The sequence below is a fragment of the Bacillus sp. JZ105 genome (genome assembly GCF_053903125.1).
In genome coordinates, this window is the sequence record NZ_CP096387.1 from 2,703,939 (window position 1) to 2,761,609 (window position 57,671).

The following is a 57,671-nucleotide window of genomic DNA, read 5'->3' on the forward strand; positions in this document are numbered from 1 at the left end:
ACCGAGCATGCCCCGCTGCCCCCATCGTTTCAAGATCCAACACCTGAGCAGGATAGTGCCATGAAGCTCCAAGACCTTGAAGCGTATATAACGAAACTGGCTCAGCTGAAACAAGAATACAAAGGACAATTAATGGTAAAAACTGGGCTTGAGGTTGACTTTATCAAAGAGTATGAAGAGGAAACAAGAACCTTTTTAGACTGCTACGGTCCAGAACTAGACGACGCCATTTTATCTGTTCACTTTCTCCCTGCTGGCGATGATTATATTTGCCTTGATTTTGACGAGCATGCCTTCCAGCAGCTAATAAGCATCTATGGCAGCATCGAACAGGTCTATCAAAGCTACTATGACCAAATTCATTCTTCTATTCTATCATCTTTAGGCCAATATAAGCCAAAGAGAATCGGTCATATCACCCTTGTCCAAAAATTCAAACAGCTTTTTCCATATGAAATGTCACCTGAACTTTGTCAAAAGGTCACCCTTTGCCTTGAAGAAACGGCAAAAAAAGGCATGTCCTTAGATTTTAATACATCAGGTCTTCGTAAAACATATGCCAGAAGTATCTATTTAGATCAATGGATGATTGACCTTGCAAAAAAGAAAAAAATTCCGCTCATATTCGGCTCTGATGCCCATCAAGCGGAAGATCTCGGATATGCGTATGATCAATTCGAGGACATCATGAGGTTCAGATGAGAATCTAGTGCCGGCTCTTTTGGTTCTAACAGATAATGAAGCGAGCGGCTCAGCTCCTTAAAGTACATTTGATAGAAATACGGCTCACTTGGGTTCAAATAAAGCACCTCTGTTAAATATTGCGGCTGTAAATATGGCATCATGAGAAGTGATTTAAGCTGAATCATAAAAGATGCGAGTGAAAGCTGCTCACAAATAACATGGGTGCTTTTTCCTTTTTCAATGATGAGCTGAAACAAATATTTTTCTTTAGTTAAATATGTCGACATGATTTCTCTGATGAGTGTCGAATCAATCGTCACCTCCCGATAAACGAAACGGGTTAATTGACGGTGCTTGTGCTGATAAGATAAAATATCAAAAACCACATGTAGTAAGCATTCTTTTGCGTGACGGGTTTCCATGTGATGGAGATGTGATTCAATCATGTGAATGTAACCTTCATAAAAATCGGATACGAGCTGCTCAAGCAGCCCTCCTTTTCCTTGAAAGTAATAAGAAATGTGGGCAACGTTGACGTTTGCTTCCTTCGCAATCTCACGGACAGAGGTTCCAGAAAATCCTTTTTGGTTAAAAAGTCTGATGGCAGCATCCATAATACGGTCTTTTGTTTGCACAGTTGTTGATGTTTTCATCCGCTCACCCCTCTTCATGTGTACATACTTCAAGATGAAGGCGGAAGTTCCTTTTACAATTGCTCGACAAATCCCACATGCGAGACGCAAGTTATGTATTTTTAAGATAGAAAGTAGGAGATTTTCATGTTTCATGTCGAAAAACAGTCTGGCGATCCTTCAAAAGACTATCAATTGCTTGTCAAACAGGTAGAAGCCATTACAGATGGTGAACCTGATCTGATTGCCAACTTGGCAAATGCAGCTGCGCTACTCTATCACTCACTTCCTGAAGTCAATTGGGCAGGGTTTTATTTAGCAAAGGGCGGCGAGCTTGTGCTTGGACCATTTAACGGACTGCCTGCATGTGTGCGCATCCCTTCTGGAAAAGGCGTTTGCGGTACAGCCTTTGCGACAGGTGAAGTGCAGCGTATTGCTGATGTCCATGCATTCCCTGGACATATTGCCTGTGACGCCGCATCGCAATCTGAAATAGTCATTCCGCTCAAGGTCAATGGACAGATCATTGGAGTGCTCGACATTGACAGCCCTGTGAAAGACCGCTTCAGTGAAGTAGATGAGACCTACCTTACTCAATTTACAGAAATTCTCCAACAGGCGTTATCCGTCTCTACGGATGCGTAATCATTTTGAAAAAGCAGGCACATTGTCTGCTTTTTTATGTTTCTTTATATAATGGAGAACGTCACCTCTGCCTCTAAATAGGTTGACTTTTCCTATCCAGCGTCATATAATAGAGTTTGTGTGAAATATGGCAGCCTTTTTGTTCGGCTTTTTTGTATCATTTTGTTCCTTCTATATTATGAAGGTGTATCTTGTAACTCCCTGCTGCTGGAGCGAGGATGCATGAAAACATAATGACGAAAAAGAGGAAGAACAGACGGTTTTTATTTTTCACAAATAAAAACAATAAGGAGGAGTCACATTATGGCTCGCTATACAGGTCCAAGTTGGAAGATTTCCCGCCGTTTAGGCATTTCATTAAGCGGAACAGGTAAGGAACTTGAAAAACGCCCTTACGCTCCAGGCCCACATGGTCCAGGACAACGCAAAAAACTATCTGAATACGGTTTACAATTACAAGAGAAGCAAAAGCTTCGTCACATGTACGGTGTCAACGAACGTCAATTCCGTACACTATATGACAAAGCTGCTAAACTTCCTGGTAAACAAGGTGAAAACTTCATGATCCTTCTTGAAACTCGCCTTGACAACCTAGTATACCGTCTTGGCCTTGCTCGTACTCGCCGCCAAGCTCGTCAGCTAGTAAACCATGGTCACATCCTTGTTGATGGAAGCCGTGTAGATATCCCATCTTTCTCTGTGAAACCAGGTCAAACGATTGCTCTTCGTGAGAAATCTCAAAACCTTGCAGTAGTGAAAGAATCAGTTGAAGTAAACAACTTCGTTCCTGAATACCTTTCTTTCGATGCTGAAAAGCTTGAAGGAACTTTCACTCGTCTTCCAGAGCGTTCTGAATTAGCGCCTGAAATCAGCGAACAACTAATCGTTGAGTTCTACTCTCGTTAATTTCATTACTTCTCTAAGAGAGAGCAAACAAACCCTAGATCCCTTGATTGTTCAAGGATTTCTAGGGTTTTTTGTTTCGGGTCAAACATATAAAGTAAAAGCAAGTGTATGACAGTGTTTAACGGCATCCTTTTTATGTTATAATACAAATAGACTTAGCGTAAAATAAAAGAAGCCAGGATGCTGTCACATCCCGGCAATGCACAAATGCTTGGCTCAAAGTGAGCTGGCTAGAAGGTACGCAATAAATGGACCTACCCTACAAGTTGTCTAGGCTCAAAGGGTGGTCTATTTCTTTTTGTCTATATACGTCAACAGAGCAAGTATAAACATCCCAAATAAAAACATAAGGGACAATGCTTGAAAAGTTGACATAGGCGTCACCCCCTTTCAAGGGGATTTAGCCAAGACCACCTTTGAGTAAGCCGCACATTTGTACATTCTCTATTATACATGAGATCATTGGAAGAAACCTCCCATTTTCAAAAACCTCTTTTTCCTCGAACCGCCCCCTCCATTCTTACTTCAATCAAACCTGTCTCTATTTTTATATACAAATATAGGAAACATTTCATTGAAGTGCCTTTTTCTATTGGTACAATCATGATAGATGACATATCAGTCGTATGGTCTTTTATAGTACTTAGATGGGGGCGTTCCATGTATAGTATCACGATCATTCTATTCTTACTTTTAACCTTATCAGTGATTGCCTATTCTCTTCTAAGAAAAAAACAGATTATCGATGAGCCGCCCAATAGATTTGCTGCAAGTCTGTTTATCTTCCTGCTCTTTTTTTCTATCTGCTTTGTGATCGCGCTTCCAAGTGTACTGCTATACATCACCGTTTTAGGCGTGAATTTTCTTTTTGGAGAAACCATCACGTATGATTCGTTTTTTTCTTTGATCTCTTTCTCTTTGTTCGTGAGTGTTATCGTCGTTTTTTGGTCACCTGTCCTTCTATTCATAGGAAAAGGACTGGCTTATCTCCTTAAACTTCCTGTATGGCTCACTTATGCTTTGGAATGGGTGAGTTCTTGGATCGTTTTACATCTCTCTATCAAGTATGTCCTTTACTTAAACTTTATGAATGTATCGATAGGGGATGACGGCGTATTGATTTTATCATTCTTTGTCAGTTTTTTATTTATTGAGATTGATCTCATTTACTCACGTAAGAAACAACAAAAACAATCGCTGGACACATATACTTAGCATAAAAAAGCTCCTAGATTTCTTTCTAGGAGCTTTCAAACGTTCATTCTGGGCTTCTGAGATCAGATACGTATCAAAGCCAAGATTTCCGCTCATTCTTGTGGTTGTTGATACGCAGTGAGGTGTTGTGAGTCCTGCAATGACGACCGTGTCAATCTGATTTGACCTTAGTTGTTCCTCCAAGCTTGTCCCTATAAAGCTGCTGTTGACTTTCTTTTGTATCACTGTTTCTTCCTCTAGCGGTTTAGCCATATCTTTGAAAAGGTGCCCTTCATTTGCTGGATGAAATACAGAGTCCGGATTGTCGGATGTATGCTGAATATGAATCACTTTCCAGCCCTTCTCTCTCCAAAACGTCAATAGCCTGCTGATATTCTCCTCTGCCTCTAGATTATTGCGTTCTCCCCATTTTTCATGCTCGAACGCTTTTTGTACATCGACAATGATGAAAGCCTTTTGATTCGTTTTCATAAACGCCCACCTCCGAAAAAATTCCCGTTCACTACATGTAGTGTAAGGAATGGTGGACGTTTTGTACATGTTTTTATTCTGCTATGTACGATGATTTGTCTGTTTCTGTATCATCGTTTTGCCACCCTTTTCAATATCTCTAGCTGCCATATGCGAGTTGACATCAAAAAAGACAGCATATGCCGCTGTCTTTTTCCATTTTTTAATTCGTATTCTGTCCTCCGCCGTTCAGTCCTTCTTTAATATAGCCTTTCACTTGGCTTGAGGTTAATAGACCGATATGGCCAACACCATGGATCAGAACGTTTCTTGCGCCAATTAAACGAGAGAGGCTGTTGACGACGATGAGATCAGCTGAGCTGTAGACAGATGTGTAAAGAATTTTTTGATTTGGATCTGTGCCTGGTAATGCTCTGCTTGAAACGAGTCCGTTTGCTCCACCAATTGTGACAACGTTTTCAATTTTATCGCCGCCATCTAGATTCTTAATATAGTATAATGTGTTCGCTCCGCCCATACTATGAGCCACAATATCTACTTTTTTGGCACCCGTTTTGTCTAACACATCTTTGACGAATCTCGATAGGCGCGGACCATTGTTGCGGTTATTTCCTGTTTTGTCTATGAAATCAATAGCATATAATTGGTTTCGATCCCAGCCTTGTGTGGCCAAGTAATTTTTAATAGAAAAAAAGTTATAAGAGGCACCGCCAATGCCGTGCACCATCACAACCGGATTATGTTCAGCTGCCTCTACCTCTTTCGGCTGGATAAAAGCCATTGAACCAATCACCAATGCAAGCGCAATGAGAATTTGCAAACTCCTTTTCTTAACAAACATCACTTTCATTCCCCCTTATTCATCTTATACGACTCTATTTTATACAAGAAAAATATGTCAGAAAAGTGAACAAGGTAATGTTTATGAGATGATTTTACAAAAATATAAATAATCAAAAAGCACCTTGGACTTTTTTAAATTAAAACAAAAAGACTACGAGACCTTCTTTCTTTCATATATCATATCAATAGACAAAGGAGGTTCTCTTAGATGCTATTTACTCAAACCCCTGCTCCCCCTACTATGCCGTGATTTTTACATCAAAACGAACAAATGTCGAGCAAAAAGAATACACTGCAGCTGCTCAAAAAATGGAAGAATTAGTGAAAAACCTAGACGGGTTTCTTGGAATAGAAAGTGTACGAGATGAACATGATGTTGGAATCACTGTCTCTTACTGGGATTCATTAGAATCCATCAAAGAATGGAAAGCACATACAGCACATCAGCGTCACATCAGCGTGTTCAAAAAAAGGGGAAAAAAGATTGGTATGAATCCTATACAACCCGAATTTGTAAGGTAGAACATGCTTATACAAACAAAGATTTACTCCTTGAACAAGAAGCAGACGAATGAGCTACTTCTACATAAAAAAGAAAAGCACCTCAATGTATACGAACATTTGAGGTGCTTTTCCATGATGTTTACTGTTTCATAAAGATTTATTTATACGTCACGAGGAAGTATTTCTTTTTCCCTCTTCTTAAAACAGTGAATTGGTTTTCAATTCGGTCGTCAGCTGAAAGAACATAATCTTTATCTGTTTGTCTCTCTCCGTTAATGGAGACAGCACCATTTGTGATATCTTCACGTGCTTGACGCTTTGATGGAGACAGCTTTGATTCGACAAGGATATCGACTAGTGTTAATTCTTCTGTACTGCTTTTCTCCATTGATGGAACATCCTTAAAGCCTACTTTCACTTCTTCAGCTGTAAGAGATTTGATGTCGCCTTTAAATAGTGCATTTGAGATGTTGACAGCCTGTTCTAGTGATTCACGGCCATGTACAAGTGTTGTCACTTCCTCTGCTAGACGGCGCTGCGCTTCACGCTTTTCAGGTGCTGTTTGCACTTTTTCTTCGTACGATGCGATCTCTTCTTTTGATAAGAACGTAAAGTATTTTAAGTATTTCACGACATCACGGTCATCTGTGTTGATCCAGAATTGGTAGAACTCATATGGAGACGTTTTTTCTTTATCTAACCAGATGGCGCCGCCTTCTGTTTTACCAAACTTTGTGCCGTCTGCTTTTGTGACAAGCGGCATCGTCAGACCAAATGCTTTTGCCCCTTCTGCTTCAGACTTACGGATCAGCTCAAGTCCAGATGTGATATTTCCCCACTGGTCACTTCCGCCGATTTGCAGCTTACAATTTTCATTTCTGTAAAGGTTTAAAAAGTCTAAAGACTGCAGGATGACGTAGCTGAATTCTGTGTAAGAAATCCCTGTTTCGATACGTGAGCTCACGATATCTTTTGCCAGCATGAAGTTTACACCGAAGTTCTTTCCAATATCACGAAGGAACGTGATGACATTCATTTGGCTGATCCAGTCGTAGTTATTCACGATGACAGCTGGGTTCTCGCCTGCTTCAAAATCAAGAAATTGAGACAGCTGTCCTTTGATTTTCTCTGTCCACTGTTCTACGATTTCTGCTGGGTTGAGTGAACGTTCTGCTTTTTTGAAGCTAGGGTCGCCAATGAGTCCAGTTGCGCCGCCAACAAGAGCAATCGGATGATGACCTGCTTCTTGGAATCTGCGTAATGTTAAAATTGGCAATAGATGACCAATGTGTAAGCTGTCCGCTGTCGGATCAAAGCCGGAGTATAGCTTGATTTTCTCTTCTGCTAATAATTTTGTTAAACCTTCTTCATCTGTTTGCTGCTGGATTAATCCTCTGAACAAAAGCTCTTCCATCAATTGACTCATATCCAAATCTCCTTTTTTTACAATTCAACATAAAAAACGCCCCTTCGAATGAACGAAGGGACGATATATATCGCGGTACCACCCTGCTTAAAAGACAAAAAATCTCGTCTTTTCACTTACACTGATAACGGACAGATCCGTTCTTTCACTAATCAGGGCATGCTCCTTTTCGTAAAAGCGGTTCGTGAGGGTAATTCGAATATCTCTTTGCACTGACTCGCACCAGCCGTCAGCTCTCTTCAACAGGGAAAGATCATTCTACTGAATCTCAGTCAAAACCTTTTCATATTCAACTAATGTCATTTTTAACACACTTTTGATATCAAGTCAACTGATGAAAAAATTTAATCTTCCATTGTCGAAAGGTCGCCAGCAGGTAAATTCAGCTCCCACGCCTTTAGCACACGTCTCATAATTTTTCCGCTTCTCGTTTTCGGCAGTTTGTCTTTAAACTCAATTTCCCGCGGTGCCGCATGGGCTGCGAGTCCTTTTTTCACAAACGTACGAATCTCTTCTTTCAGCTCATCTGTCGGCTCATACCCGCTTCTAAGCGCTATAAATGCTTTAATAATTTCACCGCGGACTGGATCTGGCTTTCCTATGACACCAGCCTCCGCAATAGCTGGATGTTCAACCAGTTTACTTTCCACCTCAAATGGACCGACCCGCTCTCCTGACGTCATGATGACATCATCGACACGTCCCTGGAACCAAAAGTATCCGTCTTCGTCCATATAAGCTGAATCTCCTGAAACATACCAATCTCCCGGCATAAAGTAAGATTCATATTTTTCAGGATTGTTCCAGATCGTATGCATCATAGAAGGCCAGCCTTTTTTAATCGCAAGGTTGCCCATCCGGTATGGAGGAAGTTCATTTCCTGCATTATCAACAATAGCAGCTTCTACGCCTGGAATCGGTTTTCCCATCGAGCCTGGCTTGATGTCCATGCATGGATAATTACAAATCAGCTGTGCACCCGTTTCTGTCATCCACCAAGTGTCGTGAATTCTCTTGCCAAAAACAGCATCTCCCCAGCGGATGACTTCTGGGTTAAGCGGCTCTCCCACACTTAAAACATGGCGGAGCGAGCTGAGGTCATATTTTTGAATGAGATCATCCCCTGCCCCCATGAGCATTCTAAAGGCGGTCGGGGCACTGTACCAAACAGTTACACCGAGTGATTCAATGGTTTCATACCACGTATCAGGATTAAATCGGCCGCCTAAAATCACATTCGTCGCCCCATTTAACCACGGTGAAAAAATACCGTACACTGTGCCTGTAACCCAGCCTGGATCAGCTGTACACCAGTAAACGTCATCCTCTTTCAAGTCAAGCACCCATTTACCAGTCTGGCCTTGCTGGACCATTGCACCATGGACATGAAGCACTCCTTTTGGCGTACCAGTAGATCCTGATGTGTAATGAAGCAGGAAGCCGTCTTTTTCATCCATCCATTCAATCTCAAGCTCCTTTGCTGCCTCCTCAAACGCCTTTTCATAGTGAATTGTCCGCACACCATCGACGTCTTCGTTTTCACCGCCGACAATGACGACAGATTCAAGCTTCGGAAGCTCTGCAAATGGAATTCGCTCAAGCAGATCAGGTGTTGTCACGATCACCTTTGCCTCGCTATTCTCTAAACGGTCTTTGACAGCACCTTCCATAAATGCCTCAAATAACGGGCCAACGATCGCTCCAATTTTAACTGCACCAAGCAGAAGAAAATAGAGCTCAGGTGATCTTGGCATAAAGATAAACACGCGATCCCCTTTTTCTACATGTGCCTTTTCTCTGAATAGATTTCCCGCTTTGTTTGTGTTGATTTTCATATCCCTGAACGTATACTTTTCATCCCGCTGTGAATCTTTGTAGTGAAGCGCCACCTTGTTCTGACGAAACGAGTCCGCATGTCTGTCAATCGCTTCATAGGCTGCATTTATTTTTCCTGTTTCATACCAGGAGAAGTTTTTTCTAGCTTCCTCCCATGAAAAATCTTTGTATGCCTGCTCATAATCATTTAAATGATAATCCCCTTTTACTGATGGTAGCGTTTCCAATTTCATCAAACAGTCCCCCTTTGCATACGTTTACAATGACCATTATAGTATAGATGACTTTTTTTCTCAATTTTTAAAAAACTTCTGATGAAACCGTTTTAATTATTGCAAGATTTAAGATAGAATAGAGACGACTCACTAGAATTAGGGGCGGTGGATACGTGGAGCATCCTAAAACTTATTATTCAAAAACCATTGAGCGAGAAACAGGTTCCATCCTGATTGAAGGACCGGTACCTGCATCAGCGCTTGCGAACTATACGTTTCATGAAGGACTAACGGCATTTCGCACGCCTGAGGAACAGAAACAAGCACTTGTTGAAATAGCAGATCTTCCAGAAGGACGTATTATCATTGCAAGAGCGAATGAGCTTGTCGTAGGCTATGTCACGTATTTGTATCCTGATCCACTTGAGCGCTGGTCAGAGGGCAAAATGGATAATTTAATTGAGCTTGGCGCGATTGAGGTCGCTCCTCCATTTAGAGGATGCTCACTTGGCAAGCATTTGCTTGATGTGAGCATGATGGATGAGCAAATGGAGAATTACATCATCATTACAACTGAATATTACTGGCATTGGGATTTAAAGGGGACAAAGAAAAACGTTTGGGAGTACCGCAAAATGATGGAGAAAATGATGAACGCAGGCGGTCTTGTCTGGTTTGCAACAGACGAGCCAGAGATTAGCTCACATCCAGCCAATTGTTTAATGGCCAGAATTGGGAAACATGTGAGTCCTGATTCGATCGAGCGTTTCGATCGTCTTCGCTTCCATCAGCGCTTTATGTATTAACGTTCAATTCGTTTTTTTGGCAAAGGGGATTGGTAAACAATGATGATTGAACAAATTATGGAGCGTGATGTGATCACGCTGCGAAAAACCGATACGATTGAAGAGGCCATTCAAAAAATGAGTGCACACCACATCCGGCATATTCCGATCGTATCTGATCAAGGATCTGTCATTGGGATGGTGACAGACCGGGATATTAAAAATGCCAGTCCAAGTATTTTTGAAACAGAGAAAAGGAAGCTCTTTATTCAGCGGCCGGTAGAAGAGATCATGGTATTAGAGACGATTACGGCTCACCCGCTTGATTTCGTTGAGGAGATATCAAGTGTCTTTTTTGAGCACGGAATTGGCTGTCTTCCAGTGGTGAGACGCGGCAAGCTTGTAGGCATTATCACAAAAACAGATCTGCTTCGTACGTTTGTAAGACTGACAGGTGCAGATCAGCCTGGGTCGCACTTAGAGGTTGAAGTCGAGCAGATGACAGAAGGCCTCGCAGACATTACGGCCATTTTAAAGGAGCAGCATATTCAATTGCTGAGTGTGCTTGTGTACCCGCATGCCAATGAGGCATCTAAAGTGCTCGTCTTCCGCCTTCAAACCATTCATGCAGATCATGTGACGAAGCTGATTCGCGCAAAAGGCTATAAAGTGCTCTGGCCTATGGAGCAGACGATCAAATGAAGGAAGCGACCTTTGTTTTTTCACCATCTTTTCAAACGTACCAATTTAACCAAGATCATCCCTTCAATCAGCTTCGGGTCTACTTAACTTATGATCTTCTTCAAAAAATGAAGGCGTTAACAGAGGATGAAATCGTCGCACCGCGTATGGCTACTCTGGAGGAATTAAAGCTCGTCCATACAGCAGATTATATCCAGGCTGTGCAGCGGGCAAGTGAAGGAAAGCTGTCTACAGCAGAGGGTGAACGCTATGGTCTTGGCACTGAAGATACACCAATGTTCGCAGGCATGCATGAGGCGGCATCTCTCCTTGTTGGCGGAACATTAACAGCGGTTGACCAAGTGATGCTCGGTCATTCGCAGCATGCCCTCAATCTTGGCGGCGGGCTTCATCACGGATTCAAAGGGCGTGCATCTGGCTTTTGTATTTATAATGACAGCTCTGTAGCGATTCAATATATTCAAAAGACATATGGCGCTAGAATTTTATATATTGATACGGATGCTCATCACGGCGATGGTGTCCAGTTCAGCTTTTATGACGACCCAGAGGTATGTACAGTCTCCATTCATGAAACGGGACGCTACTTGTTCCCTGGAACCGGACAAGTACAGGAAAGAGGCCACGATAAAGGCTATGGCTACGCCTATAATATTCCGCTAGATGCATTTACGGAAGATGAATCGTTTCTCGAAGCATACCGAACAGCAGTGACTGAGATTGCTGCTTTTTTTAAACCAGATGTGATTTTGACGCAAAATGGGGCAGATGCACACTACTATGACCCGTTAACTCATTTATCTGCCACCATGAAAATATATGAAGAAATTCCTAGACTTGCTCATGAGCTTGCGCATCAATACTGTGACGGCAAGTGGATCGCTGTTGGCGGAGGAGGATATGATATTTGGCGCGTCGTTCCAAGAGCGTGGAGCCGCATTTGGCTTGAAATGAAAGGCATTACACCGCCAGATGAGCTCCCTCAGGACTGGATTCAGGCATGGAATAAGCAATCGCCTGTTACCCTTCCACCTACATGGAAAGATCCTGACGATTTATATCCACCGATCCCAAGAAAAGCAGAAATCACAGAAAAGAATGCTCAAACAGTAGAAAAAGCACTCATGCCTGTTAGAAGAGAAAAGAAAAAGGCATAAGAAAAGCAGGCTTTCCCTCATAAGGTAAGCCTGCTTTTTTGATTTATTTTGTTGACTGTCTTTCTTCAATTCTGTGCGGAAGCTCAACAATTTGATCGTCCACTTGTTCTTTGTTCATCAGTTTTGTGAGCAGTCTCATGGCAACAGCACCAATATCATATGTCGGCTGAACAACTGTTGTCAGCTGAGGACGCACCATGAGAGAAAGTCTTGTATTATCAAAGCCAATCACTTCTAAATCTTCAGGAATGGAGACCCCTCTGTCTTGTGCTCCGTGAATAACACCTAGCGCCATTTCATCTGTAGCTGCGATAACAGCTGTCGGTTTGTCAGACTGCTCAAGCAGATGAGCAAGTGCTTCAATTCCAGAATCATAAGAGTAATCGCCTTCAGCGACAAGTGCATCGTCAAACGCGATACCCGCTTCTTCAAGCGCACGCTTATAACCTGCAAGCTTTCTCACGGAATTAATTGGCTCTGACATTGGACCAGAAACAAACGCAATTCGTTTATGTCCTTTTTCAACTAACAGCTGAACAGAATCATAAATGGCCTGCTCATAGTTGATGTTAACAGATGGTGTTTGAGCCTGTTCTTCAACAGATGCTGCAAGCACAATCGGTACAGGAGAGCGCTTAAATTCTTCCACATGCACATCTGTGATGTTTCCGCCCATAAAGACAATTCCGTCTACTTGTTTGCCAAGCATCGTATTTAACAAATGAAGCTCTTTATCTGTATTTTGATCTGAGTTGCTTAAAATAATGTTATATTTATACATCGTGGCGATATCTTCAATACCGCGTGCTAATTCTGAATAGAAGATACTAGAAATATCAGGGATAATGACCCCAACTGTCGTTGTTTTTTTACTTGCAAGGCCTCGTGCCACTGCATTCGGACGATAGCCAAGGCGATCAATCGCTTCAAGCACCTTTTTTCTTGTTGTTGGTTTTACGTTTGGATTCCCATTTACTACGCGTGATACCGTTGCCATACTTACATTTGCTTCTCTTGCTACATCATATATTGTAACATTATTCACATAAATCACTCCTTCAAATACACTTCATATCTATAGCATTCACCAATTGGATAGAGACATGTCAGATACGAGGAAAATAATATCCTATTTGTCATTAAAACGATGAAAAGAGACACATAATTTTTCAATCTACATCAAAATGACATTCTTTTATGAAATTATACACGTTTTTTTGTCATATGAAAACGTTCCCTTTCTTTTTATAACTAAATTAAACAAACTTTAATCAGTTTGTTACCTGTAATTTGAATCATATTTCATAAAAAATCATCGAGAACGCCAGCTATGACAATGATCTTAGCAGATTCTATCGAATTTTAAAAATGAAAACATTGTGAACAAGCACTTTTTGGGCTTGCAATGTGCTTTCTTCCTTTCATTCCCAAACTTCATGGTATTTTTCCCATGAAAAAACCGCCGGGCAGTCATCCGGCGGCTGTTTCTATCTATGATTATGCGTGAATGTTGACAAGTGGTCTTAACGCATCTAACCATTTTTCGAATTGTGGAATGTCCATTTGCTGCGCTGAATCAGATAGAGCAACAGATGGATCTGGATGTACTTCTGCCATGACACCGTCTGCTCCAATCGCAAGAGCTGCTTTTGCTGTTGGAAGGAGAAGATCTCTACGTCCAGTTGAATGCGTCACGTCAACGAAGACTGGTAAATGTGTCTCTTGTTTCAAGATTGGCACTGCCGAGATATCTAGTGTATTTCTTGTCGCTGTTTCGTATGTGCGGATACCACGCTCGCAAAGGATGATTTGATCATTTCCTTGGGCGATGATGTATTCAGCTGCATTGATGAATTCTGAAATGGTCGCTGCAAGACCACGTTTTAAAAGAACTGGTTTCTTCATAGAACCGGCTTCTTTTAACAGTTCAAAGTTTTGCATGTTACGTGCCCCAATTTGGATGACATCGATATGCTCAATCGCTTCTTCAATATGAGCAGGATTGACAATTTCACTAATGACAGCAAGACCGTATTCATCCGCTACACGCTTTAGAATCTTTAGACCATCTACACCAAGTCCTTGGAAATCGTATGGACTTGTGCGAGGTTTAAATGCGCCTCCGCGAAGTAGTTTTAATCCCTGCTGTTTCGCTGCTGCCGCTACTTCTGCGACTTGCTCGTAGCTTTCAACGGCACATGGTCCAACGATGAAACGCTGCTTTCCATCACCGATCGCTTCCCCATTGATGTTCACGATTGTGTTTTCTGGTTTTTTCTTACGAGAAACAAGAAGTGCTTTGCTGTGGTCATCTTCTTGAAGCTCTAGACCTGCTTTGAAAATCTCTTTGAAAATATGCTGAATTGTTGAGTTTTCAAATGGCCCATCATTTTCTTCAAGAATTTGGTTCAGCATTGTGCGCTCTCTGACAGGATCATAACGGTTGACACCTTGCGCTTCTTTCGCTTTTCCAATTTCTTTGACAATGTTTCCTCTTTCATTGATCAGTTTTAGAATTTGAAGATTTAGTTCATCTGCTTGCTGCCTCAATTTTTCTAGTTCATTGTTGCTCATTTTTGTCATCCTTTCCTCTGCCTGCTCTCGCTTTTTATTTTTTCATTCTTGCATGATAGGGTTTATTATAAACAAAGATTTCGGAATTGTCACGAAAATTTTCTTTATCACCAAAACGCTTTTAAGCGGTAAAGTATCGTATGTAAGATTATAGCATACTTTTTGTTCAAGTAAACCTTTTTTATAAAAAAAACGTCAGCCGCTGGGACTGACCCCATAAGATGAGACAAATAAAAAACACCTTCAAGTTTGAAAACGGATCGTTGTGATCCGATATAAAACATGGAGGTGTTTTTCTATGGGGACAAGAGTGAGTTATCCGGTTGAAGTCAAACAGAAGGCTGTAGACATGAGATTGGCAGGCGTACCTATGAAAGAGATCATGCAAGAATTGAATATCAAAAATAAAACGCAGGTTCAAACATGGGTGAGGTGGCATAAGGCTGGGGATACACACCGGTTCGAACAGCCTGTTGGAAAACAATATACCTATGGAAAGGGTCCCGAGTACTCTTCCGAATTAGAGAGACTGCGGGCAGAAAATCGCTATCTGAGTCAACAGAATGAAGTTTTAAAAAAGTACAACGAATTGGAAAGGAAGTTGATAAGGAAACGTCAATCAAACTGGTAGAAGAATTGCGCAAAAAGATGACAGTACAGGACATCTGTGTCCATTTAGGCATCTCACGCGCTTCGTTCTATAGATGGAAAAAGAATCTGACTCAGAATCATTCTAAAAGACAACTAGAGAAACAAATCGGCACGTTGTGCCGAGAGCACAAGTATCGATATGGATACCGAAAAATTACAGCCATACTAAAAGTGGGAATGCGTATTAACCATAAAACTGTTCAACGTATCATGCAGAAAAACCAGTGGCAATGCCGGGTTAAAATGAAAAAGCGTAAGAAGAATGGGCAACCCTATGCCGTGGCTGGTAATATACTCGATCGGAACTTTCAGTCTGATCGCCCTCTTGAAAAACTAGTAACGGACATCACGTATTTGCCTTATGGACAGAAACAATTGTACCTTTCCAGTATATTGGATTTATATAATGGAGAAGTGATTGCTTTTACGATTGGTGATAAGCAGGACACAGACTTTATCTTAAACACACTTGATCAGCTCCCAGCACTGCCTGAGAACTGCGTGTTACATAGCGACCAAGGTTCTGTGTATACATCTTACGAGTATCAGAAAGCTGTTCATATAAAAGGCATTACCATGAGCATGTCCCGTAAAGGGACACCCGCTGATAATGCCTCCATCGAATCGTTTCATTCCTCACTAAAGTCTGAAACGTTCTATCTTAACAGCATTGATCGAACTACGACCAACATCGTAGAACGCACTGTCAAAGAATACATTTATTATTATAACAACATTCGTATTCAAACGAAACTAAACAACCAATCACCGATAAACTATCGGCAATTGGCTGTATAAAGGTGTTTTGATCCCTGTCTCAAAAACGGGGGTCAGTCCCCGCTGCTGACGTTTCTTTCTTTTACAGATTATGTTCAAGCGCTTCTTTTGTAATGCTTGAGTGAGAAGCATGCCATTTTACTTTTCCACCGCTAAAGATGAGTGCCTGCGGACTTTCATGCTTTACTCCAGACTTTTCCGTCACATAGGATGAAAGCTCTCTTGTGTTTTGAATTTGTAAGAAATACGCAGGTACGTCTTCATGTGCAGACGCAAATGCTTCAAACTCTTGAAAAGCCGCTTGGCTGATCGGACATGTCAAACTGTGCTTAAAAAAGACAAAGGTCCCATCTTGATTCGTTAGTTGATCAAACTGTTCTTCTGTTTCAATGAGTTGTTTTGACATGATGTTCTCCTTCTTCACTTCGAGCAGTGAGCGTTAGCCTTTAGTCGATTGTTCTACTTTTTCTTTGACATCCTTGATGCCGTCTTCAATTTCTGATTTCGCTTCTTGTGCTCGTACTTTTGCTTCATCTGCTACATCAGATGCTTCGCTTGCCAAATCCGCTGCGGCTTCTTCTGCTTCACTTTTCACTTTATTAGCTTTTCCAGCTGCTCGCTCTTTTATGTCTTTCACTTTGTCTAAAATCTGGTTTGACTGCTCTGCTACAAGCTGAGACAATTCAGACGTTTTATCTTTCGCAATCGTCACATATTCAGTGCCTCTTTCTTTTGCATCTGTTGTGAGCCGGTCTGTTTTTTCTTTTAACGCGTTCGCCTGGGTGTTCAAATCATCGCGAAGCTCTTTCCCTGACTTCGGTGCTAAAAATAATGCTGTTGTTGCACCAACAATTCCACCAATAAGTGTTCCGATCAAAAAGTCTTTGCTATTGATTCCGTCTTTGCTCATGATTATTCCTCCTATGCGAATATGGTTTATTTTTGGTGTTTACGCTGTTTCCATTTTTTATAAATTTCAAGTGCTGCGTTACTCCAGCTAACCACATCCGTCACTTTTTCTTGATTTCTTTCAACGGATGAAGAAACCGCACCAGCTGCTTGCTTTATGCTTGAATTAAATTGGTTGATCGAGCCGCCAATTCCCTGCACCGCATCCACAACTGTGCCTAGTTTTGCTGATTTGTCTTGAATATCTTCAGCAAGCTGATTCGTCTTATGTAGCAACTGTGCTGTCTCTGTGGTGATGCCTTGCATCTGACCTTCAAGACCTTCTAAAGTTGATGCAACATTCTTTAATGTCAGCTGTAAGGATTTTAATGTTTTGGACAAATAGATGACAAGAATGAGGAAAGCAATTGCAATCAGTGCAACGCTTAGATATAGAATAATAATCATCTGATACCTCCTTTGCTGCGGGCATATTCAATTCATTACCCTCTCGTTGTATCATTCAAACATCGCCTAGAATGACCGATTGAATAATAATTCTACACTTATTCGCTAATTCCTGTCCACAGCGACCGAAAAAAAGCGCCACATGTTGACACATTTAGCCCTTTTGTCACATTTTATTCAAAATAAAAAAAGTGCCGTGTGAAACGGCACTTTTTTAAGCATTTATACAGCGACTTTTTCATAAGCACGCAAATATTTCTGAATGTCTCCTGCTCCCATAAAGATCAGAATCGCATCTTCGTGCGTTTTCAGCACAGATGTATCTTCTTCCTCAATTAATTGGGCCTGCGGGATTTTTTCTTGTAAATCTTCAATGCTCAGCTTCCCAATGTTTTCACGGGCTGAACCGAAAATATCACAAAGGTAGACATAGTCGGCTTTCTTTAGACTGTCAGCAAATTCACTTAAGAATTGCTGTGTACGTGTGAATGTATGCGGCTGGAAGACAGCCACAATATCACGGTCCGGATATTTTTGGCGGGCTGCTTCAATCGTGACTTCAATTTCAGTTGGATGATGGGCATAATCGTCAATTAAGACCTGCTCACCGACCACTTTTTCATTAAAGCGTCGTTTCACACCGCCAAATGTCGTTAATGCGCCTTTGATAAGTTCTACATCAATGGACTCATAGTGACATAATGCAATGACAGCTAACGAGTTGAGGACATTATGATTTCCGTAGGCAGGAATGTAGAAGGTATCATAAAACGTATTGCGTACAAATACATCAAATGTGGTACCTTCCGTATTTTTCACAACATTGCGTGCTTGGAAATCATTTTCTTCGTTGAAACCGTAGTACACAACAGGTACCTTCGCTTGAATCTTTGGCAGATGCTCATCATCACCGCAGGCAATAATCGCTTTTTTCACTTGAAGCGCCATGTTTTGAAATGCATCAAACACGTCATCAATATCCGAGAAATAATCAGGGTGATCAAAATCAATATTGGTCATGATCGCATAGTCTGGATGATAGCTGAGGAAGTGTCTGCGGTATTCGCATGCTTCAAAGACAAAATACTCGCTGTTTTCTTTCCCCATTCCAGATCCATCACCGATTAAGTACGAAGTAGGTTTGGCTGCCTGCATGACGTGAGCAAGCAGTCCTGTTGTTGATGTTTTGCCATGAGCACCAGTAATCGCAACGTTTGTGAATGAATCCATGTATTCTCCAAGGAATTTATGGTAACGAATGACAGGAATCCCTTCAGAAAGGGCACGTTCAATCTCAGGGTGTGTATCAGGAAATGCATTTCCTGCGATGACCGTCATCCCTGGCTGAATATTATCTGGGTCAAATGGTAGAATTTTAATATTTCGTTCTTCTAATGCTTTTTGTGTAAAGATATGTTTTTCGATATCCGATCCTTGGACAGTATACCCAGTATCATGAAGAATTTGGGCCAGTGGACTCATACCTGTCCCTTTTATTCCAACAAAATGATAAACAGTCATAATTGTACCTCCAACAAACGTCTATCTGACTTACAGTATATGACGCTCATTTCAATTTGCAACTTGTGATTTTTGCCTCTAGCTGATCACAGATCGCAGCTCCAAATAAAGATTTTTTTCCGATCTTCCCATTCTAATCAATATTAACTATGATTAGTATCCGACAACTTTCCCATTTCTAACACCTGTTTCCGCTTATTTTACATAAAAAAGCGTTCTGGCAGACATGCGAAAAGCGTCCAATTACAAAATTGCACCTATGTGCTATCATACCATGTTTATGAAAAAAATGAAGTGGTTTGTTTAGATCAACTGTTCTAAGTCACTCAGCGTCATGAGCACTTCTCTTGGCTTACTGCCCTTCGCACCAGAGATCATGCCCTCGCGCTCCATCATGTCAATCAATCTGGCTGCACGATTGTAGCCAATTCTAAATCTTCGCTGCAAACTTGATGTACTAGCGCTATTCTGCTCGATGGCAAAACGGCACGCATCCATAAACAATTCATCTTCGTCTGTAATCGCAGAGCCTTGCAGCATTAGTTCCTCCTGTTCAAAAAGGAACACGGGCTTGCGCTGCTTTCTTACATGTGCCACCACTTGGTCAATCTCACGGTCTGATACAAAGTTCCCTTGAAGCCTTGTCGGCTTGCCGGAGCCATTTTCTAAGAAGAGCATGTCTCCTTTTCCAAGAAGCTTTTCTGCACCTGCCATGTCAATGATCGTTCTTGAATCCACCTGACTTGAAACAGAAAACGCAATTCTTGTTGGGATATTGGCTTTAATGAGACCTGTAATGACATCAACAGAAGGTCTTTGTGTCGCAATCAATAAGTGAATGCCGCATGCTCTTGCTTTCTGTGCAATTCGGCAGATGCTTTCTTCGACTTCATTTGGGGCGACCATCATTAAATCAGCCAGCTCATCGATCACCACGACGAGATAAGGCAGTTTTTCACCCATTTGTTTTTCTTTCACAAGCTCATTGAATCGTTTAATTTCTCTCACGCCAGAGTGTGCAAATAGTTCATAGCGTCTTTCCATTTCATCCACTACCCATTTCAGAGCAGCTGTTGCTGTCTTGGCATCGGTGATGACGGGACTCACAAGATGAGGAATGTGGTTATACGGTGCTAATTCAACCATTTTAGGGTCAATTAAGAGCATTTTCACTTCATCTGGTGATGCTTTAAACATTAAGCTCACTAAAATCGTATTAATGCAGACGCTTTTTCCTGAACCAGTGGCTCCGGCAATTAAGCCATGGGGCATTTTTTGCAGATCAACCACGACAGGCTGGCCTGAAATATCTAATCCGAGTGCCGCTGTTAAAGGAGATGGATTGTCTCTAAACGCACTGCTTCTGATCATTTCTCTTAAGAACACCATTTTACTGTGCAGGTTTGGCACTTCGATCCCAATTGTGTTCTTTCCTGGAATCGGGGCTTCAATTCGAATATCCTTTGCGGACAAACTAAGTTTAATATCATCTGACAGGTTCGTGATTTTGTTCACTTTGACACCTGGTTCTGGATGTACTTCAAACCTTGTTACAGAAGGTCCCTGTGTGACATGAACCACACTTGCTCTTACGTTGAAATTTTTAAGTGTCGCATTGAGCAGCTCTGCCCGCTCTTTCACCCATGTCCCGTCCTCTTCTTTTTGAGCTGGCGGTACGTCTAAAAGGGCGAGACTTGGAAAAACATACCCTTGTGTATCGGCTGCTTTCTTTTGCCCTAGCACGCGCTGATCGCTCTTTAACATCATGACATTAAACGGAACCGTAGAGGTTTGCCCGCTTGCGCGTTGTGGCTGCGGAGATGTCTGTTTTGGTTCTTCTTTCTTGACTTCCTGCGTTTGTTCTTGCTGCTCTGTCTGCTCTATAACCGTTTCTGCCGGTTCAGATTCAGTTTGTTCCTCTGTTACTTGTTCTACTGGCATCACTTGATCTTCTTCAATTTCAGCTTCTTGGACCAGCTGATCTTCCTGCAGGTCATGTTTGACTGGCTCAGCTTCTTCAAATGCTGCCGCTGGCGCTTCTTCTTGTTTGTCTTCTATTGGATCAGCTGCTACTTCTTCCACCGGTTCTGCTGAAATGTTTTCTGTTAACGCCGCTTCTTCTAATGGAATGTCTACTTCCATTTCAATCGCTGGCTGCGAAGGTTCCGGTGTTTCGAAGGTCAACATGTCTATTTCCTCAGTATGATCTTCAAACTGATGGACAGGCTCGTCCTTTAATTCTTCTTCATTACTGGAGACAGCTTGTTCCGGCTCAGATTCTACCGGCTGCTCCTGATAGACTTCGGCTTGCTGCTTATGTAAATCAGCTTCATGATGATCTTCTGGTTCGTTTTCTTCTGGCTGGATGAAAGGCTCGTCAGTTAAACGTTCCATCGTCGATTGAACATGATCTTGATAAGCGAGTTCCTCTTGCAATGTATGCGGGGTAACTGCTGGCTCCTTATCTGCTCTCTCTTTTGCTGACGCTGAAGCCATGTCTTCGATACGTTTTTCTTTCTGTATTGACGGGATGTTCATTTGCTGTCTGACATTCCGTTCACGCTCTGCCTCCTCTGATAACAGTGTGACACGCTGCGCCGTTTCTTCTGCTGCTTTCCTTTGAACTGAAGCTGTTTCTTCTTTTGCATCTGCCCGTTTTGGACGCATATCCTGATGATAGCCATAGATCGGTGATGGAATTTGTTCTGGCTTGAATGGCTTTTTATTCATATCAGGCTGAAGCGTTTGTTTAGGCTGATAGGTTGTCTGTCTGGTCTTTGACTGGCTTGGTTTGGCGCGTCTTCTCTCCGGCTTCACTCCATCGCGCTGAGGTTCATCTGGAACGAGCGGAAAGCGAAATTTGCCTTTTGGATATTCATAATACACTTTCGTATCTTCGATTTTTTTATATTCTTTATGCGGTTCAAAAGCTGGCTGCTTTGGTGCAGCTAGATCTTCTTCAAGTCTTGCAGCTTTTTCTTCTTTCTTTTCTTCTCCTAAAAATACACTAAAAAATTTATCTAACCAACTCATCATTTATCACTCACTTTAACTCCCCTTACGTTTTCTTGGGCGATTTTTAGTATACCATTGCTTTTTCATGCAGAAAAGCGAGAAAAGTGCCGCTTTTTGCTGTTCATGCTGTCTGTAGATGAAAAAAAGTCACTAAGTACGTACTTAGTGACTTTTGGTATAACACATTCTTCGCTTCTATGTGCCCGTTTATGGGAGGTTACGCTTTAAAGGGTTCGCCAGCTTGATGGCTTCCATCTAAAACAAGAATCCCTTTTTCAGCAGGTGCGTCTGGAAGATCTAACTCTTTCGCTGAACAGATCATGCCGCTTGATGGAACGCCTCTAAGCTCAGCACCTTTGATGACCATACCGCTTGGCATCACTGCACCGACCTTCGCCACCACGACATATTGGCCTTGGTCAACGTTTGGTGCACCGCACACGATTTGTAAGGTTTCATCGCCCACATCGACTTGGCAAATGTTTAATTTATCTGCGTTCGGATGCTTTTCCTTTTCCTTCACATAGCCGACAACAAATTTTGGTGATAGATCCACAGTCAACGTTTCATTGACACCGTTGCGGTTTAAAATTTCATTGATATCTTGAACAATGGTTTCAGAAAGCGGGACAGATCCGTTTTCTTCAATTTTCATGTAAGTGGATGCATTGAAGATATTAAAGCCTGTTGTTTCTTTTGTTTCTTGATTGAAGATTCGTACAACATCTCCAAACGTCTCATGACCTACTTCTTCTCTCGTCACATCTTTCAATGAAATAAGGAGTGTGTCGCCTACACCTTCTGCATTATAAAAAACGTTCATTCTTCAAAATTCCCTTCTACTGCTGTTTTGGTCTGCTTTTTGCAAGTATAAAGATCGGTTCAAGCTTCCCCTCATCATATAAAAATGATAATGCGGTAATCGGAACCGTACCGCTGGCGAAGAAGCTCATCGACATCTGTCCTAAAATATCATAGCCTGAATCATTGCGAACATCAGCAATGATGAAAACGTCTTGATGGGGAACAGAAATCGCCATTTGTCCGTCTATTTTTTGCGCGTATTCTTGTAATAACGATTCATTTAAAAGTCTGCTGGCGTCATACCCGTCATTTGCACGGAAGAAATAAAACCGGTTGCCTGCCACTTCATCCATTTTCACTACAGTTTTAAGTGAACGGACGTTGAAGCTGGCAGTTTCTCTGATTCGCTCTTTTGTCCAGTTTTCCTTTTGAAGCATCTTGTCATCAATTAATCGGTAGGTGCTTCCAAGATCAAGTGCATAGTAGATTCTCGTTTCTGCTGTATGCTCATCAAACACAAGCGGAATCCCATCACTTGATGCCTCAGGAAAGGAAGTGGAACGAATGACTGGATAGATCTGCTTTTCTTTTCCTGAAATGTGCTGCGCTTCGCCTTTCATGGCACTCAGCGCTTCTTTCACATAATAAACGATCTCATCGATGGTTTCATCAGGCTTTACTTCCCACTTTGCAATTATTGGCGGGAGCTCTAGTGTGATGCCTTTGCCTGTTTGTTTATCTTCAATACGAAGCGTATCTTTTTCCCGGTCAAACTGGTGTGACCAGCTGTCGTTCGTCAGACGGCTTTTGAGTTCGTTCGCAAGCTGTCTTGATGTCATTTTTGCCATCGTTTTAGACTCTCCTTTCGTTATTTAGAAAGAGAATCTGTTAAAAATGCTTCAATCTCTTCCTTTGTCTTACGATCTTTGCTGACAAAGCGGTTAATCTCTTGTCCGTTTTTAAAGACTAAAAAGCTTGGAATGCCGTAAATTTCCCACTCTGCACAAGTGTCAATGAACTTGTCTCTATCAACATAGAAGTACTCAAATTCTGGGTAGTTTGCTTCAAGCTCTGGCAAGAATGGCTCAATAAATGTGCAGTCCGGGCACCAGTCAGCTGAAAACAGCAATACCGTTAAGTCTTCTTGAATCACTTTTTGTAATTCTTCGTTAGATTCAATTTTTTTCATGTTTCATTCCTCCAGTTTGTATGGTTAAATCTCCGAGTTGTATATAGCCTTTCTTTCTCATCCATTCTGATACTACCAAACTAATCACTGCCGGGCCAACGATATGCAAGAGAGCTATCGCCAGAAATACAGATGGATGAAACCCCATGACGGTCAGGGTCATGAGCTGTCCAACAAGGCCGCTCGTTCCCATTCCCGCTCCTGCCGCATTATTGACCATCCCAAAGCCAATAATACCAATTGGCGCGAGAATGAGACCAGCAATCGTCGGCGGAATCAGAATGAGGGGATTTTTCACAATGTTCGAAAGCTGCAATTTTGACGTCCCAATGCCGACAGCCGCAAGACCGCCAAAGCCATTTTCTCTAAAGCCCGTAGCGGCAAAGCCGACCATTTGAGTACAGCAGCCAATCGTTGCAGCACCAGCAGCGGTTCCGCTTAAGTCAAGCATCAGCGCAAGTGCAGCACTTGAGATTGGAGAACTGAGGGCAAGGCCAACAATGGTCGCTACCAGCATGCCCATGATCAGCGGGCTTTGGTCTGTCCCCCACATGATGAGCCTGCCGAGCCCTGTCATCATGGCTTCAATCCCAGGTCCGATGAAAGCAGCGGTGAAAAAGCCAGTGATAATAGTGACAAGCGGCGTTAAAATAATATCAATTCTTGTCTCACCACTGACCAGCTTGCCGAGTTCCACACCAATTAATGCTGCGGCAAAACTTCCAGCAGGCCCCCCAAGCTCTGCTCCAGCGGCACCTGAGACAACACTTGCAAAAATGATTAATGGAGAAGCATTTAAGCGATAAGCAACTGCTACGCCAATTGCCGGTCCCATCAGACCCATAGCAAGCGTACCCATTTTCACAATGAGAGAAAGTGATAACAGACCGCCTGCTGTTTTTAAAATCAGACCTACCACTAATGTAGCAAATAGACCTAAAGCCATATAAGAAAGTGCATCAATGAAATACACCTTTGGCGAAAGGGAGATCCCCTTTCTTTTCAAATAAGTCATCAACGTCGTCTTCCTGCTTTCTCATAGGAAAGACGAAGAGGCCTGTCCTTCCCATTATATGTAGTATTCTTACGATGAAAAATAGTCTCTACCATGAATATCATAATCATATTTTTTTTGCTTTATCAAGCACTTCTTGTGTAACATGAAAAGAAACAGGACAAACCTTTACTAAGTTTGTACAAAAGGAGGAGACCGTTATGCAATTAACTGTCTATTTAGCAGGAGAAATTCATAGCCAGTGGCGTGATGAAATCAAGGAGAAAAGCCAATCTTTGAAGCTGCCAGTGACATTTGTCGGTCCAATGGAGAATCATGACCGCTCAGATAATATCGGTGAGGATATTTTAGGTGAGCAGCCGAATGCCATTTTCAAAGATGATGCAGCTTCTGATTTGAACAATTTTCGTACTGAAATTTTATTAAACAAAGCAGATGTCGTCATTGCACGCTTTGGTGAGAAATATAAACAGTGGAACACAGCCATGGATGCATCTGCTGCGATTGCAAAAGGGAAACCTCTTATTTTAATCCGTCCAAAAGAGCTGCACCATCCGTTAAAAGAACTCTCAAACAAAGCAAATATCACTGTGGAAACCGTAAACCAAGCGATCAAGGCGTTATCTTATGTGTTTGAACAGCAATAAGAAAAAAGGCTGCTCTTATTGAAGAAGCAGCCTCAGATTGTTGACAAAGGGCTAAAATGATGTTTATTTTAGCCCTTTGTCTTCTTTTCAGCGTGATAGAAAACCTTTGCAACCCTAGGAAGGACGAGTACCGGAGCGGAGCGAATTGTACATTCGTGAGCACCGGCACGCAGGACTGACACAGAATGCGAGGGTTTGTCTACACGCTGAAGCTGCTCTCATTGAAGAAGCAGCCTTTTTCTATTCTATTTATACTTGTTGATAAATAGAATCCACTGTACTTTGATCACAATTTTTGACAAGGCGGACAATTAATTCTTTAGCCGCTGCGTAATCATCCACATGCAAAACAGAATGACTTGTATGAATGTAGCGTGCGCAAACCCCAATGACAGCAGAAGGCACACCTTGGTTTGAAACATGAACACGTCCAGCGTCCGTACCACCCGGAGATACGAAATATTGATATGGAATGTTGTTTGTCTCAGCAGTATCAAGCACAAAGTCTCTCATTCCGCGGTGCGTAATCATTGTCCGATCATAAATACGCAGAAGTGCACCTTTTCCAAGCTGGCCGAACTGTGTTTTGTCACCTGTCACATCGTTTGCAGGACTCGCATCTAAAGCGAAGAAAAGATCTGGCTGAATCATATTCGCAGCTGCCTCAGCCCCTCTAAGCCCTACTTCCTCTTGAACAGTTGCTCCTGAGTACAGCTGACATGAAAGTGTTTCGTCTTTTAATTCTTTTAATAATTCAATTGCAAGGCCGCAGCCATAGCGGTTATCCCAAGCCTTTGCTAAAATCTTTTTTGGATTCGCCATTGGGGTAAAAACCGTTGCAGGAACGATTTGCTGTCCCGGACGAACGCCAAGCTCTTTTGCCTCTTCTTCACTGTCTGCACCAATATCAATGAGCATATCTGACGGCTTTACAGGTTTGCTTTTTTGTTCTGGCGTCAGAAGGTGAGGAGGTGTACTAGAGACAACACCAGGAATTGGCCCGCGGTCGGTATGAACGTCCACACGCTGCGCCAGCATGACTTGACTCCACCAGCCGCCAAGTGTTTGAAAACGAATCATCCCGTTTTTCGTAATCGATGAGACCATGAATCCGACTTCATCCATATGACCCGCTACCATAATTTTCGGTGCGTTTTCCTGCCCCTTGCGTACGCCAAACACTCCGCCAAGACGGTCTTGAATGAGTTCATCAGAATATTTCTTAAGTTCCTTTTTCATAAAAGCACGCACATGGTGCTCATTTCCTGGAGTTCCCTGTAATTCTGTTAAATTTCGGAAAAGCGACAATGTTTCTTCGTTCATTCTACAGTTTACCTCGTTTCTATGTAATGACCATATATATTCCTATAAAAATAACACTCACTTTATACTATAAGAATTCTTTCGGTTTTCCAAGTATCTCTCCAGAAATTTTGAATATGCTTTCAAGTATTCGGATTCCTTAACATCAATGGACAAGTTTTGTATAATGGAAAAAACAGCAATACGGAGGTGCAGCACGTTGAAGTTAAAACATGTTCTGATTGGTGCGAGTATTGGCGTAGCCGCTGCAATTGTTGCAAAAAAAGTATTTTTCCCTACGTATATCTCATCTGAAAAAGCATTAAAAATTGTGAAATCTGCTTTTAAACAGCGCGGCCCGATTGATGGCTCTTGGATTTATACTGTACCAGAACCGTATACCGTAAATGGTGAAACGATTGATGTGTACAAATCTGGCATTACCCGCTCTGCTTTTGGTGAGCTTGAACAGTATGAAGTGATGATTGATGCCAAAACTGGCATGATCGTGGATGTCATTGATTCTGTTGCTTGATCAAGAAAGCTTCGCAAAGACGTGTCCTTGCGAAGCTTTTTTTATATGGCTTTGATTTTTTTGTACACAGGATGCCACATAGCGTCCTGCACAGCCTGAATAAGATCATCAGGCGTTTCTTCTGCTATTCCTTCATCAATTGCTGCCTGGGCCACACGGACGGCCACTGTCGCTGAAACGGTTCGAAGCTGATCGACACTTGGCAGCATCGCTGCACCCGGCTTCCCAACATTGACCATGCTTGCAATGGCTTCAGCACTCGCAACAAACATTCTGTCTGTCATCAACCTGGCTTTTGACACAATTGTGCCTAGACCAAGTCCTGGGAAGACAAGGGCATTATTCGCTTGTCCAATTTCATATGTGACACCGCCATATTCGACAGGAGCAAATGGACTTCCCGTTGTCACAAGGGCACGTCCTTCAGTCCACTCAATCAGATCTTGCGGCTTTGCTTCTGAAAGAGGGGTCGGATTCGACATCGGTAAAATCGCAGGGCGCTCCACGTGTGACGCCATTTCTTTTACAATTTCCTCTGTAAAAGCACCTCCGACCGTCGAAGTGCCAATTAAGATTGTTGGTTTCGCCTGCTTGACGACCTCTAATAGATCAATCGAATGCTTTGGACCATTACGGGCATAATCCTTTACTTCGTCAGAACGTCTTGCATACGGCTTTTGAAATGGCTGAATGTCAGGTGAATCATCTGTGAGCAGCCCCGTTTTATCAATACACCAGAAATGATCGTAGGACTCCTCTTCTTTGACTCCGTCTCTGACGATCGCATCACGGATTTGCTCGGCTATGCCAATACCTGCCGTACCCGCTCCAAAAATGACGATACGGTGATCTTTCAGCGGAACCTTCGAAGCTTTTGCACATGCTAGAACTGCAGCAAGTGAAACAGCGCCAGTCCCTTGAATGTCATCGTTAAATGTACAAATACGGTCCTTATATTTTTCCAATATCGCACGGGCATTCTTTGTCCCAAAGTCTTCCCAGTGAAGGAGGGCATTTGGGAAAGTAGCGCGGGCAAGCTCGACATATTGATCAATGAACTGATCATAGCGCTCTCCTCGAACGCGGGAGTGCTGATTTCCAACATAAAGCGGATCATTCAAGAGACTTTCCTGGTTCGTTCCAGCATCAAGCACTACTGCCAGCACGCGGCTGGGATCAATGCCTGCTGCAGCTGTATAAACAGCAAGTTTACCAACTGAAATGGCAATCCCGCCAACGCCCCAGTCTCCAATGCCTAAAATGCCTTCTGCATCAGTTGCAACGATTAAGTCGATTGATTCATCGACACCATAAGAGGCAAAAATCTCTTCCATGCCTTCTAGATCATCAATCGATAAATACAGTCCTCTTGGCTTTCGATACTCATGGCTATAACGCTGAATAGCCGTCCCTACAGTCGGCGTGTAGACAATCGGAAGCATTTCCGCCAAGTGCTCATTAAGTAATTTGTAAAAAAGCACTTCATTTCTATCATGAAGTGATGTTAAATACACATTTTTCCCTAGATCATCCGGCTGTGCCTTAAACTGCTCATATGCACGCTTTGCCTGATCCTCTAAGGTTAAGACCTTAGGCGGAAGAAATCCCTTTAACCCGAGCTCCTCCCGCTCTTCCTTTGTAAATGCAACCCCTTTGTTTAAATAAGGGACTGACATGACTTCCATCCCTCTTAATGGTGTTTCGATCACATCACCATGTACACGATAAAATTGGTTCACCTGCACTCTTCCTTTCACAAGTTCATTTTGTCGTTATTTTGTGTGAAAGGCGAAAAAAACATACAGATGATCTTTTATCTTCCTGTTTCTCTTTTGATTTCGTGTGTGATCTGCCCGTCTTCGTCCCATTTTACAGCACGATAAATGGCATCATGATAAAACAAGTACCACGCATTTTTTTCTTCTGCAAATGCCTGCCACTTTTGCTTGGCTGGAATCGAGGTCATTGGGTAATCATCATATGCCAAAACCCAAAGTGGATTTTTATGAGCATGTGTTGGCATGATATCAGCTAAATGAATCGCTGTTTCACCTTCACTTGTGAGCGTTAAAATGCTATGACCATTGCTGTGTCCGCCTGTATGATGCAGCTCGATGCCTTCTGTCACTTCGATGCTTTCTTCAAATGTGACCACTTGGTCTGCCACAGGCTCCCAGTTTTCTTTCCAATATGTATTTCTTGAGCGAATGTTCGGCGCTCTCATTTCATCCCATTCGATTTTCGATGTGATGATTTTTGCCTGCTGAAAAACAGACACAAGCTTATCGCCTTCACGTTTTGTTAATCCGCTGGCATGATCAAAGTGCAGATGTGTCATTAATACGTAATCAATATCTGATGGTCGCAGGCCAAGCGCCGCTAGAGATTCTTCCAATTTGGTTTCCTCTGTCACGCCGTAATTGCGTTTTTGTTTATCTGTCAGCTTCCCTGATCCGATGCCGGAATCCACTAACAGATGAAGACCGTTCCACCGAATGAGAATTGGATCACATCGTAATTCAATTTGATTGCGGTCATTTACCGGGTATTTTTTTGACCATAATGGTTTTGGCACGACACCAAACATCGCTCCGCCGTCCATGTGCGTATCTCCCCCATTTAACCAAAACAGTTCCATTTCACCTATTTTCATTGTCTCCATTGCTGTCATCCCTCCTTTTTCTATCGTAGCAAATACAGCCAAAAATCGCATGCACCAATCTTTTCATAAAAAAAGCTGACTGCCATTTTTCTTTGCAGCCAGCTTGAAGTCACTTGTTATTCTGGGAATTTGACTTCTGATCGATAGATCGGTTGTCCCATAGAAGAGAATTTCTCTTCATATTCAGTCATCACATTTCCTTCTAAGCCGTCTTCATGTAAATCTAGACTGACATACGTTAAAAGAAGACCATATGCAGAAAAACTTTTTAAGGAATATTCAAATAACCCGCGGTTATCTGTTTTGAAATGTAACTCACCGCCTGGACGGAGAATATGTTCATATCGCTCTAAAAAGGTTTTAAACGTCAATCTGCGCTTTTCGTGTCTTGCTTTTGGCCACGGATCAGAGAAATTCAAATATACCCGGTCAATCTCATTTTCCGCAAACACATCTGTCAGCGTCTCAGCATTGATGTTCAAAAGCTTTACATTTTCAACATCTGTCTCTTTGATTTTATCTACTGCTGTCACAATAACACTTTTAAATAATTCAATGCCAATATAGTTGATATCAGGATGAAGCTTGCCCATTCCAGCAATAAAGCTCCCTTTTCCTGTCCCAACTTCGATATGGATTGGATGATCATTTCCAAACAGCTCATGCCATTTCCCTTTATATTGCTCGGGACTTGCTAAAGCAATATGAGCATTCTCAGCTAAGTAATCATCAGCCCATGGTTTATGTCGCATTCTCAATTTGATACACCTCTATTTTCTTTACATTTTATCAAGATACCATGAAACATAAAGACCCGCAAGACAGCATCTTCTATGTCCATATAAAAAGACCAGCCCTTCGCTTGAGCTGGTCTGCCGCATGTATAAATTGGGCGCTGAATGCACAGTTTAACCTCATAAATGACACGCAGGAAAGGAGCATTTGTATGGGTTTAAACCGTCAACATCAGCTTCAATTAATCAAAGATATTTTAACCGATCACCAGCTGGATTGCTGCGGGACTGTTGCAGAATATGAACAGGTGGGACGCGTGATTCAATTAATGCTGGCAAAAGAAGATCTGGATCCCGACATTCGTCAGCTGTTAACAGATATTTATGATTACAGCCAAAAGGGCACCTCTGTCAGTTCAATTGATGCACATATTGAGGAGCATCAATCACATCTGTCTGAGTGGGTCGAGAACATTCCACTGTCTTAATGGATGTTTAACCGTTTTAAGAGTGCATTTAGCTCCGCTTGCACTTCTTTTTGCGCCTTTTCATTTCCTTTTCGTTTATGCCAAACGACAAACGATACGGTTTCAGCGAGCACGTACCACGCCATGCGCTTTCGCAAATTGTCCGTCAGCGGGGCGCCGTACATAGAGAGCCAGCTTTCCCAGTTCTCTTCCTCAACATAATGGTATAAAAGCGGTCCAAGATCAATCGCTGGGTCTGCAATCATCGCCCCATCCCAATCGATCAAATAGAGCTGGTTTTCATCTGTCAGCAGCCAATTATTATGATTGAGATCGCAATGACAGACGACCTTGTCCTCAAAATGGACAGCTTCCACATGCTTCTCTAAATACTGGATGGCACGCGAGATGTCTTGTGAATCAATTTGCTCGTTTAATATGGACTGTTTCAGATGCATCAGAATGGATTCTGGGTCTAGAGAGTGCTTCTCTAATCGTTTCAGCATATCGAGCAATTCTTTTGATGTATGAATTTTTCTTAGCTGCTCTGCTACAGGACGATCATTCATGTCCTTTGGCTTCAGCTCTCTGCCGCTCAGCCAGTGCTGTGCAGTAATCACATCTCCATTTTCCATCCGTTTTGTCCAGACAAGCTTCGGCACAATGCCTTCAGCTGACAAAACCGCAAGAAACGGTGACGTATTGCGTTTTAAAAATAGCTTTTGGTCATTGTGTGTTGCGAAGTACGCATCCCCCGTAGCGCCTCCAGCCGGAGAGATGTGCCATTCGCTACCTAATATTTGTCCCAACCAGTTCATATCAATTTTCAACCCATCATTTCTTAAAATATTTTAAATCTTGCTTTTTTAGTCGACAAAATTCAGCCGATTGAGGATCAATTGGCTGTTTCTTTTTTTATTTATATGATCATAAAAACAAAAAGGACAGCTATTGAGAATGAGATGCTAAACAATAGCCGTCCTATAGATTTTATCGTTACCTTCTTATACTCGTCAAGCAAAACTAAAAAATCAGGACAAGAACCTTATGAAAAAAGAAGGCTTTTTTCATAAGGTTCTTTGACTGCGGACATACCGCCAGTTATTTAAGCACGTAATTTTAAGGATCGTTCACTTGCCTTTACAAAGACAGGCGTTGCGCCGATCACTTCTCCATCTGCGTGAAATAAGATTTTTTCATCTGCTTCTAAAAACGCTTCCTCATGCTGAAACAGGGTAACCCCCTTCATCCCAAGGTGCTTTCGGAACACCATTGCACTTAGAAACAAAAGGACTTTGAATGGGTTTAAATCTGTGACAACCATCGTTTGAAAACCCGGCTGCCTCGCACTCACATCCGGCGCTGCTTCCAGCCCTCCCCCGTAATACGGGTGATTGCATACGATCACAAACCACACTTGGCGAAAGACTTTCTTCTCATTTTCAATAAATAACGCAAGATCAAACGGCTTAAATGACCATAAAGAATGGAGAAATGACAGAGGGTAGATGATAAAGCCAAGCCCCAGCCGTTTCAGCCACTTTTTCCCTCTAAAATGCACCGTTTTCCTCAGTACATGTGCGTCAAACCCCACACCGATATGATTGAGAAAGAGAACAGATTGCGGACTTTCGGCATGATCTTGAAAGGAGCCGAGAGAAAATGTTTTGGTGAGCATTCTCTTTTGCTTTCTCACTTCTTTTTGGACATCATGACGATGGATACCGAGACCCTTCGCAGCATCATTCCAATGACCCGCAGGGACAAAACTAAGCTGCACATGATCGATTTCCTTTAAGCCATTCAGTACTTCATGAATGGTGCCGTCACCGCCAATGACAATCAAGCGCTTCAGCCTGTCATCCTGCATGGCACTGATTTGTCTTGCCAAAACTTCTGCATGGCCTTCATGCTGGGTGAGAAATGATCGATAAGAGACCTCCACCTTTTGTAATTCTTTCTCTATGCTCCTCCATGTGCGGAGTCCTTTTCCATGTCCTGCTTCTGGATTAACGATAAAGTACCATTCATTCATATATTAGCTCCACTCAGGTCTCATTTTTCGTGACCTTCCATCATGCCTTTAATCGAGCCATTCCTGTCTTCTTTTGCTGTCTGATTCACCATAAGCAAGCAATGCCTTTGTCGCTTTAAATTGCTGATGTTTTGTCGGCGCCGTATTTTTCCGTTGCTTTTCAAACCACTCTTCTGCCTTCTTCTTATCGATCACCTCCATCCCATATGGAACTTCAGGTAAATCAATATAAGAGGTTCGGCTGATGAGGATTTTTTTCACAGGAAGGTCTACACCACTTTGCTGTAAGATCTTTGACACGACGGTGCCAGAACGCAAAAGGCTTGCACAAGGATTCAAGACGGACTGAACAGCTTTCCCAGTCGCCCGTTTTTCCCAAAAACGTTCCTTTGTTCCGATATAGACACTGTCTGGCTCGGCCTCTAAGAAGGATAAACAGATCACTTCGAGCGGCGTGATGAGTATCGGACATAATTCCATCTCAGCTTTTTGAATGAGCAGCACCGGCTTGTACATCACAAAATAAGAATCCGGGAGCTGCCTTGCAAGCATCCGCAGCTTTTCATCATACCGAATATGATGGGAAACGGTTGAAATATGTGAAATCGTCGAACTCGCCCATTTTAATTGCACTTCAAAGAGATGATCCTTAAAAAAGTGAATCAGCTTCGTTTCATCGGTAGGAACGTTTCTGAAAACCCCTTGCTCTATATCTGTCGGCTCGTTAAAAAGACTCAGGTCCCGTTCCTTTTTCATATCGGCTTCTTTTTGCTTTCTCTTTAAGGAGAATTTCTTTCTCTTTTCTTCCTCTTGTTCTGGCGCTTGTTGAGGAATTTGATCAAACGGTTGCTGCTCCTCCTCTTTTGAAGCCTTTTTTAACTCGTCCCATCTTTGTTTTTTCAACCGATTGAATTGATTGATATAGTGATGCGGGTCTTGTTCATATCGTGATATATAATCTTGAATTTTAATAATTTGCGCCATCTGCTGCTCACTCCAACTTCTAGAATCATTTATGTAGTGTAAATTGTTTGACCGCGTGATAACGAGGGGTTTCCTTCGGACGTATTTCAAATAAAGTGATACGAGAAACTTCCATCACATATGGCTCTTTGCGTAAAGGCGCTTGTTTTTCATAAGGGTCATCCGCATTCCATTTGCGCGCAATCGTCATATGCGGATGAAACGGTCTCTTTTCAACAGGGTGTCCTGCTGACAAGACGGCTTCCTTTACCTTTTCTCTTACATGCATGAGCGGCTCACTTTCATGAGGCTTTGCAAAAAAGACTCTCGGGCGTTCCGTTGCACCAAACTGCCCTACCTCATTCAGCTCTAGTGGAAATGCAGACACTTCATTTGAAAGGATGTCAAGCAGCTGGATGATCTTTTTTAAACGCTCTTCTGGAATGGCGCCTAAAAAGACAAGGGTCACATGATAATCATGTGGTGCTGTCCATTTTTGAAAGAACAGTCCGCTCCTTTGATCAATGTCTTGTTTGATTTGATGCGCAAGTTGTTCAGGGATGTGAATCCCTATAAAATAATGACGGTTTTCTGACACAATATCACCTGTCCTTTTTTAACAAACTTTACGAATCCCCATTGATGATAGTATAACTAAAGAAATGCGTAATGAGAAGAAAGGGTGTCATCTGATGAAAGTTGCACAAAATATAGCTGAGCTGATTGGCGATACACCGCTTGTCAAATTACAGCGGCTTCAGCCAGAGAATGCGGCGGCTGTTTACTTAAAGCTGGAATCATTTAATCCCAGCGGAAGTGTAAAAGACCGCGCGGCTTACAATATGATCGTCGAAGCAGAAAAACAAGGGAAACTCACAAAAGGAGCAACCATTATTGAGCCTACGAGCGGGAATACAGGGATTGGTTTAGCCATGAATGCCGCCGCAAGAGGCTACAAAGCCATCCTTGTCATGCCTGATACGATGACAAAGGAAAGAATCAATATTTTGAAGGCATACGGGGCGCAGGTCGTCTTAACCCCAGGAGAAGAAAAAATGCCAGGCTGCATCCGCAAGGCTGAGGAACTGGCTGCTCAAATTCCTCATAGCTTTATTCCCATGCAGTTTGACAATAGAGCGAACCCAGATGCACATAGAGGAACAACAGCAGTCGAAATTATGGAAGCTGTGAAACAACTTGGACAGCCCCTTGGAGCCTTTGTCGCAACAGCTGGAACTGGCGGTACTATTACAGGAACTGGAGAGGAATTAAAAAAGGCATTCCCTCATTTAACCATCCGTGTAGCAGAGCCTAAGGGTTCCCCAGTCTTATCTGGCGGGAAACCTGGGAAGCATAAACTCGTTGGCACAAGCCCAGGATTTATCCCCCATATTTTAAACGAGCACATCTATGATGACATCGTGCAAGTAAGTGACGAAGATGCTTATCACATCACACAGCAGCTTGCTAAGCTTGAAGGAATTTTAGTAGGCCCATCCTCTGGGGCGGCTTGCTATGCAGCCATTGAAACAGCCAAGCAATTACCGGCAGATCAAATCGTCATCTGTATGACAGCAGATACGGGCGAACGATACTTATCAAGTGATGTTTTTCAAGATTAAAAAAGGAACAGGGCAATAAATCCCTGTTCCTTGCTCAGTCTCAAGCTGCGTCCCTAATTGCTGAAAGGCTTCCTTCGCTGCCTCTACATAGCGCGTGACTTCTTCTACAGTACTTGCCGTTGGAAAGAAAGTCACGCGCTTCCCAATTAATGATTCATCCGCAAAGTCATGAAGAGCATCAGAACATTTTTTTCACTATGAATCCCCTTTGCTCTTTTCCAATTTCTATTTTGCTAATTCATACATGGCTTGTGCATAAAGAGCTGTTGCTCTTAGTAAGTCATCAATTTCAATATATTCATCCTTTTGATGGGCGCAGTCTGGTCTGCCAGGAAATAAAGGTCCAAAAGCAACGCCTGCTTCTAAAGATCTCGCATACGTTCCTCCCCCAATGGCAATAAGGGTTGCAGGATCTCCCGTTTGTTCCTCATATACCCGCTGCAAGGTTTTCACAAGCGGATGATCTTTTGAGACGTGATGCGGAGGGCTGTCTTCGAATTTTAGAAGGGCCGCTCCTTTGATGCTTTCAATTCCTTTTTTGACGTCCTTGCCGTCTGCTGTTACTGGATAGCGGACATTTAACCCTAGCTTTGCTTCCTCATTCTGTGTATAGCGGATTGTCCCAACATTCAACGTCAACTCTCCACTAATCTCATCTTTGCAAGCAATTCCCAGCTTTTGTCCTCTTGTATCCTGATCAAATAAAGCGTTGATTTGGGAAGTAAAGGCAAGTCCCTGCTCATCTAATTCGTGTCCGCATAAGAAATTCGCCATATGAATGCCCGCATTTGTCCCATGCGCCGGCTCCATGGCATGAACAGATACCCCTTTTAATGTAAAATGCAGTCCATCCGCTGCGCTTTTTACCTCACCAGATAATTGGTGATCAGCAAGATAGGCTTCGAAAGCTGTTTTTAATAATTCAGCATCGTGTTCCTGTGCAGCAGTCACAGTAGCAGCTGCCTCATCTGGCACCATATTGAGCCTCATACCCGATGTAAACTGCTTCAGCGTATAGCGCTGATGATTCACTGTTTGTTGATATGTAAATGACAAGGTGGCATCAATAATCCCTTTTTCCGCATGAATAATCGGAAAATCGGCGTCTGGTGCAAATCCGATTTGCGGCATCGCTTCGTGCTTGAAATAATGGTCCACACAGCGCCAATCGCTTTCTTCATCTGTGCCAATGATCATTCGGATTTTTTTCGACAGATGCAGACCAGTATCTTTTAAGATCTTCAGCGCATAAAATGCCGCCATGGTTGGGCCTTTATCATCAATAGCCCCGCGTGCAAAGATTTTATTTTCTCTGATGTCCGCTGAAAATGGCGGGGTTGTCCAGCCGTCGCCAGCAGGCACCACGTCCACATGACACAGCACACCTACGATGTCTTCGCCTTCCCCATATTCAATATGACCTGCATAGCCGTCGACATTCTTGACTGTGAAACCTTCGTCTTCCCCTTTTTTCAGCATATACTGCAGGGCATCATCGACTCTTTCACCAAATGGCTTTCCTTCTTTGCCGCCTTCTTCATCAAGGACACTTTCAATTTGTAAAAAAGATTGTGTGTCCTTGATCAAGTCGTCTTTTTTTCGGATTACTTCAGCTTCCCAATTCATTTTTCCATTCCTCCTTGAAAAAAGGTTGCAATCCACCCTTAAAACGAATATTATATTAATTGTTTTGTAATAATGTTCGTAAATGGAGGATTTTATGTTTCAGTTAAAAGAAAATCAAACCAACATAAAGAAAGAAATAATCGCTGGTATGACGACATTCTTCACTATGGTCTATATTGTTGCCGTCAACCCTGGAATTCTTTCAAAAGCAGGTATTCCTTTTGACCAAGTCTTTACTGCAACAATCATCGCTGCTGTTGTCGGTACGCTCTGGATGGCACTATTTGCAAATTATCCGATTGCCATTGCACCAGGCATGGGGCTGAATGTCTATTTCACCTTTACCGTTGTCGGCGGTGGCGGCATCAGCTATCAAACAGCGTTTAGTGCGGTATTTGTTGCTGGTATACTCTTTATTATTTTATCGTTAACATCCCTTAGAAAACAACTGATTCAAGCCATTCCAGATAATTTAAAGTACGGCATTACAGCAGGAATCGGGCTTTTCATTGCATTTATCGGCCTCCGTCAGTCTGGGATCATCGCTGCTGATCCAGAAAACCTTGTGAAGCTTGGCAATTTAAGCTCGCCTGTTGTCATTCTAACGCTTGTCGGCTTAATGATTTCGGTGATTTTAATGGTTCTGCAAATAAATGGTGCACTGTTTATCGGCATGTTAGCGACCACATTGATTGCGCTCGCAACTGGCCAGCTTCATTTCCCTAAAACACTGATGGACATCCCTGCACTGCCTGAAGGCATGCTGATTACAAATCCAATCGCTGCCTTTGGTGACGTGTTCTCTCATCATTTGTATGCTGTCGTCTTCTCCTTCTTACTGGTGACGATTTTTGATACAACAGGCACGATGATCGGTGTTGCTGAACAAGCCGGATTAATGAAAAACGGACAGCTGCCAAAAGTGCGCAGAGCCCTGCTCGCTGACTCTGCTGCCACGACGGTTGGTTCTATGTTTGGTACAAGCCCAACCACTGCTTATATTGAATCATCATCAGGAGTTGCTGCTGGCGGAAGAACTGGGCTGACGTCTTTAACGGTCGCTGCACTGTTTATTGTGGCATTATTTTTTGGTCCGCTCGTTCAAGCGATTTCTTCTTTACCATCGATCACATCACCTGTTTTAATCATTGTTGGCTGCTTGATGATGAACTCGGTGTCACGCATTCGCTGGAAGGAACTAGACGAGGCATTCCCTGCTTTCCTTGTTATTCTTTCGATGCCGCTGACTTCTAGTATCTCAACAGGAATTTCACTTGGATTTATTTCATATCCGCTTGTGAAATTGGCGAAAGGGAAATGGAGAGAAGTTCATGTGCTTGTTCTCATCTTTGCGGTCTTATTTTTCATTCAGCTCTTTTTCTTAGAAGGATAACAGAAACAAAAAAGGCACATCCTCATATGGAATGTGCCTTTTTGTCTTCATTGAATTTTTTATTTTGTAAATTTTCTGTGTTTATTTTTCGAACATTTGAAAATGTCAGCTTCTATCGCATCCCTTATCATTATTGGGTTGTAACCGGATTCAAATCATGATATATACCATATTTCATTTCATGAAGACAAGTTTAAAAACACGTAAAGTTGACTTTTTGGTGGAACTAGATGCATAATAACGTGTATAATAGAATAAAACATTAAGAAACACGAACATTTACCATTGTTGCATGTCCTTATTTCGCAGTTTTAGTGTAGTAAGTTGTGGTTAGTCAAGTCCATCCGATCTTATTGATAGGGAGTGGTTTTTTGAAACCTTCAACAAACCGTATGATGACTCGAATCAAATCAGTCTATATGTTCATTCAAGAGAAAGGTCTTGTGACGACACAAGAGCTGGTTGATGAATTCGGGATCACACCTAGAACCATTCAAAGAGACTTAAACGTGCTTGCCTATAACGATCTTGTTCATAGTCCAAGCAGAGGCAAATGGGAAACAACAAGAAAAAAAGTAAAAATATCATCTTAAGCGTATAATGAATTGTCCATATAACAAAAAGAACCGGCGTATGCCGGTTCTTTTCTTTTGCAAATTGTTGACGAAGGGCTAAAATGATTTTTATTTTAGCCCTTTGTCTTCTTTACAGCGTGATAGAAAACCTTTGAAGTCTAGGAAGAACGGCTACTTTTGCGGAGCGAATTTAACATTCGTGAGCACCAGCGCGCAGGACTGACAAAGAATGCGAGGGTTTGTCTACACGCTGAAGAACCGGCGTATGCCGGTTCTTTTCTTTTGTTCTTACGTTATTCACGATTCATTAAGCTGTCTAATTCTTCATCCGTCAATTCACGGTACTCTCCGGGTGCTAGATCTTCATCTAAAGAGACAGCCCCCATCGAGAGCCTTTTTAAAAAGACCACTTCATTTCCCACCGCTTGGGCCATCAGCTTCACTTGATGGTACTTCCCTTCAGTAATCGTTAAACGGATGCGTGTATCTTCCTCTTCATTCGCATCTACTTCAACCTTCGCCGGCTTCGTGTGATAATCATCTAAGATGACAACGCCCTCTTCAAGACGCTTAATGTCTTGATCTCCTAAAGGATATTTCAAATGAACCTCGTACGTTTTTGGCACATGCTTTTTTGGAGAAAGTAATTGATGAGCAAGCTGTCCATCATTTGTGAGGAGAAGGAGACCGACCGTATCCTTATCCAGTCTCCCCACAGGGAATGGCTCCCTTGCGATATCCTCCGGCTCAAGTAAATCGACAACCGTTTCATCCCGCAGATCTTCAGTTGCTGAGATCACCCCGTCAGGCTTATTCATCATTAAGTAAATGAATTCTTTATACTCTACACGCTCTCCGTGTACGAGCACTTCATCATTTGATGGATCAACATGATCTTTCACTTGCTTTGCCACTTCTCCATTCACTGTGACCGCCCGCGCCTTGACAAGCTTTTTCACATCTTTTCTTGAACCAAAGCCGCTGTTAGCAAGCAATTTATCAAGCCTCATGAATATCTACCTCTTCTTAACTCTTTTTTCTTAAAAATTTCGGCATACGGCTGCCAAGTACACGCTCTAGTAATCCCACCTTATAAGACAAGTACATATACACACCGCCGCCAGCGATCGCGGAAATCAAAATCACGATACCCGCTTGAATAATTCCGCCTTCATAAGAAATCACTTGGTTCACAATCTGGCTTGTCACATATGCCACGACAGCCATGATCGCCGTTAAAATACCAATGAGAATAAAACGTTTGAAAATTCTGCGGAACGAATAGCCGGCATGGCGTTTAATCATGATAAACATATACAAGATGGATGCACTGTAGCCTAATGCTGTTGCCAGCACAGAACCATTTCCTTGCAGCCAGCTGATCAGCGGGATGTTTAGAATCGTTTTAATGATGATTCCTAACAAAAGACTGACGATGGCAAATTTTTGTTTGTTGATCCCTTGCAGAATCGCTGCACTAATGGTGAATAGAGAAAACAATAATGCAACAGGTGCATACCAGAACAAAATGGAGATCCCAATTTCAGGATGAACAGACGGATAGAAAAACCAATAAACCGGTCCAGCCAATGCCGAGATACCAAATGAAGCAGGCAGCACGAAAAATAAAATGACTTGCATCGTCTGATCTATTTGTCTATTGAGCAGCTTGTAATTACGTGCTGTAAATAATTCCGTAATCGTCGGAATCAATGTTAAACCAAACGCTGTTGCAAGTGACACAGGAATCATCACGATCTTCGGTAAATATAACGTCACAATGGACAATACCGCTGTACTAATATCCTGATGTCCGGATGCAATCATGGCTCTGTTAATTGTGTTTGTATCGATATAAGAATAAATTGGAATCGCAAGTCCAACAAATACATACGGCGCCGCATAGCTAAACAGCTCTGTAAACATTTGCTTATAAGATAAATCAGAGTGAGCGCCTGTATTCGGCTGCATGGCTAAGAGCCGGTCCTTCCGCTTCAGCCAATATAAATAAAGCGTGAATAAACCGCCAAATGCACCGATCAGTGCGGCAAAAGTTGCATATCCGACAGCAATGACAAGCCCGCCGTCAAGCACCTTTAAAATAATAAACGTCGCCGTTAATAGGAAGATGATTCTGACAAGCTGTTCAATCACTTGGGAAACAGCTGTCGGTCCCATCATGGAGTGTCCTTGGAAGAACCCGCGTACAAGACTCATGATCGGGACAACCAAAAGACCTAAGCTGACCATTCGAATCACATATACTACTTGATCGACAGTCAAACCGCCTGTTTCATTTGATCCGCCAAGCTGAATCTTGGCAAAAATCGGTGCGGACAAATATAAAATAGAAAAGGCGATAATCCCGGTGACAAGCATGACCGACATACCTGCCCTGAACATTTTTCTTGTTGTCTCATAATCGCCGATCGCATTATATTTGGAAACAAATTTTGATACCGCTGTTGGAAAACCAAGCGTAGCAATACTTAAAAAGATCGTATACTGATTGTATCCATATTGGAATAGCGCACCACCAGTAGCTCCAACCAGTGCGCTAAATGGAATTAAATAAATCATACCAAGAATACGAGAGAGATACGTCCCTATCGTTAAAACCAACGTACCACGAAGCAGTTTATTAGACATGCGCTTAACCACCATTTTTCTAATGAATATTCAACTTAACTATTTTACCACATCAATTCAAAACACAGGTAACAAATCCAATACGGAAGTCACAAAACCAATCAATTCATATTTCAGCCTTCCCTAATCTTCGTTATAATAGAAAAATGACTGAAAGTAGAAAGAGGAATGTAACATGAAACATTATGATGTCATTGTCATTGGCGGCGGACCTTCTGGACTGATGGCCGCGATTGCATCAGCAGAGCACGGTGCGACTGTTCTGTTAATTGACAAAGGAAACAAACTTGGCAGAAAGCTGGCCATTTCTGGCGGCGGACGCTGTAACGTCACCAATCGCCTACCAGTAGAAGAAATCATCAAACATATTCCCGGAAACGGCCGTTTTCTATATAGTGCATTTTCTGAGTTTAACAATGAAGATATTATTGCGTTTTTTGAAAACCTTGGTATTGAACTAAAAGAAGAAGACCATGGACGTATGTTCCCTGTCTCAAATAAAGCACAATCTGTTGTGGATGCCCTTCTAGACAGGCTCCGCGCACTCAATGTCACCATTCGAACGAACGAAAAAATTAAAACGGTTCTGTATCAAGACGGACAAGCAGCTGGAATTGTTACAAATAATGATGAAAAAATTTCTAGTAAGTCTGTCGTCATTGCTGTCGGCGGAAAAAGTGTGCCGCATACCGGCTCTACTGGCGACGGCTATGCATGGGCAGAAGCAGCCGGTCATACCATTACAGAGCTCTTCCCAACAGAGGTACCGGTCACATCCGATGAACGATTTATTAAAGAAAAAGTGCTTCAAGGTCTTTCTTTAAGAAGTGTGGCTGTCAGTGTTTTAAATAAAAAAGGGAAACCCGTCGTCACACATGTCATGGATATGATTTTTACTCACTTTGGTTTATCAGGTCCAGCTGTTCTTAGATGCAGCGGATTTGTTGTGAAAGAATTGAAAAAACAGCCGACAGTCCGCCTGCAAATAGACTTATATCCGAAGCTGAATGACGAGGAGCTGTTCCAGAAGCTTCATCGTGACCTTAAAGATGAACCGAAGAAAGCCATTAAAAATGTCCTCAAGTCTTGGATGCAAGAACGCTATTTATTGTTTCTGCTAGAACGGAACGGGATTGATCCACAAGACACATTCTCTGGTCTAGCCAAGGATAAACTGCGTGCATTTGCCCATGATTGCAAACATTTTATTGTGCATGCAAATGGAACGCTATCCTTGGACAAAGCGTTTGTGACAGGAGGCGGCGTTTCTGTGAAGGAAATTGAACCGAAGAAAATGGCGTCTAAAAAAATGCCCGGTCTTTATTTCTGCGGAGAAATTTTAGACATCCATGGCTACACAGGCGGCTACAATATCACATCAGCACTTGTGACAGGCAGACTTGCCGGCATGAATGCTGCACTAGAAGCAAAGGAGAGAGATCAATGATCAGACGCGCATTACCGATTGTTCTTGCGGTCGTTATCAGTTTGACAGCCGCTGTTTTCTTGAAGCTTTCCATTACCCCGGTAAAAGCCGCCATTGTTTTGGCGTTTACCATTTTCGCAGTATGTTTAAAAGAATATGTCTACCGTCTTCGCAAACGAATTGAAGAAAAATCGTCTTCCCATATCGATAGTTGATAAATGGAAGCAAAACATGTTACGGTAAAGTAGAGGTCGAGTGAGAAGCTCGCCTCTTTTTGTTTGAAATAAGTTGAGTTAGGGGATATTAAGCGAAGTCCTCTGCTTAAACGTGTAGAACAACAGGAGAGTGAGATGGTGTGAAAAACGTATCAAGTGTATTTTGGATTGTGATTGCGATCACATTTGTTGCCGTGCTGTGGGGAGCTTTTTCTCCAGACACATTGCAAAATGTCACAGATCAAATTCAAACATACATTACAAATGACTTTGGCTGGTATTACTTGTTAGTGGTATCACTGCTTGTCGGCTTTTGTCTATTCTTTATCTTCAGCCCAATCGGTAAGATTACGCTAGGAAAACCGGGAGAAGAGCCTGAATTTGGTTTATTTTCTTGGTTTGCTATGCTATTTAGTGCCGGTATGGGAATTGGTCTTGTTTTTTACGGAGCAGCTGAACCGATCAGCCACTATGCTATTCAGTCACCAACAGGGGAGACTGAAACAGCGCAGGCCTTCCGCGATTCCCTTCGCTATACATTTTTCCACTGGGGGCTTCATGCATGGGCTATTTATGCCATTGTTGCACTTTGCATTGCTTACTTTAAATTTAGAAAAGATGCACCTGGCTTAATCAGTGCAACACTGCAGCCCGTTTTAGGAAATAAAATTCACGGATGGATCGGTAAAACCATCGATTGTATTGCGGTATTTGCAACTGTGGTTGGTGTTGCAACAAGCCTAGGATTAGGTGCGGCCCAAATAAATGGTGGATTGAATTACCTTTTTCATATTCCAATTGCCTTTAGCACACAATTGATCATTATTATCATTGTGACGGTGCTTTTCCTTGCATCTGCTTTAAGCGGGATTGGAAAAGGCATTAAATACTTAAGTAATATCAATATGGTATTAGCAGCTGTTCTGATGTTTTTCTTACTTTTGGTAGGTCCAACTGTTTTTATCTTAAATTCTTTTACTGACTCGATTGGACAATACTTATCCAATATCGTTCAAATGAGCTTCCGTCTATCTCCAAATGATCCTGAAAAGAGAGAATGGATTAATGGATGGACAATCTTTTATTGGGCATGGTGGATTTCTTGGGCACCATTTGTTGGAATCTTTATCGCTAGAGTGTCACGCGGGCGAACAATTCGCGAATTTTTATTGGGTGTCTTAGTCGCTCCTTCCATCCTAGTCTTCCTATGGTTCTCAATTTTCGGTGTATCTGCAATGGACTTACAGCAAAAGAATATTGTCGATGTTGCAGGGCTTTCAACTGAAACGATGCTCTTCGGTGTACTGCATGAATATCCGCTGGCGATGATTACATCGATACTGGCACTCATTTTAATCGCCGTATTCTTTATTACATCGGCTGATTCAGCTACATTTGTGCTTGGAATGCAGACAACCTATGGATCATTGAACCCTTCTGGCAGTGTCAAAGTCAGCTGGGGCATTATCCAATCGGCTGTTGCTGCTGTGCTTTTATTTTCAGGGGGACTTGAGGCCCTGCAAAATACAGCCAAGCTCGCAGCCTTGCCGTTCTCCGTTGTCATTATATTGATGATTGTCTCGCTGTATAAATCACTAAATGATGAACGAAGAATTATCAAACAAACCAATCAAGTCAATAAACCAAGAAGTCCAAGAGTAAAAAAAGCATAATCGCAAACGAGAAAAAGCCGTTCCCCATGGGACTGACCCCCGTTTTTGAGACAGGGATCAAAACACCTTTATAAAACAGCCAGTTGCCGAAACTCTTTTGGTGACTGGCTGTTTAATTTCAATTGAATTCGGATATTGTTATAATAATCAATATACTCCCTGACCGTTTTTTCTACAATGGCTGTTGTAGTGTTTGTCAGGTGGTGGAGATAGAATCCTTCTGTTTTTAAACTGGAGTGGAAGGATTCTATGGGGGCATTATCAGCGGGCATTCCCTTCCGGGACATGCTCATGGTAATGCTTTTTTCCTTTATCTCCTTTTGATAAGCATAAGAAGTGTAGACCGAACCTTGATCACTATGAAGTACGCAGCCTTTAGGTAATGTCTGTAACTGCTTCAATGTATCTAAAACAAGAGAAACATCCTGTTTATCACCAATCGTATAAGCCACAATCTCACTAGTATACAAATCTTTTATGCTGGATAGATAAAGTGGTTTTTGACCAAATGGCAAATACGTTATATCTGTCACCAGTTTTTCAAGTGGCTTTGTCGCAGTAAAATCCTGTTTTAAGTGATTTTCTGCAATATAGTAAGGTTGACCAGTCTGTTTACGCTTTTTTATTTTCACACGACACTGTAAACCGTAGGTTTGCATAATGCGTTGTACTGTCTTATGATTTATTCTCCTTTCTTTTCGCAGTAGGGCCGTTATTTTACGATAACCGTACGTATATTGGTGTGACTCACAAAGCGACGATATGAGGTCAATTAACACTTGCTGTTTTGGCAGGAGATCTTGTTTTTTCCAACGATAAAATGTTGATCTTGCGAGCTCAAACATCTGACAGAATGCACTTACACTTACTGTGTCTTTTACCGCATCATAAATCGACACGAATGCTTCTTTTTTCACTTCCTTTCCCATTCTATATACTTTTTTAATAGGTCAATTTGTTGCTTTAAATAAAGATTTTCTGTTTTCAACTTCTCGTTCTCATTTTGATATTCTGGTCCTTTCCCGTAGGTATACTGCTTTCCAACTGGTTGATGAAATCGATGGATTTCACCCTCGCGATACCATTTCATCCACGTTTTCACTTGTGTTCTATTCTTAATTCCTAACTTGTCCATGATTTCTTTTGTCGGGATTCCAGCTAACCTCATTTGAACGGCCTCTTCTTTTACACTAATCGGATAACTAACTCTTTTTCCCATACAAAAAACACCTCCAAATTGTTTTCAGATATGCTATACCCGATTTTTCAATTTAAAGGTGTTTTTATTTGTCTCACTTTATGGGGTCAGTCCCCATCCGAACGGCTTTTTTCTATATAAACAATTTAAGATTGTCGCGAGCTTGAGGATTCCTTTAAAATAGTGATGAATCATCACTTTCTACATAATGGAGGTTAATATGACATTACCTACGTTCAAGTACAACCCAGACCCAGTTTCGTTAAATGTGATGAAAAAAGAGCATACAACATGTCCTGTTTGTGAGAAAGAAAGAGATTATGTGTACCGTGGTCCTTTTTATACTGTGGAAAATGTGGAGGGAATTTGTCCTTGGTGCATAAAAGATGGATCAGCGGCTAAAAAATACAATGGAACCTTTCAAGACGATTCGAGCTGTGATGATGTCGATCAAGAGGAATATATCGATGAGCTGATCTTCAGAACGCCAGGCTATCGCGGATGGCAGCAAGAATATTGGTTAAGTCATTGCGGAGATTTTTGCGCAATCGTCCAGTATGTCGGCTGGAAAGAGATTGAACATCTAGAGGAAGAACTCGCCGAGGATATCGAAGACATATGCAGCGGCGAAGGTTTAACAAAAGAGAACCTAAAGCAATGGCTCGTCAACGGAGGAGACTTACAAGGCTACCTTTTTCAATGTGTTCACTGCCACAAGCATCGTTTATATATTGACGCCAGCTAACCAAAGAAAAAGGACCCTTCAAGGAGGTCCTTTTTTGATGCCATCTATTTTTTATATAAAATGAGTGCAGAAAAACAGTAGAGCTGTTCCCCTCCCTGCTCACAGATCACCGCTACATTGTACTTGATGTCAATAATTTGGTCGTCATCCATTCCTTTTAAAAAATGATTGATTTCGCTCTGCAAATCTTTCTCATGTTCTTCATCAAATACAGCTACCTTTAGCACTTATGCCACTCTCCCTTCTCTCGCTACTCTATCTTTATGCACATAGAGAGAGGCATATGAACAAAAAAACCTCTCATCGTTATGATGAAAGGTCTTCTGTTTACAGCTTCGGTTTTGTTTCTCCTGTCCAAGCAAGCATCCCGCCAACAACATTGGTCGCTTGGTAGCCTTGATCTTCTAGGTAATAGCAGACATTTTCACTACGTTTACCAGAGCGGCAAATAATATAATATTCCTGTGTTTGATCGAATGCATCCAGCTTCTCAGGGATATCGCCCATTCGAATGTGGATTGCTTCCGGGATCATCCCTTCTGCTACCTCTTCATCCTCACGTACATCGATAAGCTGAATGGCATCTTCCTGCTCCAGCTTTTGTTTTAATTCTTCTATTGAAATTTCTTTCACTGACACGACTCTCATCTCTCCTTTTCATTACGGTGACACCATTATAGCAAATGATTCACTTCACTGCGTATTCACCCGCTTCGATTGAAGGAAAGACGGCAGCCGCTTCTTCACTTCGGCTGTCTCGTGCTCACTTTCAAACTCTACCTTTTTAAAGACTTGATAGGCCAGCCACATATGACCGTAGGCGAGTATGCTCACGCTAAACAACGGCACGATTCCGGGTAAATAAGCAAACAGAACAAACAGCACAGCCGAGAAAACAAGCATAGAAAGTGTATATTGCAAATATGAGACACCAAGCAGAAGAGAGAATTTCAGATAGAGACGTTTTTTCCAATCATAATGAGCAAGCAGCGGAAAAATATAAAATAAGCTCACAATAAACAGAAAACCAAAAATGTATATAGCAAAGCGAAGCACATGTAAGAGCCAGCTCGCCGGATAAATATAAGCAAGGTCGACATAAATAATCGTTCCAATGATGAACAGCACCACTCCAATGATGTTAGAGCGTACAAACTCCTCTCGGTATACCTTCCAAAAAGTGCGGAATACACTAACTTGCTCATGACCTTGAATCCACTTTCTCATCACGGAAAATAACGCAGTGGTCGCAGGCATCAAGCCAAATACGCCAAGCCCAAGGATGGTGAACAAAAGCCATAACAAATTCGTATAGGCGAGTCTCATCACCCACTCACACATCCTCAGCATTCTGCTCATTGAACCATCATGATCCATCTCTTTCCCCTCCTCTCTTTCTCTTTACACCGTCTCTTTATGAAACAATTCATCGATTTCAATTGGGCGTTTTTCTGCGACAGAGCGCCACATGCCTTCCCCAAGAGCAATCGAATAAGCACCAGCCTCTGCTCCTGCTAAGATGTCATAGTGAATCAAGGGATCTTTTCCTATAAATAAATCAGCCAATAGCAAAGGATCTCCGCCGCCATGTCCGCCTGGCTGCTTCACGACTTCAATCGTCTCCTTTGATCCAAACATCGGGTAATAAGAAATTGTTTGTTCTGGAAATTGAAAAGGAATTCTTGATGGCACATGAAACTCATTTGTTTCAATACGCCCCTTCGTCCCATTAATAGCCAAGCGGTAGCCTTCATATGGGGCTGAGAATTGAATCGAATAGCTGAGCAGAGCCCCTTGATCATAAGCGACTGACGCCACATATGTATCCTCAATATCAATTTCCTGATCAAAAATGCACGCATCCGGGCGATAATTTGAGTACTGCTGCGTTTGCTCCTGACCGGATTCAATATGGTCGTCCTCCACCTTCGAGCGCTCAACCCGCGGATTCCACCTTGCTTCATAGTGACATATATCCTTCACATGACATGTTCCGCAAAATCTATTTTCCTCCCCCTGCAAGGGATTCCAAGGGCTTTCGCTGCCATAATAGTTCAGCGCCCCGTAGGCAAATACTTGCTTCGGCTTTTGATCAATCCACCAGTTGACCAGATCAAAATGATGCGTCGACTTATGAATGGACAGTCCGCCAGAAAATTGACGTGTACGGTTCCACCTTTTGAAATAACTAGCACCATGATACGTATCAATAAGCCAGCTCAGTTCAACAGATGTGACCCTTCCAATTTTCCCGTCTAGAATCAGTTCTTTTACCTTTCGATGGAAAGGATTGTAGCGATAATTAAAGGTGACCGTGACCTTCCCTTTACTTTCCGCTTCTTTTTCCATCACTTTTTTGGCGTCTTTTGCTGTTGTCACCATCGGCTTTTCGGTGATGACATCTAGATCATGGTCAAGTGCCTGCATGATATATGTGACATGAGTGTCATCCCTGCCTGCCACAATGACGATATCTGGTTTTGTTTCTTTGACCATCTGATCAAATGCATCTTCATGAAAAAACGAAACGCCCCGGAGTGACGGAAAACGCTCCTGACAAAGTATATACCGCTGATGATCTATATCGAGGAGCCCTGTAATCTTATAATGCTCATTGAAATCCTCTGTGAGCGGTTTAATAAACATATTGAACGCACGATGGCTCAGCCCGCAAATCACGACCCGTTTCACATTCCCCACCCCATTTTTTATTGGTTTTCACGAAGCTGTTTCATAAGAGACAGCGCCTCTTCCGTCTTATCAGCATACACGGGAATGAAAGCGACCATATCTCGGTGTAATTGAAAGGTATAGCCGTTGAGTTTTTTCTTTCCTTTATTGATTTGAACTGCATAATCGACCGTTTTCCCTGTCTTTTTGTCCTCGACCGTATATGGTCCTGCTGCTTGATCGCCTATTTTCATCTCTTCCAGCAGCTGAAAGCTTTCAGGATCATCATACGTTCTAAACATTTCTTCTGGAACAAGCATCACGTCCCCCTCTTTTGAGGTAATTTCAACAAGAAGCTTTTCAGGAATCGCCGGAAAGATGTGGACGCTATAAGTCTCTTGTTCCGACTGAAAAGCCTTCTCCACTAATTGATCCTTCATTCCCTTTGACATATCAGAAAAAATCAGGACATCGATCCCGTTTGTTTTCCCCTGACAGGCAGATAAACAAATGGCAGCGATAAAGCTGATAAGCCATACGGCGGCTCTTTTTCGCCTTCTCATGCCTTTTGAAAAACAGACAGCTTTTCCAGCTCAGTTAACGCCATAATAAAAGCGCCTGCCCCGTGCAAGTCATTTGTGCTCCGCTCTCTTCCAACGTAGTAATCATAAAATCCCGCAGATGTTCCGATACAAATATCATGGATGGTAAAATCACCATTTTCTTTCTCAGCCGTCTTATGCTGAATCAAGCCTTGATATGCTCTGACGACATGATCAACATAACGGAGGTCCACATACTCTTCATTCATGGCCTTTGCCATGGCGTACATGAATAAACACGATCCCGAGCTTTCAAGCCAATTGTCACTGTGATTTCCTTTATCAATGATTTGATGCCAGAGACCTGTCTTTTCATCCTGGTACTTTGCCACACTTTCCAGCATGTCTGTCAGCGTTTCCTTCCACAACTTCCGCCCCTCATGCTGCTCTGGCAGGTCCTCGATCATATCTGCTAATGCAAGGACATACCAGCCAAACGATCTTGCCCAAAACTCTGGGGAACATCCGGTCTTTTGATCAGCCCATGGCATCATTTTTCGTTCATCCCACGCGTGATAATACAGGCCTGTTTGTTCATCTTTCGTATGCTTTCTCATGAGATGCTCTTGATGGATGACCATATCCACTAGTGACTCTTCACCTTTAAGCTGAGCATACTTTAAGGCAAAAGGACCGCCCATGTAGAGACCATCGAGCCACATTTGATAAGCATAATTGTCTTTATGCCAAAATCCGCCCTCAGACGTGCGGTTTAGCGTACGATAAAGTCCGCGCAGCTTCTCCGCCGCCAGCACATACCGCTTCTCTTTCGTTCGTTCGTAAAGAGGGAATAAAATGAGTCCTGCTTGAATGGCATCAAGCTCATCCCTGCGAAATAACAGATTTCCGTACTCATCAATAAGTGAGTCCGCATAGTTTTTCACATAATCGAAATACGCCTCGTTCCCTGTTGCCTCATATAGCTTCATGACGCCGCAAAGGAAAACCCCTTGATGATAATGCCATCTTCCAGCTGGCGGCAGCTCAATCGGTGTATATGCTTTCATGATAGTTTGTGCTAATTTCTCTGCATGCTCAAGCGGTGATCCCTTTTCAATCGATAAAGTCATTCTTCCTCATCTCCCTTTTTAATAAATACCTTCTTCCCCGAATTTCTTCGCTAAACGGTTTGCCAGCATGACCAAAATAAGTCCAACGGCTGCTTTAAATAAACCAACAGCGGTACTATAGCTGAATTGTCCTTGCTTAAGACCTGCTGTATAAACGTACGTATCAAAAATCTCTGCTACTTCCCGGTTCGTTGCGTTCAGTAATAGATAGACATGCTCAAAGCCAAGCTCAAGCGTATCACCGATTTTTAAAATAAGCAGAACCACAATGACACTTTTAATGGCAGGAAGTGTGATGTGCCACATTTGTCTCAGTCTCCCGGCCCCATCCATTTTTGCTGCTTCATATAGCTGCGGATCTACCGCTGTAATCGCCGCAAGGTAAATGATTGTTGACCATCCTGCTTCCCGCCAGATCACCTGTAAAATGTACATCGGTCTAAACCATTCCTGACTAAGAAGAAAGTTAATCTTTTCCCCTCCAAAGAAAGCAATCAATTCATTCATTAACCCGCCATCTACTGTTAACAAAACAAAAGATAAGGACACGACAATCACCCATGACATGAAGTGAGGGATATAAATCATCGTCTGTACAAATTTCTTAAACAATGCCAACCTCACTTCATTTAAAAGAAGGGCTAATAAGATCGGAATTGGAAAGAAAATCACGACATTCATGGCAAATAAAATCAGCGTATTTTTTAATAAGATGAAAAATGTTGGTTCTGTAAACAATCGAATAAAGTGTTTGAAGCCAACCCACTCACTGCCAAAAATGCCGAGAAACGGCTGGTAATCTTGAAAGGCAATGATGAGACCCCACATTGGCACATATTTAAACACAATAAAATAAATGAGCCCCGGCAAAATCATTAAATACAAAAACTTTTGACTTAGCAATTGATTAAGTAAGCGCTTTCTTTTTTCGCTTTTCAAAGCTGCCGCAGGCACACCCTTGGCAGTGACATCCTCTGTTTTCATTGATAAAGCCTCCCCTCATGCTCATGCATGTGTTAACTGTATCTTAAGGATGAAAAATCCGTCTACAATCATATCAACAGATCATATTTTCATAGGTGAAGCTACTCAAAATGTTACATAAAACATAAGAAAATGATCCTAATCTCAGAAAATGATTATTGACAAACCTACCAGATTTTTGGATTAATAAATTAAGAGGAAAAGATTGTTCTGTTTGAAATGGGGGGTTTTATGAAAAGAAGGCAGTATAAATTTTATTACAAGCTTGTGACGTTTTTTTTCATACTTAGTACGATTCCTGTTATCATTGTCGGCATTTTTTCTTACCAGCATTCGCAAAAAACAGCACTTGAAAATATCTCAAATGAAAAGCTCGACAGTGTCAAACAAACGCAATCCAATATTGAGCATATTTTAAAAACTGTTGATCATTCTCTCACTCACTATGTCAGTTCGCCGCCTCTCCTTCAAACACTGGCAGAACCTTTAAATCCAGACCAATTCCAGCTTTATAATCAAGTACAGCAGGAACTGAACTACCTGCAAACCTTTGACACCGACCTTTCCAATATTACACTCGTCAGTAAAATGGAAGACTGGTACATGAACAATTCGGGGCTTTATCATGTCACAAGCGAAGACCAAGAAAAAGCGCTGACCTCTTACCTCAATATACCAAGTCACTCCAGCTGGGCACTTGAAGAGAATAATCCACTTGTTGCAACGAAAGAAGGAAAAGCATCCTTTTGCAAGTACAATGTGAATTTAATCAAACAACTGCCTATGAACAGCGTTCAAAAAAAGGGAATCGCTGTCGCCAGCATTCCAAGCTGCGTGATAGCTGATAACATGCCTGACTTCTCTCAATCGGATAGTATGTTTGTGATCGATACAAACGGAAAAGTGCTGCTACATAATCGCAAAGAACAAATTGGTGAATCGCTGAAACATCAAGATATCGTTAAGCATGTGCTCTCACTTGAAAAACGATCAGGCCAATTTGATATGAAGATCGACGAACTCAACTATCAAATCACATTTCAAAAATCAGATTATAATGAATGGACGTACCTATCCTTTGTTTCTATTCCAGAACTTAAGCAGCAAACGAAATCAATTGGGTGGATTACTTTTATTATCTGCACTATTTTGTTAGCGCTTTCATTACTATTTTCATGGTTCGGTTCTAGACACTTTTATAAACCAATCCGCTTATTATACGAGTCATTTGCACGCAATGAATCATTTTTGCAAAAACAGCCTTTTCAAAATGAATTTGAGTTGATTGAATCGAGTATTAAACAAATGAAAGATCAAAACAATGATTTAGAGGAACGGATTGAGCAGCAAGTGACACACTTACAGCAATACTTTATGGTACGGCTGCTGCTTGGAAAGCTGACAGATGAAGAAGTAAACAACCGGTTCCAAAGCTTAGGCTTTCCTCAGGGCTGGTCTCATTTATCCATGCTCGTGACCCAAATTGATACGTTAAAAGGAACACCTTATGAAAAAAAAGATGCTGACTTGCTTTTATTTGCGATCAATGGACTGATCGAGCAGATTATTCCGCAAGAGGAGCACCTTCAGCCAACCGTTGTGAATCAGCATCAAACGACGATTATCCTCAACCACTCAAAGTCAGAGGAAGAGTTTACTGAATATTTAAATCAATTAGCAGAAAGCATTCAGCAGCGTATCGAAGAAGAGCTTGGTTTATCGATCAGCATTGGAATCAGCCGCCAGTTTAAGGAGCTCACGATGGCAAAACATGCTTACATTGAAGGAAAAGAAGCCTTAAAATACAGACTCAAAGCAGAGAAAAAGTCCATTATCTTATATGAGCATATTCAGCAAGGAAAGACGTTCAAAACCCATTTTCCAAAGCAGCTGCAGCATGATTTATTTGATGCGATGAAAGCTGGTGATCAAGGCAAAGCGGATCACTATTTACATGTGCTCCTGCAATCCATTTTTTCTAAAAATGCAGGACCGCACGAATACCATATCGCCCTCGCTCGTTTCTTAAACAATTTAATTGAGCTGATGCATTTGCTGGGCATTGAATTATTTGAGGTCGAAGACAACAAAATGCTCTATGATACGATTTTTGAATTTAAAACCTTTGAAGATACAGAAGCATGGCTGAAACAGGAAATCATCCGGCCAATTATTGACCAGCTTGCTGCACGTGAAGACTCACAATACAAAAACATCTCAGAAAAAATCATTCATATTATTCATCAAGAATTCGACTCAGATCTCACATTGGATGAAATCGCCACACGTCTGCATTACAATCCCAATTATTTAAGCAGCATTTTCAGAAAGGAAATGGATATCTCCTTTAGTGAATATCTCTCTTCCTACAGACACCATGTCGCTAAAAACTGGCTTGTAGAAACCGATATGTCTGTCAAAGAAATTTCGGAAAAACTGAAATATAAAAACCCGCAAAATTTCATCCGATCCTTTAAAAAGCTGGAAGGCACAACTCCAGGGAAATACCGCGACCAGAAAAAAGGCTCGTAAGACAAAGAATCCCGCTCTCACAAGAAAGCGGGATTCTTTTATTTAAACTGTTCATTTAAGATGCTGTCTTCCAGCACTGAAAGCGGCTCTCCATACACACGTTCAATATGAGCTGCTCCCCAATCGCATAGCGCATTGAGAATTCTTTCGAGCGACTGTCCGTATTCACTTAATTCATATTCCACTTTAGGCGGCACCTGTTCATAGACAATCCGGTTAATAACGCCATCACTTTCAAGCTCTCTCAGCTGCTGCGTCAGCATTTTTTGTGTGATGTTTGGCATGAGCCGCTTCAATTCGCTCGTTCGTTTTTTCCCATGTGTCAAATGACATAAAATCACACACTTCCACTTCCCGCCTATGACCTCAAGCGTTGCTTCCACAGAGATATTATATTTTTTCTTTTCCATTGAATGTTCACTCCTCTTTGTACGAACAGGCACTTTTTAGTACCTATATTACAAAAAAGTACGTACTTTTTTTTTCGTCATCTATGTTAGATAATAACTCTTGCCGATCGGCTTCGTCTATCAAAATGTCATCACAGAAGGATGTGAACTTACTTATGAAGAAAAAGCAAAACCATTTTGCTCTTCTCGCACTAGCGATTAGTGCTTTTGCTATAGGAACAACTGAGTTCATTAGTGTCGGTCTTTTGCCAATGATCTCAGAGGACTTTGGAGTGAGCGTCAGTCAGGCGGGCTGGACTGTCTCTTTATATGCACTTGGTGTGACATTTGGCGCGCCTATATTGACTTCTCTTACTTCCACGATGAAAAGAAAGACATTGCTTTTGCTCATTATGCTCGTCTTTTTGATTGGTAATACACTTGCCACCATTGCCCCGACTTTTTCAGTGCTGTTAATCGGCCGGGTGATTTCAGCCTTGTCCCATGGAATCTTCATGTCCATCGGTTCTACGATTGCTGCAAGCCTTGTCGTGAAAGAAAAACGGGCAAGCGCGATTGCCTTTATGTTCACTGGTTTAACAGTAGCGACTGTGACAGGTGTGCCATTCGGGACATTTCTTGGTCATGAGCTCGGCTGGCGGACATCATTTGGTGTGATTGTGATCATTGGTCTGATCGCACTGATATCCAACTATTTTCTTGTTCCGTCTCAATTAAAGCAAGGTGTGAAAACATCTTTTAAAGATCAAGCTGTCCTATTAAAAACAAAAAGAATTTTGCTTTTATTTGTCATTACAGCCACAGGGTATGGAGGAACCTTTGTCGTCTTCACGTATTTATCCCCTCTCTTGCAGCATGTGACAGGTCTTGCACCTGGGGCTGTGGCCTTGATCCTGCTTTTATACGGAATCACGATCGCAGCCGGAAATGTCATTGGCGGAAAAGCTGCTAATGAACAGCCAATGAAAGCACTGATCTATATGTTTATTATCCAAAGCATCATCTTGTTTATCCTTAGCTTCACTGCTGGATTCACAGTGTTAGGCATTGGAACCGTCATGCTGATGGGGCTGTTTGCTTTCATGAATGTGCCTGGGCTGCAAGTAGCCGTCGTTGATTTTGCAGAAAGATACACACCTGGAGCGGTCGACGTCGCCTCTGCTATGAATATCGCTGCCTTTAATGCCGGTATTGCCATTGGCTCATTTTTAGGCGGCATCGTGACAGATACACTTGGTCTTGTGCATACAGGCTGGGTCGGCGGCATCATGGTCCTCATCGCAGCCATTCTTACGATGACCAGTTATCAAATGGAACAAAAAGAACAAACACAAACCATTTAAAGGAGTTTTTATGATGGAACATTTACAAAGTACAAAAACATTAAACAATGGGGTCCGCATGCCAGGCTTTGGCCTTGGGGTATTCAAGGTGGAAGATGGAGCAGAATTAGTTGATGCTGTCAAAACAGCCATTCAATTAGGCTATCGCAGTATTGATACAGCAGCTATTTATGGAAATGAAGAAGGTGTTGGACGAGGCATACAGCTTGGTTTAGCAGAAACAGGACTGCGCCGAGAGGATATCTTTGTCACCTCAAAAGTGTGGAATGCCGATTTAGGATATGAATCTACCCTAAATGCATACGAAGAAAGCTTAAAAAAGCTTCAGCTTGACTACCTTGATCTGTATTTAATCCATTGGCCGGTTGAAGGAAAATACAAAGAAGCTTGGCGTGCACTGGAAACCTTGTATCGTGAAGGAAAGGTCAGAGCCATCGGAGTGAGCAACTTCCAGCCGCATCACCTAGACGAGCTATTAAAAGATGCAGACATCAAACCAGCGATCAACCAAGTAGAATTTCATCCAAAACTAACGCAGGAAACACTCTCTACGTATTTGAACTCTCATGGCATTCAAATGGAAGCTTGGTCACCGCTGATGCAGGGTGAACTGCTGCATCACCCGCTGATCACAGAGCTCGCAGACACATACGGTAAAACACCTGCTCAA

Annotated in this window: 59 protein-coding genes, 1 pseudogene and 1 other annotated feature (2 of these 61 cut by a window edge); of the genes and pseudogenes, 22 read left to right on the forward strand and 38 right to left on the reverse strand. The window is 42.2% G+C overall.

From position 1 onward, the window contains the following. Positions 1-702 carry the 3' portion of a histidinol-phosphatase HisJ gene (gene hisJ, locus M1D81_RS13850; RefSeq protein WP_456266605.1) on the forward strand. 114 nt of this gene lie to the left of the window's left edge, so the window shows 702 of its 816 coding nt (coding positions 115-816); its start codon lies beyond the left edge, outside the window; the stop codon is at positions 700-702. Here hisJ and refZ read toward each other — a convergent pair. Next, the gene (gene refZ, locus M1D81_RS13855) at positions 672-1,337 is read right to left on the reverse strand and encodes a forespore capture DNA-binding protein RefZ (RefSeq protein WP_024426169.1); all 666 of its coding nucleotides are present in this window, start codon (positions 1,335-1,337) and stop codon (positions 672-674) included. The two genes, hisJ and refZ, sit on opposite strands and share 31 nt — an antisense overlap. Positions 1,338-1,463: 126 nt before the next feature. Between refZ and M1D81_RS13860 the strand changes: the two genes are divergently transcribed. Together M1D81_RS13860 and rpsD are read left to right on the forward strand one after the other, a co-directional pair. Continuing rightward, positions 1,464-1,961, forward strand: coding sequence for a GAF domain-containing protein (locus tag M1D81_RS13860; RefSeq protein WP_456266604.1), 498 nt, complete (start codon positions 1,464-1,466; stop codon positions 1,959-1,961). A gap of 303 nt (positions 1,962-2,264) precedes the next feature. After that, positions 2,265-2,867, forward strand: coding sequence for a 30S ribosomal protein S4 (gene rpsD, locus M1D81_RS13865; RefSeq protein WP_024424838.1), 603 nt, complete (start codon positions 2,265-2,267; stop codon positions 2,865-2,867). A 288-nt stretch (positions 2,868-3,155) separates the two neighbouring features. On the opposite strand, the gene M1D81_RS13870 is transcribed toward rpsD, so the two are convergent. Then, positions 3,156-3,242, reverse strand: coding sequence for a putative holin-like toxin (locus tag M1D81_RS13870; protein ID WP_017358303.1), 87 nt, complete (start codon positions 3,240-3,242; stop codon positions 3,156-3,158). 285 nt (positions 3,243-3,527) lie between these two features. Between M1D81_RS13870 and M1D81_RS13875 the strand changes: the two genes are divergently transcribed. Beyond that, complete coding sequence (locus tag M1D81_RS13875; protein WP_456266603.1) at positions 3,528-4,082, forward strand: hypothetical protein; 555 nt, start codon at positions 3,528-3,530, stop codon at positions 4,080-4,082. On the opposite strand, the gene M1D81_RS13880 is transcribed toward M1D81_RS13875, so the two are convergent. After that, entirely contained in the window at positions 4,038-4,553 is a 516-nt protein-coding gene (locus M1D81_RS13880) for a cysteine hydrolase family protein (RefSeq protein ID WP_456266602.1), read from the reverse strand. The genes M1D81_RS13875 and M1D81_RS13880 overlap by 45 nt on opposite strands. 202 nt (positions 4,554-4,755) lie before the next feature. Then, entirely contained in the window at positions 4,756-5,334 is a 579-nt protein-coding gene (locus M1D81_RS13885; protein WP_456267111.1) for an esterase/lipase family protein, read from the reverse strand. Positions 5,335-5,705: 371 nt separating this feature from the next. Here M1D81_RS13885 and M1D81_RS13890 point away from each other — a divergent pair, with 371 nt between their 5' ends. Beyond that, positions 5,706-5,918 (forward strand): antibiotic biosynthesis monooxygenase family protein, encoded by a 213-nt coding sequence (locus tag M1D81_RS13890; protein WP_456266601.1) that lies wholly within the window; start codon positions 5,706-5,708, stop codon positions 5,916-5,918. A gap of 139 nt (positions 5,919-6,057) precedes the next feature. Here the strand turns inward: M1D81_RS13890 and tyrS are convergent, their stop codons facing one another. Together tyrS and acsA are read right to left on the reverse strand one after the other, a co-directional pair. Beyond that, on the reverse strand, positions 6,058-7,326 hold the full coding sequence (tyrS, locus tag M1D81_RS13895; RefSeq protein ID WP_456266600.1) for a tyrosine--tRNA ligase: 1,269 nt from the start codon (positions 7,324-7,326) through the stop codon (positions 6,058-6,060). Between the two features lie 53 nt (positions 7,327-7,379). Continuing rightward, positions 7,380-7,611: a binding site (T-box leader), on the reverse strand. A gap of 59 nt (positions 7,612-7,670) precedes the next feature. After that, positions 7,671-9,395 (reverse strand): acetate--CoA ligase, encoded by a 1,725-nt coding sequence (acsA, locus tag M1D81_RS13900; RefSeq protein WP_024426174.1) that lies wholly within the window; start codon positions 9,393-9,395, stop codon positions 7,671-7,673. 155 nt (positions 9,396-9,550) lie between these two features. On the opposite strand from acsA, the gene M1D81_RS13905 reads away from it, so the two are divergent. From M1D81_RS13905 to M1D81_RS13915, 3 genes are read left to right on the forward strand one after another with little or no spacing between them, the layout of a single operon-like run. Continuing rightward, positions 9,551-10,183, forward strand: a complete 633-nt coding sequence (locus M1D81_RS13905) for a GNAT family N-acetyltransferase (protein ID WP_456266599.1) — start codon at positions 9,551-9,553, stop codon at positions 10,181-10,183. 39 nt (positions 10,184-10,222) lie between these two features. Then, a complete protein-coding gene (locus tag M1D81_RS13910) occupies positions 10,223-10,864 on the forward strand; it encodes a CBS and ACT domain-containing protein (RefSeq protein ID WP_024424849.1) in 642 nt (213 codons plus the stop codon). After that, positions 10,861-12,021, forward strand: coding sequence for an acetoin utilization protein AcuC (locus M1D81_RS13915; protein WP_024424850.1), 1,161 nt, complete (start codon positions 10,861-10,863; stop codon positions 12,019-12,021). Before M1D81_RS13910 ends, M1D81_RS13915 begins: the two co-directional genes overlap by 4 nt. Positions 12,022-12,064: 43 nt before the next feature. On the opposite strand, the gene ccpA is transcribed toward M1D81_RS13915, so the two are convergent. Both ccpA and M1D81_RS13925 read right to left on the reverse strand, forming a co-directional pair. Next, a complete protein-coding gene (gene ccpA / locus M1D81_RS13920; RefSeq protein ID WP_024424851.1) occupies positions 12,065-13,066 on the reverse strand; it encodes a catabolite control protein A in 1,002 nt (333 codons plus the stop codon). A gap of 452 nt (positions 13,067-13,518) precedes the next feature. After that, positions 13,519-14,595, reverse strand: a complete 1,077-nt coding sequence (locus M1D81_RS13925) for a bifunctional 3-deoxy-7-phosphoheptulonate synthase/chorismate mutase (protein ID WP_251220989.1) — start codon at positions 14,593-14,595, stop codon at positions 13,519-13,521. 298 nt (positions 14,596-14,893) lie between these two features. On the opposite strand from M1D81_RS13925, the gene M1D81_RS13930 reads away from it, so the two are divergent. Then, a protein-coding gene (locus M1D81_RS13930; RefSeq protein ID WP_456265364.1) for an IS3 family transposase occupies positions 14,894-16,044 on the forward strand; the annotation gives its coding sequence in 2 pieces (ribosomal slippage) (positions 14,894-15,167 and positions 15,167-16,044; 1,152 coding nt in all). 61 nt (positions 16,045-16,105) lie between these two features. Here the strand turns inward: M1D81_RS13930 and ytxJ are convergent. From ytxJ to M1D81_RS13975, 9 genes are all read right to left on the reverse strand, one after another. Beyond that, positions 16,106-16,429: a bacillithiol system redox-active protein YtxJ gene (gene ytxJ / locus M1D81_RS13935; RefSeq protein ID WP_024426177.1), complete on the reverse strand. Its 324-nt coding sequence runs from the start codon at positions 16,427-16,429 to the stop codon at positions 16,106-16,108. 33 nt (positions 16,430-16,462) lie between these two features. Next, on the reverse strand, positions 16,463-16,933 hold the full coding sequence (locus M1D81_RS13940) for a YtxH domain-containing protein (protein WP_456266598.1): 471 nt from the start codon (positions 16,931-16,933) through the stop codon (positions 16,463-16,465). 26 nt (positions 16,934-16,959) lie between these two features. Next, the gene (locus M1D81_RS13945; protein WP_169056733.1) at positions 16,960-17,379 is read right to left on the reverse strand and encodes a DUF948 domain-containing protein; all 420 of its coding nucleotides are present in this window, start codon (positions 17,377-17,379) and stop codon (positions 16,960-16,962) included. Between the two features lie 222 nt (positions 17,380-17,601). Beyond that, entirely contained in the window at positions 17,602-18,900 is a 1,299-nt protein-coding gene (murC, locus tag M1D81_RS13950) for a UDP-N-acetylmuramate--L-alanine ligase (protein WP_024424856.1), read from the reverse strand. A 303-nt stretch (positions 18,901-19,203) separates the two neighbouring features. Then, positions 19,204-21,936, reverse strand: a complete 2,733-nt coding sequence (locus tag M1D81_RS13955; RefSeq protein ID WP_456266597.1) for a DNA translocase FtsK — start codon at positions 21,934-21,936, stop codon at positions 19,204-19,206. A 196-nt stretch (positions 21,937-22,132) separates the two neighbouring features. After that, positions 22,133-22,738 (reverse strand): YtpR family tRNA-binding protein, encoded by a 606-nt coding sequence (gene ytpR / locus M1D81_RS13960; RefSeq protein WP_456266596.1) that lies wholly within the window; start codon positions 22,736-22,738, stop codon positions 22,133-22,135. A gap of 16 nt (positions 22,739-22,754) precedes the next feature. Beyond that, positions 22,755-23,567, reverse strand: coding sequence for a DUF1444 domain-containing protein (locus M1D81_RS13965; protein ID WP_456266595.1), 813 nt, complete (start codon positions 23,565-23,567; stop codon positions 22,755-22,757). A gap of 20 nt (positions 23,568-23,587) precedes the next feature. Continuing rightward, positions 23,588-23,908 carry a thioredoxin family protein gene (locus tag M1D81_RS13970; protein ID WP_024424860.1) on the reverse strand — a complete coding sequence of 107 codons (321 nt, stop codon included), beginning with the start codon at positions 23,906-23,908 and terminating at the stop codon, positions 23,588-23,590. Then, positions 23,895-24,923, reverse strand: coding sequence for a PTS transporter subunit IIC (locus M1D81_RS13975; protein WP_456266594.1), 1,029 nt, complete (start codon positions 24,921-24,923; stop codon positions 23,895-23,897). The genes M1D81_RS13970 and M1D81_RS13975 overlap by 14 nt, the downstream gene beginning before the upstream one ends. A gap of 200 nt (positions 24,924-25,123) precedes the next feature. Here M1D81_RS13975 and M1D81_RS13980 point away from each other — a divergent pair, with 200 nt between their 5' ends. Next, positions 25,124-25,570, forward strand: a complete 447-nt coding sequence (locus M1D81_RS13980) for a YtoQ family protein (protein WP_024426182.1) — start codon at positions 25,124-25,126, stop codon at positions 25,568-25,570. A gap of 249 nt (positions 25,571-25,819) precedes the next feature. On the opposite strand, the gene M1D81_RS13985 is transcribed toward M1D81_RS13980, so the two are convergent. Next, entirely contained in the window at positions 25,820-26,893 is a 1,074-nt protein-coding gene (locus M1D81_RS13985; protein WP_456266593.1) for a M42 family metallopeptidase, read from the reverse strand. 199 nt (positions 26,894-27,092) lie between these two features. Between M1D81_RS13985 and M1D81_RS13990 the strand changes: the two genes are divergently transcribed. Then, on the forward strand, positions 27,093-27,407 hold the full coding sequence (locus tag M1D81_RS13990; protein ID WP_003217759.1) for a PepSY domain-containing protein: 315 nt from the start codon (positions 27,093-27,095) through the stop codon (positions 27,405-27,407). Between the two features lie 41 nt (positions 27,408-27,448). On the opposite strand, the gene M1D81_RS13995 is transcribed toward M1D81_RS13990, so the two are convergent. The 3 genes from M1D81_RS13995 to trmB form a co-directional block, all read right to left on the reverse strand. Beyond that, positions 27,449-29,146 carry an NAD-dependent malic enzyme gene (locus M1D81_RS13995; protein WP_456270882.1) on the reverse strand — a complete coding sequence of 566 codons (1,698 nt, stop codon included), beginning with the start codon at positions 29,144-29,146 and terminating at the stop codon, positions 27,449-27,451. 74 nt (positions 29,147-29,220) lie between these two features. Then, positions 29,221-30,069: a YtnP family quorum-quenching lactonase gene (locus M1D81_RS14000; RefSeq protein ID WP_135032608.1), complete on the reverse strand. Its 849-nt coding sequence runs from the start codon at positions 30,067-30,069 to the stop codon at positions 29,221-29,223. A gap of 116 nt (positions 30,070-30,185) precedes the next feature. Continuing rightward, positions 30,186-30,827, reverse strand: coding sequence for a tRNA (guanosine(46)-N7)-methyltransferase TrmB (trmB, locus tag M1D81_RS14005; protein ID WP_024424866.1), 642 nt, complete (start codon positions 30,825-30,827; stop codon positions 30,186-30,188). A gap of 188 nt (positions 30,828-31,015) precedes the next feature. Between trmB and M1D81_RS14010 the strand changes: the two genes are divergently transcribed. Beyond that, positions 31,016-31,291, forward strand: coding sequence for a YtzH-like family protein (locus M1D81_RS14010; RefSeq protein WP_025092409.1), 276 nt, complete (start codon positions 31,016-31,018; stop codon positions 31,289-31,291). Here M1D81_RS14010 and M1D81_RS14015 read toward each other — a convergent pair. The 4 genes from M1D81_RS14015 to thpR all read right to left on the reverse strand — a co-directional run bounded on the left by M1D81_RS14015 (position 31,288) and on the right by thpR (position 34,866). Beyond that, positions 31,288-32,088 (reverse strand): phosphotransferase family protein, encoded by an 801-nt coding sequence (locus M1D81_RS14015; RefSeq protein ID WP_024424868.1) that lies wholly within the window; start codon positions 32,086-32,088, stop codon positions 31,288-31,290. The genes M1D81_RS14010 and M1D81_RS14015 overlap by 4 nt on opposite strands. Before the next feature lie 287 nt (positions 32,089-32,375). Beyond that, entirely contained in the window at positions 32,376-33,305 is a 930-nt protein-coding gene (locus tag M1D81_RS14020) for a YegS/Rv2252/BmrU family lipid kinase (RefSeq protein WP_456266592.1), read from the reverse strand. Between the two features lie 48 nt (positions 33,306-33,353). Further along, the gene (locus M1D81_RS14025) at positions 33,354-34,289 is read right to left on the reverse strand and encodes a hypothetical protein (protein ID WP_456266591.1); all 936 of its coding nucleotides are present in this window, start codon (positions 34,287-34,289) and stop codon (positions 33,354-33,356) included. Positions 34,290-34,314: 25 nt separating this feature from the next. Next, positions 34,315-34,866 (reverse strand): RNA 2',3'-cyclic phosphodiesterase, encoded by a 552-nt coding sequence (gene thpR / locus M1D81_RS14030; RefSeq protein ID WP_456266590.1) that lies wholly within the window; start codon positions 34,864-34,866, stop codon positions 34,315-34,317. Between the two features lie 94 nt (positions 34,867-34,960). Between thpR and cysK the strand changes: the two genes are divergently transcribed. After that, positions 34,961-35,890, forward strand: a complete 930-nt coding sequence (cysK, locus tag M1D81_RS14035) for a cysteine synthase A (protein WP_456266589.1) — start codon at positions 34,961-34,963, stop codon at positions 35,888-35,890. Positions 35,891-35,929: 39 nt separating this feature from the next. Here cysK and M1D81_RS14040 read toward each other — a convergent pair. Further along, positions 35,930-36,067, reverse strand: a pseudogene (locus M1D81_RS14040) (Type 1 glutamine amidotransferase-like domain-containing protein); the annotation flags it as partial. Between the two features lie 48 nt (positions 36,068-36,115). Next, positions 36,116-37,516, reverse strand: a complete 1,401-nt coding sequence (pepV, locus tag M1D81_RS14045) for a dipeptidase PepV (RefSeq protein ID WP_456266588.1) — start codon at positions 37,514-37,516, stop codon at positions 36,116-36,118. A gap of 94 nt (positions 37,517-37,610) precedes the next feature. Here pepV and M1D81_RS14050 point away from each other — a divergent pair, with 94 nt between their 5' ends. Both M1D81_RS14050 and M1D81_RS14055 read left to right on the forward strand, forming a co-directional pair. After that, on the forward strand, positions 37,611-38,909 hold the full coding sequence (locus tag M1D81_RS14050; protein WP_456266587.1) for an NCS2 family permease: 1,299 nt from the start codon (positions 37,611-37,613) through the stop codon (positions 38,907-38,909). 371 nt (positions 38,910-39,280) lie between these two features. Continuing rightward, the gene (locus M1D81_RS14055) at positions 39,281-39,502 is read left to right on the forward strand and encodes a DeoR family transcriptional regulator (RefSeq protein WP_008356419.1); all 222 of its coding nucleotides are present in this window, start codon (positions 39,281-39,283) and stop codon (positions 39,500-39,502) included. A 275-nt stretch (positions 39,503-39,777) separates the two neighbouring features. Here the strand turns inward: M1D81_RS14055 and M1D81_RS14060 are convergent, their stop codons facing one another. Continuing rightward, positions 39,778-40,494, reverse strand: a complete 717-nt coding sequence (locus M1D81_RS14060) for a pseudouridine synthase (RefSeq protein ID WP_456266586.1) — start codon at positions 40,492-40,494, stop codon at positions 39,778-39,780. 16 nt (positions 40,495-40,510) lie between these two features. Then, positions 40,511-42,133 carry a putative polysaccharide biosynthesis protein gene (locus M1D81_RS14065; RefSeq protein ID WP_456266585.1) on the reverse strand — a complete coding sequence of 541 codons (1,623 nt, stop codon included), beginning with the start codon at positions 42,131-42,133 and terminating at the stop codon, positions 40,511-40,513. 175 nt (positions 42,134-42,308) lie between these two features. Here M1D81_RS14065 and M1D81_RS14070 point away from each other — a divergent pair, with 175 nt between their 5' ends. The 3 genes from M1D81_RS14070 to opuD all read left to right on the forward strand — a co-directional run bounded on the left by M1D81_RS14070 (position 42,309) and on the right by opuD (position 45,447). Next, positions 42,309-43,580, forward strand: coding sequence for an NAD(P)/FAD-dependent oxidoreductase (locus tag M1D81_RS14070; protein ID WP_456266584.1), 1,272 nt, complete (start codon positions 42,309-42,311; stop codon positions 43,578-43,580). Further along, on the forward strand, positions 43,577-43,774 hold the full coding sequence (locus tag M1D81_RS14075) for a hypothetical protein (RefSeq protein ID WP_456266583.1): 198 nt from the start codon (positions 43,577-43,579) through the stop codon (positions 43,772-43,774). The genes M1D81_RS14070 and M1D81_RS14075 overlap by 4 nt, the downstream gene beginning before the upstream one ends. Positions 43,775-43,914: 140 nt before the next feature. Then, positions 43,915-45,447: a glycine betaine transporter OpuD gene (gene opuD / locus M1D81_RS14080; protein ID WP_456266582.1), complete on the forward strand. Its 1,533-nt coding sequence runs from the start codon at positions 43,915-43,917 to the stop codon at positions 45,445-45,447. Between the two features lie 68 nt (positions 45,448-45,515). On the opposite strand, the gene M1D81_RS14085 is transcribed toward opuD, so the two are convergent. After that, positions 45,516-46,666, reverse strand: a protein-coding gene (locus M1D81_RS14085; RefSeq protein WP_125587610.1) for an IS3 family transposase whose coding sequence is annotated in 2 segments (ribosomal slippage) — positions 45,516-46,396 and positions 46,396-46,666 — 1,152 coding nt in all. Because the reading frame shifts where the segments join, the coding sequence is not laid out codon by codon here. Between the two features lie 199 nt (positions 46,667-46,865). On the opposite strand from M1D81_RS14085, the gene M1D81_RS14090 reads away from it, so the two are divergent. Beyond that, the gene (locus M1D81_RS14090) at positions 46,866-47,390 is read left to right on the forward strand and encodes a CbrC family protein (RefSeq protein WP_456266581.1); all 525 of its coding nucleotides are present in this window, start codon (positions 46,866-46,868) and stop codon (positions 47,388-47,390) included. A gap of 44 nt (positions 47,391-47,434) precedes the next feature. On the opposite strand, the gene M1D81_RS14095 is transcribed toward M1D81_RS14090, so the two are convergent. The 7 genes from M1D81_RS14095 to M1D81_RS14125 all read right to left on the reverse strand — a co-directional run bounded on the left by M1D81_RS14095 (position 47,435) and on the right by M1D81_RS14125 (position 52,716). Continuing rightward, positions 47,435-47,617, reverse strand: coding sequence for a sporulation protein Cse60 (locus M1D81_RS14095; protein ID WP_024424881.1), 183 nt, complete (start codon positions 47,615-47,617; stop codon positions 47,435-47,437). A gap of 100 nt (positions 47,618-47,717) precedes the next feature. Further along, the gene (locus M1D81_RS14100; protein WP_065214504.1) at positions 47,718-48,029 is read right to left on the reverse strand and encodes a rhodanese-like domain-containing protein; all 312 of its coding nucleotides are present in this window, start codon (positions 48,027-48,029) and stop codon (positions 47,718-47,720) included. Between the two features lie 54 nt (positions 48,030-48,083). Beyond that, positions 48,084-48,767, reverse strand: a complete 684-nt coding sequence (locus M1D81_RS14105; protein ID WP_456266580.1) for a YesL family protein — start codon at positions 48,765-48,767, stop codon at positions 48,084-48,086. A 24-nt stretch (positions 48,768-48,791) separates the two neighbouring features. Next, positions 48,792-50,081, reverse strand: coding sequence for a Gfo/Idh/MocA family protein (locus tag M1D81_RS14110; protein ID WP_456266579.1), 1,290 nt, complete (start codon positions 50,079-50,081; stop codon positions 48,792-48,794). A 17-nt stretch (positions 50,082-50,098) separates the two neighbouring features. Beyond that, entirely contained in the window at positions 50,099-50,623 is a 525-nt protein-coding gene (locus M1D81_RS14115; RefSeq protein WP_440164081.1) for a lipoprotein YteS, read from the reverse strand. Next, positions 50,620-51,732, reverse strand: coding sequence for a glycoside hydrolase family 88/105 protein (locus tag M1D81_RS14120; protein WP_456266578.1), 1,113 nt, complete (start codon positions 51,730-51,732; stop codon positions 50,620-50,622). The genes M1D81_RS14115 and M1D81_RS14120 overlap by 4 nt, the downstream gene beginning before the upstream one ends. 18 nt (positions 51,733-51,750) lie before the next feature. Further along, positions 51,751-52,716, reverse strand: coding sequence for an ABC transporter permease (locus M1D81_RS14125; protein WP_456266577.1), 966 nt, complete (start codon positions 52,714-52,716; stop codon positions 51,751-51,753). A gap of 231 nt (positions 52,717-52,947) precedes the next feature. On the opposite strand from M1D81_RS14125, the gene M1D81_RS14130 reads away from it, so the two are divergent. Further along, positions 52,948-55,248, forward strand: a complete 2,301-nt coding sequence (locus M1D81_RS14130) for a helix-turn-helix domain-containing protein (RefSeq protein ID WP_456266576.1) — start codon at positions 52,948-52,950, stop codon at positions 55,246-55,248. 38 nt (positions 55,249-55,286) lie between these two features. Here M1D81_RS14130 and M1D81_RS14135 read toward each other — a convergent pair whose 3' ends face one another. Beyond that, positions 55,287-55,658, reverse strand: coding sequence for a winged helix-turn-helix transcriptional regulator (locus M1D81_RS14135; RefSeq protein ID WP_003217763.1), 372 nt, complete (start codon positions 55,656-55,658; stop codon positions 55,287-55,289). Between the two features lie 155 nt (positions 55,659-55,813). Between M1D81_RS14135 and M1D81_RS14140 the strand changes: the two genes are divergently transcribed. Further along, on the forward strand, positions 55,814-57,001 hold the full coding sequence (locus M1D81_RS14140) for an MFS transporter (protein ID WP_456266575.1): 1,188 nt from the start codon (positions 55,814-55,816) through the stop codon (positions 56,999-57,001). A gap of 10 nt (positions 57,002-57,011) precedes the next feature. Continuing rightward, positions 57,012-57,671: the 5' portion of an aldo/keto reductase gene (locus M1D81_RS14145; RefSeq protein ID WP_456266574.1), read on the forward strand. The gene runs 183 nt beyond the window's last position; the window shows 660 of its 843 coding nt (coding positions 1-660); it begins with the start codon at positions 57,012-57,014; its stop codon lies off the right edge, out of view.

What these genes read in the sequence shown, in the direction of transcription:
- M1D81_RS13945 (WP_169056733.1), bottom strand. Translation starts at nt 17,379, where the DNA reads ATGATTATTATTCTATATCTAAGCGTTGCACTGATTGCAATTGCTTTC.
- refZ (WP_024426169.1), bottom strand. Translation starts at nt 1,337, where the DNA reads ATGAAAACATCAACAACTGTGCAAACAAAAGACCGTATTATGGATGCT.
- M1D81_RS14130 (WP_456266576.1), top strand. Translation starts at nt 52,948, where the DNA reads ATGAAAAGAAGGCAGTATAAATTTTATTACAAGCTTGTGACGTTTTTT.
- pepV (WP_456266588.1), bottom strand. Translation starts at nt 37,516, where the DNA reads ATGAATTGGGAAGCTGAAGTAATCCGAAAAAAAGACGACTTGATCAAG.
- M1D81_RS14000 (WP_135032608.1), bottom strand. Translation starts at nt 30,069, where the DNA reads ATGGAGACAATGAAAATAGGTGAAATGGAACTGTTTTGGTTAAATGGG.
- ytxJ (WP_024426177.1), bottom strand. Translation starts at nt 16,429, where the DNA reads ATGTCAAAACAACTCATTGAAACAGAAGAACAGTTTGATCAACTAACG.
- M1D81_RS13915 (WP_024424850.1), top strand. Translation starts at nt 10,861, where the DNA reads ATGAAGGAAGCGACCTTTGTTTTTTCACCATCTTTTCAAACGTACCAA.
- M1D81_RS14140 (WP_456266575.1), top strand. Translation starts at nt 55,814, where the DNA reads ATGAAGAAAAAGCAAAACCATTTTGCTCTTCTCGCACTAGCGATTAGT.
- tyrS (WP_456266600.1), bottom strand. Translation starts at nt 7,326, where the DNA reads ATGAGTCAATTGATGGAAGAGCTTTTGTTCAGAGGATTAATCCAGCAG.
- murC (WP_024424856.1), bottom strand. Translation starts at nt 18,900, where the DNA reads ATGACTGTTTATCATTTTGTTGGAATAAAAGGGACAGGTATGAGTCCA.
- M1D81_RS14115 (WP_440164081.1), bottom strand. Translation starts at nt 50,623, where the DNA reads ATGAGAAGGCGAAAAAGAGCCGCCGTATGGCTTATCAGCTTTATCGCT.
- M1D81_RS14010 (WP_025092409.1), top strand. Translation starts at nt 31,016, where the DNA reads ATGGGTTTAAACCGTCAACATCAGCTTCAATTAATCAAAGATATTTTA.
- M1D81_RS14025 (WP_456266591.1), bottom strand. Translation starts at nt 34,289, where the DNA reads ATGGCGCAAATTATTAAAATTCAAGATTATATATCACGATATGAACAA.
- M1D81_RS14050 (WP_456266587.1), top strand. Translation starts at nt 37,611, where the DNA reads ATGTTTCAGTTAAAAGAAAATCAAACCAACATAAAGAAAGAAATAATC.
- M1D81_RS13975 (WP_456266594.1), bottom strand. Translation starts at nt 24,923, where the DNA reads ATGACTTATTTGAAAAGAAAGGGGATCTCCCTTTCGCCAAAGGTGTAT.
- M1D81_RS14120 (WP_456266578.1), bottom strand. Translation starts at nt 51,732, where the DNA reads ATGACTTTATCGATTGAAAAGGGATCACCGCTTGAGCATGCAGAGAAA.
- M1D81_RS14090 (WP_456266581.1), top strand. Translation starts at nt 46,866, where the DNA reads ATGACATTACCTACGTTCAAGTACAACCCAGACCCAGTTTCGTTAAAT.
- M1D81_RS13985 (WP_456266593.1), bottom strand. Translation starts at nt 26,893, where the DNA reads ATGAACGAAGAAACATTGTCGCTTTTCCGAAATTTAACAGAATTACAG.
- M1D81_RS14135 (WP_003217763.1), bottom strand. Translation starts at nt 55,658, where the DNA reads ATGGAAAAGAAAAAATATAATATCTCTGTGGAAGCAACGCTTGAGGTC.
- M1D81_RS14105 (WP_456266580.1), bottom strand. Translation starts at nt 48,767, where the DNA reads ATGGATCATGATGGTTCAATGAGCAGAATGCTGAGGATGTGTGAGTGG.
- M1D81_RS13860 (WP_456266604.1), top strand. Translation starts at nt 1,464, where the DNA reads ATGTTTCATGTCGAAAAACAGTCTGGCGATCCTTCAAAAGACTATCAA.
- cysK (WP_456266589.1), top strand. Translation starts at nt 34,961, where the DNA reads ATGAAAGTTGCACAAAATATAGCTGAGCTGATTGGCGATACACCGCTT.
- rpsD (WP_024424838.1), top strand. Translation starts at nt 2,265, where the DNA reads ATGGCTCGCTATACAGGTCCAAGTTGGAAGATTTCCCGCCGTTTAGGC.
- M1D81_RS13910 (WP_024424849.1), top strand. Translation starts at nt 10,223, where the DNA reads ATGATGATTGAACAAATTATGGAGCGTGATGTGATCACGCTGCGAAAA.
- M1D81_RS13955 (WP_456266597.1), bottom strand. Translation starts at nt 21,936, where the DNA reads ATGATGAGTTGGTTAGATAAATTTTTTAGTGTATTTTTAGGAGAAGAA.
- M1D81_RS13870 (WP_017358303.1), bottom strand. Translation starts at nt 3,242, where the DNA reads ATGTCAACTTTTCAAGCATTGTCCCTTATGTTTTTATTTGGGATGTTT.
- M1D81_RS14065 (WP_456266585.1), bottom strand. Translation starts at nt 42,133, where the DNA reads ATGTCTAATAAACTGCTTCGTGGTACGTTGGTTTTAACGATAGGGACG.
- M1D81_RS13970 (WP_024424860.1), bottom strand. Translation starts at nt 23,908, where the DNA reads ATGAAAAAAATTGAATCTAACGAAGAATTACAAAAAGTGATTCAAGAA.
- M1D81_RS14070 (WP_456266584.1), top strand. Translation starts at nt 42,309, where the DNA reads ATGAAACATTATGATGTCATTGTCATTGGCGGCGGACCTTCTGGACTG.
- M1D81_RS13875 (WP_456266603.1), top strand. Translation starts at nt 3,528, where the DNA reads ATGTATAGTATCACGATCATTCTATTCTTACTTTTAACCTTATCAGTG.
- M1D81_RS14060 (WP_456266586.1), bottom strand. Translation starts at nt 40,494, where the DNA reads ATGAGGCTTGATAAATTGCTTGCTAACAGCGGCTTTGGTTCAAGAAAA.
- M1D81_RS13980 (WP_024426182.1), top strand. Translation starts at nt 25,124, where the DNA reads ATGCAATTAACTGTCTATTTAGCAGGAGAAATTCATAGCCAGTGGCGT.
- M1D81_RS14015 (WP_024424868.1), bottom strand. Translation starts at nt 32,088, where the DNA reads ATGAACTGGTTGGGACAAATATTAGGTAGCGAATGGCACATCTCTCCG.
- M1D81_RS14020 (WP_456266592.1), bottom strand. Translation starts at nt 33,305, where the DNA reads ATGAATGAATGGTACTTTATCGTTAATCCAGAAGCAGGACATGGAAAA.
- M1D81_RS14125 (WP_456266577.1), bottom strand. Translation starts at nt 52,716, where the DNA reads ATGAAAACAGAGGATGTCACTGCCAAGGGTGTGCCTGCGGCAGCTTTG.
- ytpR (WP_456266596.1), bottom strand. Translation starts at nt 22,738, where the DNA reads ATGAACGTTTTTTATAATGCAGAAGGTGTAGGCGACACACTCCTTATT.
- M1D81_RS13880 (WP_456266602.1), bottom strand. Translation starts at nt 4,553, where the DNA reads ATGAAAACGAATCAAAAGGCTTTCATCATTGTCGATGTACAAAAAGCG.
- M1D81_RS13965 (WP_456266595.1), bottom strand. Translation starts at nt 23,567, where the DNA reads ATGGCAAAAATGACATCAAGACAGCTTGCGAACGAACTCAAAAGCCGT.
- acsA (WP_024426174.1), bottom strand. Translation starts at nt 9,395, where the DNA reads ATGAAATTGGAAACGCTACCATCAGTAAAAGGGGATTATCATTTAAAT.
- M1D81_RS13885 (WP_456267111.1), bottom strand. Translation starts at nt 5,334, where the DNA reads ATGGCTTTTATCCAGCCGAAAGAGGTAGAGGCAGCTGAACATAATCCG.
- M1D81_RS13890 (WP_456266601.1), top strand. Translation starts at nt 5,706, where the DNA reads ATGGAAGAATTAGTGAAAAACCTAGACGGGTTTCTTGGAATAGAAAGT.
- M1D81_RS14075 (WP_456266583.1), top strand. Translation starts at nt 43,577, where the DNA reads ATGATCAGACGCGCATTACCGATTGTTCTTGCGGTCGTTATCAGTTTG.
- M1D81_RS13925 (WP_251220989.1), bottom strand. Translation starts at nt 14,595, where the DNA reads ATGAGCAACAATGAACTAGAAAAATTGAGGCAGCAAGCAGATGAACTA.
- M1D81_RS13940 (WP_456266598.1), bottom strand. Translation starts at nt 16,933, where the DNA reads ATGAGCAAAGACGGAATCAATAGCAAAGACTTTTTGATCGGAACACTT.